Origin of the sequence: Streptomyces sp. HmicA12 (assembly GCF_000373565.1) — a bacterium.
Classification (GTDB): domain Bacteria; phylum Actinomycetota; class Actinomycetes; order Streptomycetales; family Streptomycetaceae; genus Streptomyces.
This window is the reverse complement of sequence record NZ_KB891820.1, coordinates 1-57,002: the sequence shown is the minus strand read 5'-3', so window position 1 is coordinate 57,002 and position 57,002 is coordinate 1. Positions and strand designations below refer to the sequence as shown.

Sequence of the window (57,002 nt, the reverse complement as noted above, 5' to 3'; positions counted from 1 at the left end):
GAAGTACGGAAACTACCTGATAGTAGGGCTTTTTTCGCCAGGTGTTCCGTGCCTACGGTGCGGACATGACCTACGACGTGTCCTTGATGACGCAGGACGGGCTGGCGGCGCTGCGCGTCGACTGCGCCCGGATGGTTCCGCATTGGGTGCTGCCGCGCTCTCCGTGGGAGGTGGAGCGGCCGGTCCGCGTGGTCGGCGCGGCGGGGATCCACGGCGTCGTGGTGCCGGTGTCGTCCGCGCGACTGATCGACTCGATGGCCGGCTCCATGGCCGGTTTCGGAGACTGACGGCGCGCGGAAGGGAACCGCACGCTCCCCTGCCGCGTCCCATCGCTGTCCCGTAAAGGTGTCCCTCATCAAGGGGATGCGGGATACGACGCGAGGAACGCGGCAGGCGAAGGAGCGATGCGGTGAGCACCGAAGAGCAGACGCAGGATCGGCACCGGCGGCGGCGCACGCTGGCTGTCGCCTCGGCCCTGGCGGCTGTCCTCCTCGCCGGTGGCGGCGGCGCGTACCTGGCGACGAGCGCGTCCGGTGGGGACGGCGAGGACCGGGCGAGCGGGCCCGGGAGCGACGGCACTCCCCCGCCGCTCGCCCTGGACGGATACGGCGAGGGCGGCACCCCGGGGAACTCGAACGGGATCGCGCCGGGTGAGCCCGACCCGAACGGCTCGCGGTACGAGGCCACCGGCTCGCTGCCGGACGGGCCGGACGAGGCTCCGGTGTACCGGGCCGAGGGCGAGGTGAGCGCCGCCGACGTGACCGAGCTGGGGAAGGCGCTGGACGTGGGCGGTACGCCGCGGCTCCAGGGTGGGACCTGGCGGTTGGGGCCCGCGCCGGACGGGTCGGGCCCCTCGCTGCAGGTGAACCGGAAGGCGCCGGGCAGCTGGACGTACGCGCGGTACGCTCCCTCGGCGAAGGGCCAGAAGTGCCCGGGCGACACCAAGTGCGCGGACCCGGAGGGCGGCGGGAGCGAGAAGGACGCGGTGAGCGAGGCCGCCGCGAAGAAGGCCGCGGCGCCGCTCCTCAAGGCCCTCGGCCAGGACGACGCGAAGCTCGACGCGAGCCAGCTCATGGGCGCCACAAGGGTGGTGAACGCCGACCCGGAGGTGGGCGGCCTGCCGACGTACGGCTGGTCGACCGGGATCCAGGTCGGCGCGGACGGTCAAGTGGTCGGCGGCAGCGGGCTGTTGAAGGCGCCGGTCAAGGGCGACACGTATCCGACGATCGGCGCGAAGAAGACGCTGGAGCGGATGAACGGCGCCGCGGCGGGCGGGCGCGTCCCGTCGGCCGACGCGTGCGCGAGCCCGGCGCCGCTGGACGGCGACTCCCGGAGCGACTCCCCCGGCGACTCCCCTGCGGGCAAGGGCGCTCCCGGGTGTACTCCGTCGTCGCCGCGGCCGCCCGCGTCGTCGACGGTCGCGGTCACCGAGGCCACGTTCGGGCTCGCCGCGTACTACGTCGGGGGTGAGCAGGCGCTCGTACCGTCGTGGCTGTTCGAGGTGAAGCCGTCGGGGGCCGACGACGTGTTCACCGTGACGCATCCCGCCGTGGCACCCGAGTTCCTTGCCGCGCCCGGGAGTTCGACGGCCTCCGCGGAGCCGCCGGCGCCGAGTCCGCGGCCGAGCACGTCGTCGCCGGGCGACCCGGGGACGGACAGCCGTCGGGTGCCGGTGGAGGGGTACCGCGCCGATTCCTCCGGGAAGACGCTGACCCTGCACTTCACCGGGGGCGTGTGCGCGACGTACGCGGCGTCGGCGGACGAGTCGGGGAAGACGGTGACCGTCCGGGTCACCAGCACCGAGAAGAAGGGGACCGTCTGCATCCAGATGGCGAAGTTCTTCACGCTGCCGGTGACGCTCGACGCTCCGCTGGACGGGCGGAAGGTCGTCGGCGCGGACGGCACCGAGGTTCCGGTCGCGGAGAAGAACGGGCCCGGCGGGGTGGAGCCCGCACCGCGGGACTGAGACTCGCGGGTACGCGGAAGGGCCGGGGCACCCCCGTGGGGGTGCCCCGGCCCTTCCGCTGGGATGCGCTGGGACGACTTAGCTGAACGAGTCGCCGCAGGCGCAGGAGCCCGTCGCGTTCGGGTTGTCGATCGTGAAGCCCTGCTTCTCGATGGTGTCGACGAAGTCGATGGACGCGCCGCCCAGGTACGGGGCGGACATGCGGTCGGTGACGACCTTGACGCCGCCGAAGTCCTTGACGACGTCACCGTCGAGCGAACGCTCGTCGAAGAAGAGCTGGTAGCGCAGGCCGGAGCAGCCACCCGGCTGAACGGCCACACGCAGAGCCAGGTCCTCGCGGCCTTCCTGCTCGAGCAGAGCCTTGACCTTGGCCGCCGCGGCGTCGCTGAGGATGATGCCGTCGCTGACGGTGGTGGTCTCGTCCGATACGGACATCTACATCTCTCCCGGGTTGTACGGAGACTGCTTGCCGACCATTGCAACCGGCCAAGCCCCGGATCCATTCCGGATCGGCGGGGGTTTCGTCCTTCTTCTTTTCATGCTCGCACACCGGGGGCGGGCGGGGCACGGGGCGGTCTGCGCGGATTGCGTCACATCGACGACATCGGCATCGTCAAACTGACGTGAACGACGTATGATAGATAACGTCATTTCGACGAAAAGTCGTTCTGCTCATTGAGAAAGGGTGCGTGACGTGACCACGGCCCAGACCCCCCAGGCCCCTGTCGACCTGGATGTTTCGCCCACGCCGCTGGCGTTGCTCCTGCTCGGCCGCGAGGCCGACCCGAAGAGCGAGCGCGGTGTGGAGTGCCCCGGCGACCTGCCCTCGCCCGCCGACCCTGACCTGGTGGAGCGGGCGCGCGCGGCCAAGGAGAAGCTCGGCGACAAGGTGTTCGTGCTCGGGCACCACTACCAGCGCGACGAGGTCATCCAGTTCGCCGACGTCACCGGCGACTCCTTCAAGCTGGCCCGGGACGCCGCGGCGCGTCCCGACGCCGAGTACATCGTGTTCTGCGGTGTGCACTTCATGGCCGAGTCGGCCGACATCCTCACCGGTGACGACCAGAAGGTCGTGCTGCCCGACCTCGCGGCCGGCTGCTCGATGGCAGACATGGCCACCGCCGAGCAGGTCGCCGAGTGCTGGGACGTGCTGACCGAGGCCGGGATCGCCGAGTCCGTCGTGCCCGTCTCGTACATGAACTCGTCGGCGGACATCAAGGCGTTCACCGGCAAGCACGGCGGCACGATCTGTACGTCGTCCAATGCCGAGCGGGCTCTGAACTGGGCGTTCGAGCAGGGCGACCAGGTGCTCTTCCTGCCGGACCAGCACCTGGGGCGCAACACCGCGGTGCGCGATCTCGGGATGTCGCTGGACGACTGCGTCGTCTACAACCCGCACAAGCCGAACGGCGGGCTGACCGCCGACGAGCTGCGGGCCGCCAAGATGATCCTGTGGCGCGGGCACTGCTCGGTGCACGGGCGGTTCTCGCTGGACTCGGTCAACGACGTGCGCGAGCGCATACCGGGGGTGAACGTCCTCGTGCACCCCGAGTGCAAGCACGAGGTCGTGGCCGCGGCGGACTACGTCGGGTCGACGGAGTACATCATCAAGGCGCTGGAGGCCGCGCCGGCGGGCTCGAAGTGGGCGATCGGGACCGAGCTCAACCTGGTCCAGCGGCTCGCGAACCGTTTCGCGCCCGAGGGCAAGGAGATCGTCTTCCTCGACAAGACGGTCTGCTTCTGCTCGACCATGAACCGCATCGACCTGCCGCATCTGGTCTGGACGCTGGAGTCCCTGGCGGACGGCCGGCTCGTGAACCGCATCGAGGTGGACCGCGAGACGGAGCAGTTCGCGAAGCTGGCGCTGGAGCGGATGCTGGCGCTGCCGTAACCAGTTGCCGCCAGGGGCGCGGGGAACCGCGCGAGAAGCCCCACCGGGGCGAGCGCTCGATGAAGCGCTCGCCCCGCGCCGGGGTGCCGCCTTGCCCACCCTGCCGCCCCAGGCGGCAGATTGCCCAAGGCGGGGGGGGCGGGGTCAGACCCCGGCCGGCTCCGACTCCGGGGCCGGAGACTGCGGCGGCACCGCGGAACCCCGCTTCGCCGCGCGCTTCCGCGCCCGCTTCTCCTTGCGGAGCTCCAGCATCGCGTAGAGCGTCGGCACGAGGAGCAGGGTGAGCAGGGTCGACGTGATGAGACCGCCGATCACGACCACCGCGAGCGGCTGCGCGATGAAGCCGCCCTCGCCGGTGACGCCGAGCGCCATCGGCAGCAGCGCGAAGATCGTCGCCAGGGCCGTCATGAGGATCGGGCGGAGACGGTGTCGGCCACCCTCCACCACGGCCTCGACCACGCCGAGACCCTGACCGCGGTACTGGTTGATCAGGTCGATCAGCACGATCGCGTTGGTGACCACGATGCCGATGAGCATCAGCATGCCGATCATGGCGGGCACGCCCATCGGGGTGCCCGTGGCGATCAGCAGGCCGATCGCGCCCGTCGCCGCGAACGGGATCGAGACCAGCAGGATCAGCGGCTGGGCCAGCGAGCGGAACGTCGCGACCAGCAGCATGAAGACGATCGCGATCGCCGCGAGCATCGCCAGGGCCAGGTTCTTGAACGCGTCGTCCTGGTCGGAGGTGACGCCGCCGATGGTCGCCGTGGCGCCCTTCGGGAGGTCGAGCGCCTTGATCTTCGACTGGAGGTCGGCGCTGACCGCGCCGGTGTTGTCGCCGGTCGGCTTCGCCGTGATCGTCGCCGCGCGGGCGCCGTCGATCCGGGTCATCGAGACCGGTCCGTCGACCAGCTTCACCGTGGCGATGTCGCCGAGGGTCAGGCCGCGCGGGCCCACCGGGAGCTTCTTCAGCTCGTCCATGGTGGTGGCGGGCTTCGCCGACTTGATCACGATGTCGCGCTCGGTGTCGTCGATCGTCGCCTTGCCGCTGGTCGTGCCGCGCACCGCCTGGGTGACGGCGGCGCCGAGCGTCGTGTCGTTGAACCCTGCCGCGGCCGCCTTGGAGTTGGCGCGGACCGAGATGCGCGGGACCGACTGCGACAGGTCGCTGGTGACGTCGGTGACGTCGTCGAGCGAGGCCACCGCGTCGCGCACCTGCTCGGACGCCTTGTCGAGGACGGTGCCGTCGGCGGCCTTCACGACCACGCTCAGGTCCTGGCTGCCGAAGCCGTCACCGGCCGAGATCGTCGTCGTACCGATCCCGTCGAGCCCGCCGAGCTCGCGCTCGATGCGGTTCTGCGTGTCCTCGTACGACGCCTTGTCCTTCAGGGTCACCGAGTACGAGGCCTGGTTGGTGTCGGTGCCGCCGCCGAAGGCCGCCATGAAGCCGGAGGAGCCGATGGTGACCTGGTAGTCCTTGATCTCGTCGATGCCCTGGAGCACCTTCTCGATCTTCTTCGCGGAGTCGTCGGTCGCGGCCAGGCTGGTGCCGGGCTTCAACTCCTGCTTGATGGAGAGGACTTCCTGCTCGCCCTGGTCGAAGAAGTTGGTCTTCAGGAGCGGGGCCATGCCGAACGTGCCGACGAGGACCACGACCGCGATGAGCAGGCTGGTGATGCGGCGGCGCGTCGCGAAGCGCAGCACCGGGACGTACGCCCGCTGCAGCCACGACTTCGCTTCCTTCTCCTCGGCCTTGCGGCGGGCCTCCTCCGGGTCGATGCCCTGGATCGCCCTGGGCGCGCGCAGGAACCAGTAGGAGAGGACCGGCACGACCGTCAGCGAGACCAGCAGGGACGCGAGGAGCGCCGCCGTGACCGTGATGGAGAACGAGCCGAACAGCTCGCCCACCATGCCGCCGACCAGGCCGATCGGGAGGAAGACCGCGACCGTGGTGAGGGTCGAGGACGTCACCGCGCCCGCGACCTCGCGGACCGCCTTGAGGATCGCCTCCTGGCGTTCCTCGCCGTAGCCGAGATGGCGCTTGATGTTCTCCAGGACGACGATCGAGTCGTCGACGACGCGGCCGATCGCGATGGTCAGCGCGCCGAGCGTGAGCATGTTGAGCGAGAGGTCGCCCGTCCACAGGACGATGAGCGCGAGGACCACGGACAGCGGGATGGAGACCGCCGTGACCAGGGTCGAGCGCAGCGACGCCAGGAAGAGCAGGATGACGATGACGGCGAAGAGCAGGCCGAGCGCGCCCTCCGTGGTCAGACCCGAGATGGACTTCGAGACGGCCGGGCCCTGGTCGCTGACGACGGTCAGCTTCGCGCCGGAGCCGAGGTCCTGACGGAGTCCGGGCAGCTTGTCCTTCACCGCGTTCGAGATGGTGACGGCCGAGCCGTCGTGGTCCATGGTGACCGCGACGGCGAGGCTGGGCCGGCCGTCGGTGCGGGTGATGGAGTCGGCCGTCGAGGGCTGCTGCTCGACGGTGGCGATGTCGGCGAGGCGTACGGGCTTCTTGACGCCCTCGCCGGTGACCATCAGGCCCTTGATCTGCTTCAGCGAGGTGAAGCCGCCGCCGACCTGGACGGTGCGGTTCTTGCCGCTCTCGTCGAACGAGCCCGCGGGCAGCGTGGCACCGCCGGCCTGCAGGGACTGGCTCAGCGTCTGGACGCCGACGCCGGCCGCGGCCATCTTCTTCTGGTTCGGTGTGACGTTCACCTGGAGGTCGCGGACGCCGTCGACCGAGACCTGGCCGACGCCGTCGATGTCCTTGAGGGACGGCACGACGGTCTTGTCGAGCTGGTCGGCGAGGGCCTGCTGGTCCTTGTCCGAGGTGACCGCGAGGACGACGGTGGGGATGTCGTCGGTGGAGCCGGCCACGACCTGCGGGTCGACGTCGTCGGGCAGTTGGGCGCGGGCGCGGTTGACGGCCTGCTGGACGTCGGCGACGAGCGGCTGGGTGCCGCCGCTGCCGTAGTCGAACGAGGCCATCACGACGGCGTTGCCCTCGCTCGCCGTCGAGGTGATGCCGGTGATCCCGTCGACCGCGTCGATGGAGTTCTCCAGCGGCTCGACGACCTGCTTCTCCACGACGTCCGGCGACGCGCCCTGGTAGGGGGCGATGACCGAGACCATGGGCAGTTCGATGGTGGGGAGCAGCTGCTGCTTGAGCTGAGGGATCGCGATCGCGCCGAAGACGATCGCGATGATCGACATCAACCCGATCAGGGCGCGCTGGGCGAGGCTGAATCTCGACAGCCAGGACATGGGGCGGGACTCCGTACGACGTGAGGACGTGAGCGGTGGACGGCGGGGCCCGGGTGCGGGCGGACGCGGGTGTCCACGTACACCTTTGACCACACATCAGGGCCGAAGCGTCGCTCCCAGGTCCCGTTCTTGTCCGGTGCCTACTGCACCCGCAGTACGTGACGGGTGCGACTCACTCCACCCGTGGGCGCACCAGGCCCGATTCGTACGCAATCACGACGAGTTGGGCCCTGTCGCGGGCGCCGAGTTTGGCCATGGCGCGGTTGACGTGGGTCTTCACGGTGAGCGGGCTGACCTCGAGGCGTTCGGCGATCTCGTCGTTCGAGTGGCCGCCCGCGACCTGGACCAGGACCTCGCGCTCGCGCCCGGTGAGCGCGGCGAGGCGCTCCGCGTGGGCGCCGGCCGACCGGTCGCCGTCCTCGTAACTCTCGCCCTGCGCGAGGAACTTGGCGATCAGACCCTTCGTCGCCGCGGGCGACAGGAGCGCGTCACCGGCGGCCGCGATGCGGACGGCACCGAGGAGTTCGTCCGGTTCCGCCCCTTTGCCGAGGAAGCCGGAGGCGCCGGCCCGCAGCGACTGCACCACGTACTCGTCGACCTCGAACGTCGTCAGCATCACCACGCGTACGTGGGCGAGTTCGGGGTCCGCGCTGATCTCGCGGGTCGCGGCGAGACCGTCCGTGCCGGGCATGCGGATGTCCATGAGGACGACGTCGGGCCGCTCGCTGCGCGCGAGCCGGACGGCCTCCGCCCCGTCGGACGCCTCGCCCACCACTTCCATGTCGGGTTCGGAGTCGACGAGCACGCGGAAGGCGCTGCGCAGCAGGGCCTGGTCGTCGGCGAGCAGAACCCGAATGGTGCCGATGGTGTCGCCGGTCATGTGGTGGCGTCCCCTGACGTCGTGCGTGAAGCCGCACCTGAGCTCATGGCGGAACCGGTGTCGGTGGGCCGGTCCTTGACCGGAAGGATCGCATGGACGCGGAAACCGCCGCCGTAGCGCGGCCCCGCGGTGAGGGTGCCGCCGAGCGCGGTGACGCGTTCGCGCATGCCGAGCAGGCCGTGGCCGCCGTTCTCGTCGTCCGCGGCGGAGGCGGGGGCGGCGCCCGGTCCGTTGTCGAGGACGCTGACCTCCACGTTGGGCCCGACGCGCACGACACTGACCTCGGCCCTGGCCTCCCGGCCCGCGTGCTTCTGTACGTTCGTCAGCGCTTCCTGCACCACGCGGAACGCGGCGAGGTCGACGGCCGCGGGCAGCTGCGGGGCTTCCTCGGCGCGGGCCACCTCCACGGGCAGGCCCGCGTGCCGGAAGGTGTCGACGAGGTCGTCGAGGCGGCTCAGGCCCGGGGCCGGTTCGGTCGGCGCCTCGGGGTCGCCGGTCTGCCGCAACAGGCCGACGGTGGCGCGGAGTTCGTTGAGCGCGGAGCGGCTGGCCTCGCGGACGTGCGAGAGGGCTTCCTTGGCCTGGTCGGGGCGCTTGTCCATGACGTGCGCGGCGACCCCGGCCTGCACGTTCACGAGCGCGATGTGGTGGGCGACGACGTCGTGCAGATCGCGGGCGATGCGCAGGCGCTCCTCCGCGACGCGGCGCCGGGCCTCCTCCTCGCGGGTGCGCTCGGCGCGTTCGGCCCGCTCCCTTATCGCGTCGACGAAGGCGCGGCGGGAGCGGACGGCGTCACCGGCGGCCGCGGCCATGCCGGTCCACGCGAAGATGCCGAGGTTCTCCTGGGCGTACCAGGGCAGCGGTCCCGCGAGCATCGCGACGGCGGTGAGCACCGCCATCGTGGCCAGGCCCACGCGCCAGGTGGTGGGGCGGTCGGTGCGGGCGGCGACCGTGTAGAGGGCGACGACCGCGGACATCACGACGGGGGCGCGGGGTTCGCCGGTGGCCAGTTCGACGAGGGAGACGGTCGAGGTCGCGGCGAGTACGTACATGGGGGCGACACGCCGGAAGACCAGGGCGGCGGCGCCGAGCACCATCAGGACGAGGCTGAGGGCCCCCGGGGTGCGGGCGCCCCAGGCGTAGGTGCCCTCGGGGCTGTGCGGGTCGACGAAGGAGCCGGCGATCATGCAGATCAGGACGGCGAGGGCGAGGGTGGCGTCGAGGGCCAGGGGGTGCGTCCTGGCCCACCGCACGAGGGGGGTCACCGGTGTCACGGTAGCGGTCCCCTCTCCTGCGGGTCCCGCCGGACCGTCTGCCGGGAGCGCTTGTCGGGCGGGTGGGCGCTGGTCGCGCAGTTCCCCGCGCCCCCGGAGGCATGCGCTGCGCGCAGCCTCCACGGGTGACCGGTCAGCCCGGGATCAGGCCGTCGTCGGAGAGCATCTCGCGGACCTCTTCGAGGGTCGCGTCCGGTGCCGGGAGGATCAGCTCGGACGGCTCGAGGGAGTCGTCCGGGAGCGGCTCGCCCAGGCGGCGCACGGCGTCGAGGAGCGCGCCGAGCGTACGCCGGAAGCCCTCCTCGTCGCCGGTCTCCATCTCCGCGAGGAGCTCGTCGTCCAGCTTGTTGAGTTCGGTGAAGCGGTCGTCGGACAGCTTCACCTGGCCCTCCCCCATGATCCGTACGATCACGTCGGCCTCCTCGGGGCTGCTACTGCTTGTCGAAGCGCGGGGTGTCCTGGGGCTGCTGCGTCTGCTGGGTCTGGCCCGGGCCGCCCTCGAGCGCCTGCTGCGAGGAGGACGGGCCGCCGGCCAGCTCCTGCTTCATGCGCTGCAGCTCCAGCTCTACATCCGTACCACCGGAGAGCCGGTCCAGCTCGCTCTGGATGTCGTCCTTGGCGAGACCGGTCGGGTCGTCGAGGGCGCCCGAGGCGAGCAGTTCGTCGATGGCGCCGGCCCGCGCCTGCAGCTGGGCCGTCTTGTCCTCGGCGCGCTGGATCGCCATGCCGACGTCGCCCATCTCCTCGGAGATGCCGGTGAAGGCCTCGCCGATCCGGGTCTGCGCCTGGGCCGCGGTGTAGGTGGCCTTGATGGTCTCCTTCTTCGTACGGAAGGCGTCGACCTTGGCCTGCAGCCGCTGGGCCGCGAGAGTGAGCTTCTCCTCCTCGCCCTGCAACGTCTGGTGCTGCGTCTCCAGGTCCGTGACCTGCTGCTGGAGCGCGGCGCGCCGCGAGAGCGCCTCGCGGGCCAGGTCCTCGCGGCCGAGCGCGAGCGCCTTGCGGCCCTGGTCCTCCAGCTTGGAGGACTGCGACTGCAGCTGGTTCAGCTGAAGCTCCAGACGCTTGCGGCTGGTCGCGACGTCCGCGACGCCGCGGCGCACCTTCTGCAGCAGCTCCAGCTGCTTCTGGTACGAGTAATCGAGGGTTTCGCGCGGGTCCTCGGCCCGGTCAAGGGCCTTGTTCGCCTTCGCGCGGAAGATCATCCCCATACGCTTCATGACACCGCTCATGGGCTTCGCGCGCCCCCTTCTGACAGATCAAGCCGACGGTCCAGCTCCAGCACTGCGACACAACCCACAGTACGGGTCCTGCATCTATTACCGCACTGTCCAGGTGCGGATGCGCTCATCCCCAAGGACGACTGCGTCCCGTCCCACTCCGGCGTGAGGAGTAGGTGTACCCCCAGTTGTGCCTCTATGGACGCAGGGTGTTGCCGGATCGTTCCCCCCGGGCCTGTGGTCCATGCACGACCACCACGTACCCTTGGCTTTTGTGTTCCGTAGCCGATCGAAGGACGACAAGGCACCGGCCGACAAGGCCCAGGTGACCTCTCTGTCCAAGCAGCCCCGAGACCCGCAGGCGCCCAAGGGCCGCCCCACGCCGAAGCGGAGCGCGGCCCAGACGCAGCGCCGCAGCGTGGCCAACACCAAGATGTCTCCGAAGGAGGCCCGCTCCCGCCAGCGCGACGAGCGCCGCAGCGCCATGGAGAAGCAGCGCGCCGCGCTCGCCAGTGGCGACGAGCGGTACCTGCCGGCCCGCGACAAGGGCCCGGTGCGGCGCTACGCGCGCGACTTCGTCGACTCGCGGTTCTCGATCGCCGAGTACTTCCTGCCGATGGCCGTGATCATCCTCGTCCTGAGCATGGTCCGGGTCGCTCAGCTGCAGAACATCGCGCTGCTGCTCTGGCTGTTCGTGATCGTCGCGATCGTGATCGACTCGGCCGTCACCGGCTTCCGTCTGAAGAAGCGGCTGGCGGAGAAGTTCCCGGACGAGCGCCGCAAGGGCGCCGTCGCCTACGCCCTGATGCGCACGCTCCAGATGAAGCGCCTGCGCCTGCCCAAGCCGCAGGTCAAGCGCGGAGAGCGGCCCTGAGCGCGGAGGCCTTCGCGGGGGACGCGCCGGGCGCCTGGCTCGCGAAGCTGGGCGGTCTGCGCAATGTCGTACGCCAGGAATTGGTGGCCCGGCAGCTCGACGAGCAGATAGCCGGGCGGTTCCCCGTCGGTCAGCGGCTGCGGGTGCTCGACGTGGGGATGGGCCAGGGCACGCAGGCCCTGCGCCTGGCCCGGGCCGGGCACAAGGTGACCGGCGTGGAGCAGGACCCCGAGATGGTCGCCGCGGCGCGCGCCGCGCTGGCCGGGGAGCCGGCCGGGGTGCGCGAGCGGGTCCGGCTCGTCGAGGGCGACGGCATGGAGACGGGCGTGCACTTCCTGCCCGGCAGTTTCGACGTCGTGCTCTGTCACGGCGTGCTGATGTACGTGGAGGATCCGGACGCGCTGCTCGCGGGGCTCGCGCGGATGCTGGCGCCGGGGGGCCTGCTCTCCCTGCTCGTGCGGAACGCGGACGCGCTGGCGATGCGGCCGGGGCTCGCCGGTGACTGGGTCACCGCGCTCGGCGCCTTCGACTCGCTGAAGTACACCAACCGGCTCGGCCTGGACGTACGGGCCGACCGCCTCGACGCGCTGACCGCGACCCTCGCCGGGATCGGGGCGCCGCTGCACGCCTGGTACGGAGTGCGGGTCTTCACCGACCAGGCCGGCGACGCCGCGGCGGTGCCGGAGCGCGGGGAGCTGCAGACGCTGATGGCCGCCGAGGAGCGGGCCGGGCGCACCGAGCCGTACCGGCGGGTGGCCGCGCTGCTGCATCTGTGCGGGGTACGGGGCTGACACCGGGGTGACCCCCGCGCGGGCGGGGGTCCACTGTTCGGCGGCTCCCGGCGGGTCAGAGCAGGGTTATATAACGATGAACGCGACAATCCGGACATGGATGCTTCTTCGCGTACGCGCTCCCGTCCGACCCGGGTCGGACTGCTCTCCGTGACCGCCGCAGTCTGCTCGGTGGCGCTCGTCGGCGGTTGTTCCGACTCGGGCTCGTCGTCCTCCTCGTCCTCCGACTCCACCACGCAGGCCGCCGCCGCGGCCTCCGGGAACGATCTGCAGAACGCGTACCAGGACGTGATCAAGAACGTTCTGCCGTCGGTCGTCCAGATCCAGGCCTCCTCCGACCTCGGCTCCGGTGTCGTCTACGACGACGAGGGGCACATCGTGACGAACGCCCATGTGGTCGGTGACGAGAAGACGTTCAAGGTGACGACGTCGACGAGCGAGACCGAGCTGACCGCGAAGCTCGTGGCCTCGTATCCGGCGCAGGACCTCGCCGTCGTCAAGCTGGACAAGGTCCCGGACGGGCTGAAGCCCGCGAAGTTCGCGGACTCCACGAAGGTGGACGTCGGGCAGATCACCCTGGCGATGGGATCGCCGCTCGGCCTGTCGTCGAGTGTCACGCAGGGCATCGTGTCGGCGACCGGGCGGACCGTGAGCGAGGGCCGCAGCGGGGGCGGCACCGGCGCGACGATCGCCAACATGGTGCAGACGTCCGCGGCGATCAACCCCGGCAACAGCGGGGGCGCCCTGGTCAACCTGGACAGCCAGGTCATCGGCATCCCGACGCTGGCCGCGACCGACCCCGGCCTCGGGGACAGCGCGGCGCCGGGCATCGGGTTCGCGATCCCCGCGTCGACGGTGACGAACATCGCCGACCAGATCGTCAAGGACGGCAAGGTCACCGACTCCGGGCGGGCGGCGCTCGGGATCACCGGACGCGTGGTCGTCGACGGCGATCTCCAGCCGGTCGGGGTCTCGGTGGTGTCCCTGACGGACGGCGGCCCCGCGGAGAAGGCCGGGCTCGAGGTCGGCGACGTGATCACCGATCTGGGGGACGCGGAGGTCACGACGATGACGTCGCTGCAGGAGGCGCTGGCCGCGCAGAAGCCCGGTGACAAGGTCGAGGTGTCCTTCAGGCGCGACGCCGCCGACAAGACGGCCGAGGTGAAGCTCGGGGAGATGTAGAGCGCCCCTACAGATGCGCGGAAAGCCGCGGTCGCGTCTGCTCGGTACCTGAGCAGACGCGACCGCGGCTTTCGTCGTGGCTGGTCGCGCGGTTCCCCGCGCCCCTGTCGGGGCCGAGCTCGCCCCCTGCGCTAAGCGGACGCGTCCTCCGCGTGGAGGCTCATCGGGCCGTAGATCTGCGTCGTGTCCTCGAAGAGGCTGACCTGGTCCGCGCCGCCCTCCGCGAGTTCCTTCCAGTACTCACCGATCCAGGACTCCGCGTCTCCCTGGGTCGGGAACTCCTCGGGCTGCACCGCGGGAGGCACCTCTGTCCCGTCGGACTTCTCGAACCGCCACGTCCATGCCGTCATGTCAGCCTCCCGGATCGGATGTCCCTGGAAGCCTAGCCGGGCGCGCGGCCTCGGAGGCCGCGCGGGAGGATCTTCCTGTGGAACTGACTCTGCTCGGCACCGGTGCCCCCGAAGGACTGCCCCGCCCCGACTGCCCCTGCGCCGCCTGCGCGAGTGCGCTGGGCACGGCGGCCCGCGCCGCGACGGCGCTGCTCATCGACAAGGTGCTGCTGCTCGATCTGACGCCGGGCGCCGCGTTCGCCGCGGCCCGCTCGGGGCACAGCCTCGGCGGCGTGCAGCAGGTGCTGCTCTCGCATCCGCACGACGGGCCCGCGGTGGAGGTCCCGGCGGGCCTGCCGCAGCCGGTGCGGGTGCCGGACGGGCGGGAACTGACGCTGATCAGCGGTCACCGGGTGCGGGCGCTCGCGCTCGACTCGCCGGGGACCGGGTACGAGGTGGCGGGGCCCGACGGTGAGCGGGTGCTGTATCTGCCGCCGGGGGCCGCGCCCGCGGGGCTCGACGAGGTGCGGGCGCCGTACGAACTGGTCCTCGTCGATGTGGTCGGCCGGCCGGACGCGCTGGCGCGGCTGCGGACCGTCGGGGCCGTGGCGCCCACCACGGACGTGCTCGCCGTCCATCTCGACCATGACGTGCACCCGGGTCCCGAGCTCGCGCGGCGGCTCGCGGCGGCCGGGGCCCGTGCGGTGCCGGACGGGACGACCCTGGACGTGGGCGCGTACGAGGACGTGCCCGACGTGCCGCGCAGGACGCTGGTGCTCGGGGGCGCCCGGTCGGGGAAGTCGGTGGAGGCCGAGCGGCGCCTGGAGTCCTTCCCGGACGTGCTGTACGTGGCGACCGGCGGGACGCGGGGCGGGGACAGCGAGTGGGCGCAGCGGGTCTCCGCCCACCGGGAGCGGCGGCCCGGTTCGTGGCGGACCGCCGAGACCTGCGACCTCGTACCGCTGCTCGACGACACGGACGACTCCGCCCCGCTGCTCGTGGACTGTCTGTCGCTGTGGCTGACCTACGCCATGGACGAGGTCGGGGCCTGGGACGACGCCGAGTGGGCGGGCGGCGGCGAGAAGGCGCTGCGCGCGAAGGCGGCCGCGCTCGTCGACGCCGTACGGCGCACCCGGCGCACCGTCGTGGCCGTCTCGAACGAGGTGGGGTCGGGGATCGTGCCCGCCACCGCGTCCGGGCGCCGCTACCGCGACGAACTGGGCCGCCTGAACGCGGCGTTCGCCTCCGAGTGCGAGCACGTGCTGCTCGTCGTCGCCGGGCAGGCGCTGACGCTGCGCGGCTGACCCGGGCGGGCGCTTCGGTCCTCCCTCACGGGGCCGTGTGTGCCCCGTCCGCGCCGTACACGCCCCCGTTGCAGAAAGACGCCCTGTCCGAGAGCAGGAACGCCGTCAGTTCCGCGGCCTCCTCCGGCGCGAGGGACGTGCGGAGCGGGGTGTCGACGGAGCCGGGGGTCACCGCGTTGACGCGGATGCCCTGGGCCGCGTACTCGACGGCCGCCGTCCTCGTGAGACCGATCACCGCGTGCCGCGCGGCGCTGTACGCCGCGCCGAGGAGGTCGCGGCCGTCGGGCGCCGGGGTCAGGTTGACGACGGCGCCGCCTGTGCCCGAGGCGAGGAGCGCCGGGATCTCGTACTTCATGGCGTGGAAGACGCCGTCGAGGTGGACGGACAACACCCGCCGCCAGTCGTCGAGTTCGATGTCCGCGGTGCGGGTGGTGGAGGGGGTGACGGCCGCGGTGTTGACGGCCAGGTGCAGTGCGCCGAAGGCGGCCACGGTCGTGTGCACGGCCGCCTCGACCTGCACCGGGTCGGTGACGTCGACGGTGAGCGCGATGGCGCGGGCACCGTCCGCGGTGAGTTCGGCGGCGGCCTTGGCGGCGGACTCCGTGTCCCGGTCGACGACGGCGACGGCCGCTCCCCCGGCGGCCAGCCGACGGGCGACGGCCAGGCCGAGGCCGGTGGCCGCGCCGGTCACGAGGGCGGTGCGGCCCGCGAACTCCCCTTCCGGGCCAGGGGTGTTCACGAGGGGTCCGGGTTGCGGCGGGCGATGACCCGGTACGCGTTCGAGAAGCCGGTGCGGCTCACGAGCGGGGCGAGGGCCCGGTCGGCGGCGTGCGCGGCGACGGAGGCGGGCACCGACGCGTACATCAGGGCCTGGCGCAGCCTGCGCTGGAGGCCGCTGGGGACCTTGGTGCGCCACGGGTCGTCGGCGTCGGGCAGGTAGTGGCCGAGCAGCAGGGTGCAGGCCGCCGTCAGGTCGAGCGGGACGTGCGGCTCGCGGCGGTCGACGGCGACGACCGTGTAGCCGAGCGCCGCCAGTTCGGTGCGCAGGTTGGCGAGGGGGATGAAGTGCAGGTGCTGCGGCTGGAAGTACGAGACCCACCACTTGCCGAGCAGTTTCGCGTAGCGGCTCTCGGGGTCGGGGAGCTCGATCATCAGGTGGCCGCCGGGGCGCAGTACGCGGCGGGCCGCCTTGAGTTCCTCGCGCGGGTCGAGGGAGTGCTCCAGGTAGTGGAACATGCTCATCGCGTCGTAGCGGCCCGCCAGTTGGGGTGCCAGTTCGGTGAGGAAGCCGCGGTGCGCCTCCTCGACGCGGCCGGCTCTGCGGGCCTCCTCGACGCCGTCGCCGATGTCGAGGCCGTCGAACGCCGTGTACGGCAGGACCTCCTTGGCGACGGCCGGGAAGTGGCCGTGTCCGGTGCCGACGTCGAGCCAGCTCTCCGGCTCCAGGTGCCGGAACATGGCGTGGGCGCAGCCCTGGTGGCGCTTGGTGGAGTTCTGCGCGCCGGAGATCCGCTCGGCCCGGTCGGCGTGGAGGCCGTCGTAGAAGTCGCGGTAGTAGAAGTTCAGGCCCTCGGGGGTGAGGCGGGGGTTCTGGAACGAGTGGCCGCACGAGCGGCACTGGTCGACGGTGAACGTGCCGGGCTTGTGCTGCAGGAGGTCGGTGGTGCGCAGGCGCGTGCGCAGCTTGGTGGAGCCGCACCAGGGGCAGTCGGGGCGGCGCGGCTCGTGGAAGTGCTCGGTGCCCCGGGCGAGTTCGGTGAGGTAGGCGGGGCGGCGCTCGGCCACGGCCTGGGCTGTGGGGGACATGGTCTTTCCTCGGCTCCTGGGGTCGGGCGGGGAGTTCGGCGGGGGCGACGGCCGGGGCCCGGCGGGGGTCGGGCTCTCCGAGCGGGCCGGGACCGATGACGGTGGGGGCGTCACGGTGGGCACGGTCACGGGAGAAGGCTCCTGTCGCGTTCGGTGTTCATCCGCTGCGACACTCGCCGCAGTATGACAATCCGACACATAAGGGAACGTAAGGGATCCCCGAGGGCCTGGCAATGACGTGGTGGAGTCGGTGCATCGCATGGCGTAACCGACGGTCGCCGACCCGCCCCACCCGGGCTGATCGCGGCCGGTACTGTTCCGCGAATGAGCTCGCTGAATCTCGACGACTTCACCGATCTGATCGAGCGCCCCGACGGCGGGACCCGCCGCGACGCCGAAGAGCGCAGGGCGCGCTTCGCCGTGCCGCCCGGTGCGCTCGGCCGCCTCGACGAACTGGGCGAATGGCTCAGCGCCGCCCAGGGCGCGGTGCCCGTACGGCCCGTGTCACAGCCCCGCGTGATCGTCTTCGCGGGTGACCACGGGGTGGCCGGTCTCGGCGTGTCGAAGCGGACCGCGGGCACCGCAGCCGAGCTGGTCCGCGAGGCCGTCGAGGGCGCCTCCGCCGGTGCGGTGCTCGCGCGGCGGCTCGGCGTCGGCGTCCGGATCGTCGATCTGTCCCTGGACTGCGAGCCGGAGGAGCTGCCCGAGTCCGTCGACAGCCGGCGGGTGCGGCGCGGCTCCGGCCGCATCGACACCGAGGACGCGCTCACCCTCGAAGAGGCCGAGGCGGCGTTCCGCGCGGGCATGGCCGTCGCGGACGAGGAGGCCGACTCCGGTACGGACCTGGTGGTGCTCGGCGACCTCAGCGTCGGCGGCACGACGGCGGCGGCCACACTCATCGCCGCGCTCTGCGGCACGGACGCGTCCGTCGTCACCGGGCGCGGCGGCGACCCCATCGACGACCTGACCTGGATGCGCAAGTGCGCGGCCGTGCGCGACGCGCTGCGCCGGGCCCGCCCGGTCCTCGGCGACCAGTTGCAGCTGCTCGCGACGGTGGGCGGCGCCGACCTCGCGGCCGCGACCGGCTTCCTGCTGCAGTGCGCGGTGCGCCGTACGCCGGTGGTGCTCGACGGCGTCGTCTCGGCGGCCTGCGCGCTCGTCGGCCAGCGGGTCGCGTTCCGGGCGCCCGACTGGTGGCTGGCCGCGCACACCAGCGGCGAGCCCGCGCAGGCGAAGGCGCTGGACCGGATGGCGATGGAGCCGCTGCTCGACCAGGACGTGAAGGTGGGCGGCGCGACGGGCGCGCTGCTGGCCCTGCCCCTGGTGCAGGCCGCGGCAGCGCTCGCCGCCGAACTCCCGGAGACCGAGCCCAGCTAGCGGCGCGGGTTGGTGTCGATGTGCGGCTCCGCCGCGTGAGCGCGAGCAACACACAAAAGCCGCAGTCGCGTCTGCTCATCAACTGAAGCAGACGCGACTGCGGCTTTTGTGTGGCTGAGCGCGCCGTTCCCCGCGCCCCCGAGGGGGCTGGACAAAACCACCCATAAGCTCCAGCCATGGGAGCCGTACGGACAAGCACACCGACCTCACGCCGCGCCGCCGGATTCAGCGTCTGGTACCTCCGGGTCGTCACCTTCATCAATCTGCTGAGCGCCGTCTGGGTCTCGCTGGGGCAGGACCTGCGCCGCCACAACGAGGAGGACTTCTTCACCCCGTACCTCCTCGCGGCGGGGTTCTCCTCGGCGGTCGTCGCCTGGTTCCTGGCGATCACCATGCGCCGCCGCAAGCGCGCGGCGTGGATCCTCAACCTCGTCCTGAGCGGCCTGTTCTTCCTGCTGTTCGCCTTCCTGATGGCCTTCCCGGAGATCCGCAGGTACGCGCAGAACTGGATCTCGCTGGCCCTGACGGCGGCGTTCGTCGTCGCGCTGCTGCTCGGCCGCCGCGAGTTCTACGCGAAGGGCGACCGCTCCAACCCGAAGCTGGCGGCGGCCGTCGCGGTCGGCGGCCTGCTGCTGACGTCACTCGTCGCGACGTTCCTGGTCACGGTCACCAACCACGCCCACGACCCGCACCGCTCCACGTTCCTGGAGCGCTGGCGCTACGGCACCCTGCGCCTGATCTCGGTCGCCACGAACGACTCCCACTTCCCCGGCATCACCACGCCGAACTGGGTCAACGTCGTCATCAACATCCTCTCCACGGCCCTGCTCATCGCCGTCGTCTACGTGGCGTTCCGCTCCCGCCGCGCCGTCGACCCGCTCACCCCCGACGACGAGGCGAAGCTGCGCGCCCTGCTCGACAAGGAGGGCGAGCGGGACTCGCTGGGCTACTTCGCGCTGCGCCGCGAGAAGAGCGTCGTGTGGTCGCCGACCGGCAAGGCCGCGATCACGTACCGCGTGGTCGGCGGGGTCTCGCTCGCCTCCGGTGACCCGATCGGCGACCCCGAGGCCTGGCCCGGCGCGATCGAGCCCTGGCTCGCCGAGGCGCGGGTGCACGGCTGGCTGCCCGCGGTGATGGGGGCGAGCGAGGAGGCGGGCACGATCTACGCCCGGCACGGCCTCGACGCCCTCGAACTCGGCGACGAGGCCATCGTGGAGACCGCCGACTTCACCCTCGAAGGACGGGCCATGCGCACCGTCCGCCAGGCCTACAACCGCGTCAGGCGCGCGGGCTACACGGTCCGTGTCCGCCGCCACGAGGACATCCCGGCCGACGAGATGACGTACCTGCTCAAGCGCGCCGACGACTGGCGCGACGGCGCCACCGAGCGCGGCTTCTCGATGGCGCTCGGGCGGCTCGGCGACGCGGGCGACGGACAGTGCATGATGCTCGAATGCAGGGACGCAGGCGGCGGGGAAGGTGCGGGCGAGTTGAAGGCGGTGCTCTCCTTCGTGCCCTGGGGCCCGCACGGCCTCTCGCTCGACCTGATGCGCCGTGACCGCGACTCCGAGAACGGCCTGATGGAGTTCATGGTGATCGAACTCCTGCACCGCGCCCCCGAGATCGGGATCACTCAGGTCTCGCTGAACTTCGCCATGTTCCGCTCCGTCTTCGAACGCGGCGCGCGACTCGGCGCGGGCCCGGTGCTGCGCCTGTGGCGCGCGCTGCTCAGCTTCTTCTCGCGGTGGTGGCAGATCGAATCGCTGTACCGGGCCAACGCCAAGTACCGGCCCATCTGGGAACCCCGCTTCCTGCTCTTCGAGAAGAGCGCCGATCTGCCGCGCATCGGCCTCGCCTCGGCACGCGCCGAGGGCTTCCTCGAAGTCCCGGGGCTGTCGAAGCGACTGCGCTGATGCGGGTGCGGGACGCGGCACGCAAGGAGTGGGGCCCGCTCCACGACGTCGTACGGGACGGACTCGTCACCCGGCGGTGGCGGGCGGTCCCCATGACGCTCGCCGCGGTGTGCCTGACGGCTGCGCTCCAGTACGCGCAGAACCAGCCCTGGGGCTACGGCTTCGTGCAGGATGTCGGCGCGGTCCGGGCGGCGGACCCGCTGTGGCTCGCCCTGCTGCGCACGCCCCTCTCGCCGTTCGTCCCCGCCCTCGACCTCCCCGTCTGGGGCGCGCTCGCCCAGATCCTCCTCGTCTTCGGCGTCGCGGAACTCGCCCTGGGCCGTCGGCGCACGCTGTGCGTCGCGTACGTCGCCACGCTCGCCGGCACGTTGTACGCGCGTGTCGCCATCGCCGCCGGATGGCTGCCCGGGTCCGACGCCCAGGTCGTCGACACCGGCCCGTCGGCGGCGGTCGTCGGTCTCGCGGTGTTCGTGTGCTGGCGCTACCGGGCCTGGTTCACGGGCGCTCTCGTGGTGCTCGTGATGGTCGTCGAGGTCGTGGTGAAGCCGAACCTCGCGGGCAAGGAGCACCTGGCGGCGATCGGCGCGGTGCTCATGGTGTGCGCCGGGGTGTCTGCGGCTCGCGGAATCCGCCGACCAGATCCTGGAAGCGCCGGCTGACCTTCAGCCAGCGCCGGTCGTGCCGGTGGGCGCGCAGCAGGGCGCGGGCGCGGGCCCGGTGGCGGTGCCGGTACCAGCGGCGGGCCCAGACGGAGCCGGGCCGGGCCAGCCGGACCGCGCCGAACCAGGCGACGAACGGCACCAGGACGCCGACGATCGCCGTGCGCGGCTTGCCCTTCAGCAGCGTGATCACGACGAAGACGAAGTTGAGCGTGAGCGTGGTGATCAGCGCGCCGCGGTCGTGCTGCTCGTCCTGTGTCATGTCGTTGACGCCGAGCGGGGAGAAGCCGCTGACCACGAGCCCGCCGAGGGCCGCGGCGAGCACGACGACCTCGACACTGCGCCGGCCCTCGTCGGTCCAGTAGACGTCGTCGAGGTGCAGCACGAGCGCGAACTCGTCGAGCACGAGCCCGGCCCCGACGCCGAAGAGCACGGCGCACACGCACGCGGTCACGCCGTGCCGCCCGCTGCCCACGGCGCCGAAACCGCCGACGACCATGAGCACGATGCCGGGCACCACGTGGTGGATGTGCAGCCCGCCCGTCGAGACGTTCCGGAACGGGCCGCGGCCCGCGCGGATCAGCCGGGTCACCGTCCGCGTGACCAGGAACGTCGCGATGAACGACAGCAGCGCGAGCAGCAGCGGCAGCTTGCCGGGCTCCGTGATGTTCCGGTACCACCAGTCGCCCATGCCTCCATCGTGCGGGCCCGGGGCGGGCGCCGCCTGCCGGGAGGTCCGCCCCGGGTAACCTCCCCCGGTGTCCGCAACGAACTCCCGCGCCTCCCTCGCCGACGGCATACGTTTCGCCTTCGGCACCCTCACCGTGCTGCCCGTCCGCGTACCCCGCTGGGACCGCGAAGCCGCCCGCGCCGGCATGCTCTGCGCCCCGCTCGCGGGCCTGGTCGTGGGGGTCTGCGCGGCGGCGCTCGGCGGGGCGCTGTCCTTCCTCGGCGCGGGCGCGTTCCTCTGCGCGGTGGCCTCGGTCGCGGTGCCCGCCGCCCTGACCCGGGGGCTGCACCTGGACGGGCTCGCGGACGTCGCGGACGGACTCGGCAGCGGGAAGCCCGCACAGGACGCGCTGCGGATCATGAAGCAGTCCGACATCGGTCCTTTCGGGGTCGTCACCCTGGTCCTTTCGCTGCTCGCGCAGGTCGCGGTCCTTGCCCAGCTGTACGGGGAGTCGTGGGTGCGGGGCGCCGTCGCGACGGTGCTGTGCGCGGTGACGGCCCGTCTGGCGCTGACGTTCGCCTCCCGCGTGGGGGTGCCGGCGGCGCGGCCCGAGGGGCTGGGGGCGGCGGTGGCCGAGACGGTGCCGCGGGCGGCCTCGCTGATCCTCGGGGCGGTGGTCGTCGCGGCGGCCGCGGGGCTCTCCTTGCAGGGCGCGCCGGCGGTCGTACTCGGGTGTGGGGCGGGCGAGTTGATGCTGCGGCGGTGCGTGGCGCGGTTCGGCGGGGTGACGGGGGACGTGTTCGGGGCGGTCGCGGAGGTGGCCGGAACGGCGGCTTTGATCGTGCTCGCCATGGGGTGAGCAGAATCAGGCCCCTGCGGCGATCGTCCTCGCGCCCCTTACGGGGTGATCTGACCTCGGCGACGCGTTTCGGCCAGGCGGGCGTAGGCTCAGCCGAGGGCCATACACCCCACGGGCCCGGCAACGACGCCAGCCCCACCGATGAAAGAGGGACCTCACCACCGTGACTGCTCTGACTCTCAGCACCGCCGCGGCCACCGGCCTGCGCGCCGACGCGATCGTCGTCGGTATCGCTAAGGGCGCCAACGGACCGGTCGTCGCGCCCGGCGCCGAGGCCGTGGACAAGGCGTTCGACGGCAAGCTCGCCGCCGTTCTGGAGACCCTCGGCGCCAGTGGCGGCGAGGGCGAGGTGACCAAGCTCCCCGCGCCCTCCGGGTTCAAGGCGCCGGTCGTGCTGGCGGTCGGTCTCGGCGGCGAGCCCGAGAAGGACGAGATCTTCGAGGGCGAGGCCCTGCGCCGCGCCGCCGGTGTCGCCGCCCGCGCCCTGGCCGGCTCGAAGAAGGCCGCGTTCGCGCTGCCGATCGAGGCCGCCGAGGACGCCGGTGCGATCGCGGAGGGCGCGCTGCTCGGCGCGTACTCCTTCGACGCGTACAAGGAGTCCGCGCAGGACCCGAAGACCAACGCCAAGGCGCCGCTCGCCGAGATCGCCATCCTGGGCGGCAAGCCGCGCGACAAGGCGTTCAAGGCCGAGATCGAGCGCGCCCTCGCGCTGGCCGAGGAGCTCAACCGCGCCCGCGACCTGATCAACACCCCGCCGAACGACCTGAACCCGGAGGCCTTCGCCGCCGTCGCCACGGCCGCGGCCAAGGAGCACGGCCTCAAGGTCCAGGTCCTCGACGTGAAGGCGCTGGAGAAGGGCGGCTACGGCGGCATCCTCGGCGTCGGCGCCGGTTCCGCCGCGGGCCCCCGGCTGGTGAAGATCGCCTACTCGGCCGGGCGCGGCAAGAAGCACCTCGCCTTCGTCGGCAAGGGCATCACGTACGACTCGGGCGGCATCTCGCTGAAGCCGGCCGGTCACAACGAGACGATGAAGTGCGACATGGCCGGCGCCGCCGCCGTGTTCGCCGCCGTCGTCACCGCGGCCCGCCTCAAGCTCGACGTGAACGTCACCGGCTGGCTGGCGCTCGCCGAGAACATGCCGTCCGGCTCCGCCACCCGTCCGGGCGACGTGCTGCGCATGTACTCGGGCAAGACCGTCGAGGTCCTCAACACGGACGCCGAGGGCCGCCTGGTGCTGGCCGACGCGATCGCCAAGGCCTCCGAGGAGACCCCGGACGCGATCGTCGACGTGGCGACGCTGACCGGCGCGATGGTGCTGGCGCTCGGCAACCGTACGTTCGGCGTCATGTCGAACGACGACGCGTTCCGCACGTCGATCACCGAGTTCGCCGAGGAGGTCGGCGAGCCGTCCTGGCCGATGCCGCTCCCGTCGCACCTGCGCAAGGGCATGGACTCCGCGACCGCCGACATCGCCAACATGGGCGAGCGGATGGGCGGCGGCCTGGTCGCCGGTCTGTTCCTGCAGGAGTTCGTCGGCGAGGGCATCACCTGGGCCCACCTCGACATCGCGGGCCCGGCCTTCAACGAGGGCGGCCCGTTCGGTTACACGCCGAAGGGCGGCACGGGTTCCGCGGTCCGCACGCTGGTCAAGCTCGCGGAGCGCACGGCCGCGGGCGACCTCGGCTGACGACGTCACCGCTGATGACAGCCCCGGGACGGTGTCCCGGGGCTGTTCGCTTTCGACGAAATCCGCAGGTATCCGCGGCTTGTCACTCTCGTTTCCGGTGTAACCGCCGTCTCACCGCCAGGCCCGACGTCCCGCATGCCTTCGACAAGTGCGAGGATGGGGGGCGGCAGGACAGGGCCCCACCCGAGGGCCGAAGAACGAGCGGCCGATACACCAGCCGCCGCCCGGTCGCTGGAGACCGGCGTACGGCGCACATGCATGGAGGACGTGACGTGGCGAACGACGCCAGCACCGTTTTCGACCTAGTGATCCTCGGCGGTGGCAGTGGCGGTTATGCCGCGGCCCTGCGTGCCTCGCAGCTGGGACTCGACGTCGCCCTGATCGAGAAGGGCAAGGTCGGCGGCACCTGCCTGCACAACGGCTGCATCCCGACGAAGGCCCTGCTGCACGCGGGCGAGATCGCCGACCAGGCCCGCGAGAGCGAGCAGTTCGGTGTCAAGGCGACCTTCGAGGGCATCGACATCGAGGCCGTCCACAAGTACAAGGACGACGTGATCTCGGGTCTGTACAAGGGCCTGCAGGGGCTGATCGCCTCGCGCAAGGTGACGTACATCGAGGGTGAGGGCAAGCTCTCCTCCCCGACCTCCGTCGACGTGAACGGCCAGCGCGTCCAGGGCCGCCACGTCCTCCTCGCGACCGGCTCCGTGCCGAAGTCGCTGCCGGGCCTGGAGATCGACGGCAACCGCATCATCTCCTCGGACCACGCGCTGAAGCTGGACCGCGTCCCGCAGTCCGCGATCGTGCTCGGCGGCGGCGTCATCGGCGTCGAGTTCGCCTCGGCGTGGAAGTCCTTCGGCACCGACATCACCATCGTCGAGGGCCTCAAGCACCTCGTCCCGGTCGAGGACGAGAACAGCTCCAAGCTTCTTGAGCGCGCGTTCCGCAAGCGCGGCATCAAGTTCAACCTCGGCACGTTCTTCGAGAAGGCCGAGTACACGCAGGACGGCGTCCGCGTGACCCTCGCCGACGGCAAGACCTTCGACGCCGAGGTCCTCCTCGTCGCGATCGGCCGCGGCCCGGTCTCCCAGGGCCTCGGCTACGAGGAGCAGGGCGTCGCGATGGACCGCGGCTACGTCCTGGTCGACGAGTACATGCAGACCAACGTGCCCACGATCTCGGCCGTCGGTGACCTCGTCCCGACCCTCCAGCTCGCGCACGTCGGCTTCGCAGAGGGCATCCTGGTGGCGGAGCGACTGGCCGGTCTCAAGACCGTGCCGATCGACTACGACGGCGTGCCGAAGGTGACGTACTGCCACCCCGAGGTCGCCTCCGTGGGCATCACCGAGGCCAAGGCCAAGGAGATCTACGGTGCGGACAAGGTCGTCGCCCTGAAGTACAACCTTGCGGGCAACGGCAAGTCCAAGATCCTCAAGACCGCGGGCGAGATCAAGCTCGTCCAGGTCAAGGACGGTGCCGTGGTCGGCGTCCACATGGTCGGTGACCGTATGGGCGAGCAGGTCGGCGAAGCCCAGCTGATCTACAACTGGGAAGCGCTGCCCGCCGAGGTCGCCCAGCTCATCCACGCCCACCCGACGCAGAACGAGGCCATGGGCGAGGCCCACTTGGCCCTCGCGGGCAAGCCGCTGCACTCGCACGACTGACCCGTTCGGCGTTCACGCCGCCCTGTCGCACTGGGCGCGACGACCGACCACCAGACTTCCGCACTGCGTTGCCGCGCACTGCACATCGTTAAGGAGCAACAGAAACCATGGCGGTTTCCGTATCCCTTCCGGCGCTCGGTGAGAGCGTCACCGAGGGCACTGTCACCCGCTGGCTGAAGGCCGAGGGCGAGCGCGTCGAGGTCGACGAGCCGCTGCTCGAGGTCTCCACCGACAAGGTCGACACCGAGATCCCCTCGCCGGCCGCCGGCGTCCTGGCCTCCATCAAGGTCGCCGAGGACGAGACGGTCGAGGTCGGCGCCGAGCTGGCCGTCATCGACGACGGCTCGGGCGCCCCGGCCGCTCAGGAGGCCCCGCAGGAGCAGGCCGCCCCCGCCGCCGAGGCCCCGGCCCCGGCCCAGGAGCAGCCCGCCCCCGCGCAGGAGGCCCCCGCGGCCCCCGCCGCCGGCGGTTCCGCCGAGGGCACCGACGTGACGCTGCCCGCCCTGGGCGAGTCCGTCACCGAGGGCACCGTGACCCGCTGGCTGAAGGAGGTCGGCGAGGAGGTCGCGGAGGACGAGCCCCTGCTCGAGGTCTCCACCGACAAGGTCGACACCGAGATCCCCTCCCCCGTCGCCGGCGTTCTCCTGGAGATCGTCGTCGCCGAGGACGAGACCGCTGAGGTCGGCGCCAAGCTCGCCGTCATCGGCGCTCCCGGTGCCGCTCCGGCCGCCGCCGCGCCCGCCGCCCCGGCTGCCCCCGCCGCCGCTCCGGCTCCGGCTCCGGCCGCCCCCGCCGCTCCGGCTCCGGCTCCCGCGGCTCCGGCCGCCCCGGCCGCCGCAGCTCCGGCTCCGGCTCAGCCGGCCGCCCCGGCCCCGGCTCCCGCGCCGGCTCAGCCCGCCGCTCCGGCCGCGCCCGCCCCGGCCGCCACCCCGGCGGACGACGGCGCCTACGTGACCCCGCTGGTGCGCAAGCTCGCGTCCGAGCAGGGCGTGGACCTGTCCACCGTCAAGGGCTCCGGCGTCGGTGGCCGCATCCGCAAGCAGGACGTCATCGCCGCCGCCGAGGCCGCCAAGGCCCAGGCTCCGGCCGCTGCCGCCCCGGCCGCCGCCGCGTCGAAGGCTCCGTCCCTGGAGGCTTCGCCGCTGCGTGGCCAGACGGTCAAGCTGCCGCGCATCCGCAAGGCCATCGCGGACAACATGCACAAGGCGCTGCAGGAGCAGGCGCAGCTGTCCTCGGTCATCGAGGTCGACATCACCAAGCTGATGAAGCTGCGCAACAAGGCCAAGGACGGCTTCGCCGCCCGCGAGGGCGTCAAGCTCTCCCCGATGCCGTTCTTCGTCAAGGCCGCCGTCCAGGCACTGAAGGCCCACCCGGTCATCAACGCCCGCCTGAACTACGACGAGGGCACCATCACCTACTTCGACTCCGAGAACGTCGGCATCGCCGTCGACTCGGAGAAGGGCCTGATGACCCCGGTCATCAAGGGCGCCGGTGACCTCAACATCGCGGGCATCGCCAAGAAGACCGCGGAGCTGGCCAACAAGGTCCGCACCAACAAGATCGCCCCGGACGACCTGTCGGGCGCCACCTTCACGATCTCCAACACGGGCTCGCGCGGTGCGCTCTTCGACACCGTCATCGTCCCGCCGAACCAGGTCGCCATCCTGGGCATCGGCGCCACCGTCAAGCGCCCGGTCGTCGTCTCCGACCCCGAGCTCGGCGACACGATCGCGGTGCGCGACATGACGTACGTGACGCTCTCCTACGACCACCGTCTGGTGGACGGCGCCGACGCCGCCCGCTACCTGACCACGGTCAAGCAGATCCTCGAGGCCGGCGAGTTCACCGCCGAGCTGGGTCTGTAACAGCTTCACCGGCTCACGCCCGCCGAAGCCCCCGTCCGGAGTTCTCCTCCGGGCGGGGGCTTCGTCGTACCGCGACTCTCAACGCCCTGTGCGACCGGCCGAGTTGACGGTCCGTCCGATAAGGATGTGACGCCGCATCAGAGTGGCCGCGCCCTTCTCCGGGCACGTCTCTGTAACCGGCATCACCTGTGGCAAGAGCGACGGTGCCCCTTCTGTCCAGGGGCTCGGCCGTATTGTCTAAGGGTCCCCGCCGACCCACCGGGTCCGCACAGCCAAGGAGCCCACATGACCGCGCCCGTCATCCACTCGCTGCGCGAGCAGATCCGCGAGCACATCGTGGAGGGGATCGTCAGCGGCCGCTGGAAGCCGGGCGAGCGGATCGTCGAGCGCCGCATCGCCACCGAGCTGGAGGTGTCGCAGACACCCGTGCGCGAGGCGCTGCGGGAGCTGGAGTCGCTGCGGCTCATCGAGTCGGCGCCGAACAAGGGCGTGCGCGTACGGAACCTGTCGGCGGCGGATCTGGAGGAGAGCTACCCGGTCCGCGCGGGCCTGGAGGCCATCGCGGCGGAGCTGGCCGCCGAGCGGCTCGCCGAGGACTGCTCGGCCCTCGATCCGCATGTCGCCGCGCTGTACGTCGCCGACCAGGAGGCCGACGGGACCGCGCAGGTGCGGCACACCGTGGGCTTCCACCGGGAGATGGTGCGGGCCGCGGGCAACTCCGTGCTGCTGCACACCTGGGAGGGGCTCGGCATCGAGGTCTTCACGGCGCTGTCGATCCGGTGGCTGGGGACGGTTCAGCAGTCGTACGCGGAGGAGCACGCGGATCTCGTCGCCGCGTTCCAGCGCCGCGATCCGGACATTGCGGCGCTGGTCAAGGCGCATGTTCTGGGGTGCGCCCCGCGGGCGTGAGCTGCGTCTCGCCCGCCCCATGACTGTGTGTTGCGGACCGCGGACCGTGGGTGCTTCTCGCGCAGTTCTGCGCGCCCCTGACGGGGCACGGAGTGCCCCTGAGCCAGGCACGCTGTGCCTACTTTCTTGATCTGAAGAGGTTTTGCCCTTCAACCCTTTGATCGATCATCGATCAGGGAGTTACAGTCACCGACGGGTCCCCACCGGGACCTCGCCCTGTCCTGCCAAAGACAAAGGGCACCCCCAACCCCACCCCCTTCGACTCAGGAAGGCGTGCGGCGACTATGACCGACCCCATGCGCATCCAGCCGAGCGAGCTCGACCAGCTCCCGGACCGCGACCCCGAGGAGACCGCCGAATGGCAGGCCTCCCTGGACGCCGTTACCCAGGCGGCCGGGCCGCACCGTGCCGCGCAGCTGATGCGGCGCACGCTGGAGCGCGGCGAGGCCGGCGGCCTGCCGCTGCCCAAGCTCCTGTCGACCGAGTACATCAACTCGATCCCCACCTCCGCCGAGCCGGACTTCCCCGGTGACGAGGAGATGGAAGCCAAGATCACCGCGTACAACCGCTGGAACGCGGCCGCGATGGTGACCCGTGGCTCGAAGCACGGCGTCGGCGGCCACATCGCCACCTTCGCCTCGGCGGCCTGGCTGTACGAGACCGGCTTCAACCACTTCTTCCGCGGGAAGGAGGGCGACGGCTCCGGCGACCAGCTGTACATCCAGGGCCACGCCTCCCCCGGCATCTACGCCCGCGCCTTCCTCGACGGCCGCCTCTCCGAGGCGCAGCTGGACAACTTCCGCCGCGAGGCGGGGGGCAACGGTCTGCCGTCGTACCCGCACCCGCGCCGCCTTCCGTGGCTGTGGGAGTTCCCGACCGTGTCCATGGGCCTCGGCCCGCTGTCCGCGATCTACCAGGCGCGGTTCAACCGCTACCTGACCGCGCGGAACATCAAGGACACCTCGAACTCCCACGTCTGGGCCTTCCTCGGCGACGGCGAGATGGACGAGCCCGAGTCGACCTCGGCGCTCACGCTCGCGGCCCGCGAGGGTCTCGACAACCTGACCTTCGTCATCAACTGCAACCTGCAGCGCCTGGACGGTCCGGTCCGCCCGAACTTCCGCGTCGTGCAGGAGCTGGAGGCGCAGTTCCGCGGCTCCGGCTGGAACGTCATCAAGTCGATGTGGGGCAACGCGTGGGACGAGCTGTTCCAGCTCGACACCACCGGCGCGCTCCTGGAGCGGCTCCGTGAGGTCCCGGACGCCCAGTTCCAGACGTACCAGACGCGCGACGTCGCCTACATCCGCGAGAACTTCTTCGGTGTGAACCCGGCGCTGATCGAGCTCGCCAAGGTCCTGTCCGACGACAAGATCTCCGAGTGCTTCCACGTCTCTCGCGGCGGTCACGAGCCCCGCAAGGTGTACGCGGCGTACAAGGCGGCCGTCGAGCACAAGGGCGCCCCGACGGTCATCCTCACGCAGACCGTCAAGGGCTTCACGCTCGGCAAGGGCTTCGAGTCCAAGAACGCCAACCACCAGATGAAGAAGCTGACGATCGACGAGTTCAAGGGCATGCGTGACCTCCTTGACCTGCCGATCCCGGACAGCCGCTTCGAGGACGGTGTCGTTCCGTACGCGCGTCCCGCCGAGGGCTCCCCCGAGCTGCGCTACCTCGCCGAGCGTCGCGCCGCCCTGGGCGGTCCGGCCCCGGCCCGCCGTACGCAGCCGCTCGCGCCGCTGCCCGCGCCCGCCGACAAGGCGTTCGCCTCGTTCGACAAGGGTTCCGGCTCCCAGTCGGTCGCGTCGACCATGGCGCTCGTACGGCTCCTGAAGGACCTCGTACGGGACAAGACGTCCGGCAAGCGCTGGGTGCCGATCATCCCCGACGAGGCGCGCACCTTCGGCATGGAGTCGCTGTTCCCGTCGCTCGGCCTGTACTCGCCCAAGGGGCAGACGTACGACCCGGTCGACCGTGACCAGCTCATGTACTACAAGGAGTCCCAGTCCGGCCAGATCCTCAACGAGGGGATCAACGAGGCGGGCTCGCTCGCCGACTTCATCGCCGCCGCCACGTCGTACTCGACGCACGGCGAGCAGATGATCCCGCTGTACATCTTCTACTCGATGTTCGGCTGGCAGCGCACCGGCGACCAGTTCTGGCAGCTCGCCGACCAGATGGGCCGCGGCTTCGTCGTCGGCGCCACCGCCGGTCGTACGACGCTGACGGGTGAGGGCCTGCAGCACGCGGACGGCCACTCGCCGATGATCGCGGCGACCAACCCGGCGGCCCTGAGTTACGACCCGGCCTTCGCCTACGAGATCGCCACGATCATGAAGGAAGGCCTGCGCCGCATGTACGGCGAGGCCAAGCCGGGCGAGGACCAGGACGTCTTCTACTACCTGACGGTCTACAACGAGCCGATGCCGCAGCCGGCGAAGCCGTCGGTCGCCGGTCTGGACGAGGCCATCATCAAGGGCCTGTACCGCTTCAACACGGCGGAGACCGCGGGTGTGGACGTGGCGGCCGCGAACGCGCCGCGCATCAACCTCATCGGTTCCGGTACGGCCATCCACTGGACCCTCAAGGCGCAGCGGCTGCTCGCCGAGGAGTGGGGCGTCGCCGCCGACGTCTGGTCGGCGACCTCGTGGACCGAGCTGCGCCGTGACGCCCTGGAGGCCGACGAGGCGCTGCTGAAGGGCGAGGAGCGGATCCCGTTCGTCCGTCAGGCGCTCTCCGGTGCGCAGGGCCCGGTGCTGGCCGTGTCCGACTACATGCGCCAGGTCCCGGACCAGATCGCGCAGTGGGTCGAGCAGGACTACACCTCGCTCGGTGCGGACGGCTTCGGCCTCTCCGACACCCGTGAGGACGCCCGCCGTCACTTCGGCGTCGACGCGGAGTCGATCGTCGTCGCGGCCCTCGCCCAGCTCGCCCGGCGCGGCGAGGTCAAGGCGACGGCCGTGAAGGAGGCGCGCGAGCGCTACGGCCTGTAAGGCTCTCGTACGTGGCTGACGACGCCCCCCGCCGGTGACGGCGGGGGGCGTTGTCGTACCCGGGCGGCATGATGGCGGCATGCGCGCTGCCCGCCTGATCAAGATGGTGTTGTTGCTCCAGTCCCGGCCGTCCATGACCGCGGCCGAGCTGGCGCGTGAGCTGGAGGTCTCCGAGCGGACGGTCACCCGGGACGCGCAGGCGCTGAGCGAGGCGGGCGTCCCGGTGTACGCGGACCGGGGCCGGGCCGGCGGCTACCGGCTGATCGGCGGCTACCGCACCCGGCTGACCGGTCTGGCGCGCGGCGAGGCGGAGGCGCTGTTCCTGTCCGGGGTGCCGGGCGCGCTGCGCGAGATGGGCCTGGACGACGCGGCGTCGGCGGCCCGGCTGAAGGTGTCGGCCGCGCTGCTGCCGTCCCTGCGGGACGCGTCGCGGACGGCGGCGCAGCGGTTCCACCTGGACGCGCCGGGCTGGTTCCAGGAGCCGCGGACCCCCGAGCTGCTGCCCGCGCTCGCCGAGGCGGTGTGGGACGACCGGGTGGTGCGGGTCGCCTACCGGCGGGGCTCGGGTGACGCTGCCGACCGGGACGCCGTCGTGGAGCGGGAGCTGGAGCCGTACGGGCTCGTGCTCAAGGCGGGCGTCTGGTACCTGGCCGCGCGGGTCCGCGAGCGGGGTTTCCGGGTGTACCGGATCGACCGGTTCACGTCGGTGGAGGACCCGGCCGACGGTGAACAGTTCGACCGGGACGAGGAGTTCGACCTGCCCGGCTTCTGGGAGGAGCGGGCGGCGGAGTTCGCGCGGGCGATCCTGCGGGCCGAGGTCGTCGTACGACTGACGCCGGACGGCGTACGGCAGCTGCCGTACGCCACGGACCGCGCGTCCGCGCGGGAGGCCCTGGAGCCGGCGCCGGATCCGGACGCGGACGGGCGGGTGACCGTGACGCTGCCGGTCGAGTCGGAGGACGTCGCGTACACGCAGCTCATGTCGCTCGGCCCGGAGGCGGAGGTGGTGGCTCCGGACGCGTTGCGGGAGCGGTTCGCGCGGGCGGCGCGGCGGTTGAGCGGGTGGTACGGGTGACGGAACTCCCGAGGAGCGCCGGACGCGGACCCGTGCGTCGGTCGGGTGCCCTGGGCATGTGCGCGCGTAACGAAGTGGCCCACCTCGTACGCTCGGCGTGCGCCCCCAGGGTCCAGGGCCGATGCTTGTCCCGTGATGGACGAGACCGAGTTCTGGGAGATCGTGGACAGCACCCGCGAGGCCGCCGAGGGCGACCCCGAGGACCATGCCGAGCTGCTCGTCGACAGACTGCTGCAGTCCGATCCCGACTCCGTGCTCGACTTCGCCCGCCATTTCGAGTCCCGCTACAACCGGGCGTACCGGTGGGATCTGTGGGGCGCGGCGTGGGTGCTGCTCGGCGGGGCCGGTGACGACGCTTTCGACTACTTCCGGTGCTGGCTGATCGGGCAGGGCCGTGAGGTGTTCGAGGGGGCGCTGCACGATCCGGACTCCCTGGCGGAGTCGCTCCGCGAGTTCGACGAAGAGGTCGACGGGGACGGTGAGGAGCTCGGGTACGCGGCGGACGAGGCGTACGAGGAGCTGACCGGGACCGTGGCCCCGGACCTGGGCATTCCCCCGGCCCCGCCGGAACCGGAGGGCACCCCGATCGACTTCGAGGACGCGGAGGTTCTGGCCCGGGCCTATCCGCGGCTGACGGAACGGTTCGGATAGTCCTACGGCTGAGGGCCGGTGGGGGCTGGTCGCGCAGTTCCCCGCGCCCCTGCCTGAAGGCATGCGCTACGCGCAGCCTTCCCCTGAAGCGAGCGGAGCTCGCTGTCAGAGGCGCGGGGAACTGCGCGACCAGCCACGACGAGAGCCGCAGCCGCCCACACACCGAATCAAGCAGCCCGGATGGCGTCCTCCAGCCCGGGGAACGCGAAATCGAACCCGGACTCCAGCAGCCGGGTCGGGACCGCCCTGGTCGAGCCCAGAACGTCCCCCGCCATTTCACCGAGGACCACGCGGAGCACCGGCGCCGGAGCCGGAAAGAGCGCCGGCCGGTGCAGAACGCGCCCCATCGCGGCCGTCACCTCCCGGTTCGTCGCCGGATGCGGAGCCGTCAGATTCACCGGCCCCGACACGGACTCCTCGTCCAGGAGATGCCGCAGCGCCGCGACATGGTCGTGCAGCGCGATGTACGACCAGTACTGCCGCCCGTCGCCGAGACGCCCCCCGAGCCCCGCCTTGAACAGCGGGAAGAGCTTGCCCCAGGCCCCGCCGTGGCGGGAGACGACCAGACCGGTGCGGGCCAGGACGGTGCGGATGCCGGCCTGGTGGGCCGCGGCGGTGGCCGCCTCCCACTCCACGCACACCGAGGGCAGGAACCCGTCGCCCACCGCCGCGCTCTCGTCGACGGCCCGCTCTCCCGTGTCGCCGTAGTAGCCGACGGCGCTGCCGTTGAGGAAGACCCGGGGCGGCTCGGGCAGCGCGGCGGCCGCCTCGGCGAGGACCGTCGTGCCGAGGACGCGGCTGTCGCGGATCTCCTGCTTGTACGCCGCCGTCCAGCGGTGGTCGCCGACCCCGGCCCCGGCGAGGTTGACGATCGCCTCGCAGCCGGTGAGCCGGGACGCGTCGACGTGGCCCCCCTTCGGATCCCAGCGGACCTCGTCCGCCGTCCGGGGCTCGCGCCGCACCAGGCGCAGCACGTCATGTCCTTCTCCGGTCAGGGAACGGACGAGAGCCGAGCCGATGAGTCCTGAGGCTCCCGCCACCGCGATACGTGTCATGGCTCCATCCTGCCGGTCGTACAGTGGCCCGCATGTCACAGCCACCGCCCCGAATACGGTTCGGCGTACCGGAGGACGACAGCCGGCTCAGTCTTCTCGACCGCGAGACGTGGTCGTATCTGCACGCGGTCAAGCCACCGGCCGGGCCGCCGTACCCGCCGTTCTTCACCGAGCGGTTCGGTCCGCGCGACCACATCGTCGCCGAGTTCGACGGCCGTGTCGTGGGCTATGTCCGGCTCGGGTACCCCACCCCGCTCGCGGCGAACGCGCACGTCCGGCAGATCCAGGGCCTCGCCGTCGCCGACGCGGCGCGCGGGCGGGGCGTGGGCCGCACCCTGGTGCGGGCAGCGATCGGCCAGGCGCGGCGGCAGGGCGCGCGGCGGATCACGCTGCGGGTGCTCGGCCACAACACCCCGGCGCGCAAGCTGTACGAGGCCGAGGGCTTCGTCGTGGAGGGCGTGCTGCCCGGGGAGTTCCTGCTGGACGGGGAGTACGTGGACGACGTGCTCATGGGACAGGCGCTGTAGGCCGTGGGCCGGCTGTGGGGCGTTATGGGGGTGCCGGGTGTGCCCCGCGAAGCGTGAGGTGTGAACGTAGAGCACATGAGACACCTGGGACTCCCGCGCCGCCCGGGACAGCGCCGCGCCACAGCCACCGCCTCCGTCCTGCTGCTGCCGCTCGCGCTGACCGCGTTGACCGCCTGTTCGGACGCCGACGACACGGCCACCCCGCCGGTGGCCTCGCCCGCGGCGACGGCGAGCGGCGCGCGCTGCGCGACGCGTCCGCTCGTGCCGTCCGCCGACCCGTCCTCGGCCGCGCAGCCCGTGGCCACCGGCGCGTACACGCTGGACAGCGGCTCGGTGTCGGCGCCGCGCAAGAAGGCGTTCACGGCGACGACGGCCGACGAGTCGGCGGCGCTCGTGTCCGGCTCGGGGCGGCTGTCGACATACGACTCGAAGGTGACCAAGAGCGGCGGCACCTCGTCCCTCACCGCCTCCGCCGAACACGGTCTGAACGCGGCGCTGCTGGCCCGTGACGGCGGTCGGCTGAACCTGTCCGGCGGCAAGTTCGGCACCACCGGCAAGGGCGCCACGGGCGTCGCCGCGACGGGGGCGGACGCGCGGGCCACGCTGAGCGCGAGCGGCATCACCACGCAGGGCGCGTCCGCGCACGGCCTCATGGCGTCGTACGGCGGCGCGCTCGATCTGACGTACGTGCAGGTCATCACCGCGGGCGCGCAGTCCGCCCCGATCGCGGCCGGGCCCGGCGGGGCGAAGGTGACGGTGTCCGGCGGCACGATGACCTCGGCCGGCTGCGGTTCGCCGGGCGTGCAGACCGCCGGCGACGTCACGCTCTCCAACACGCTGTTCGACCTGGCGAACTCGGAGGCGTTCACGGTGGAGGCCGGCGGCTCGCTCTCCCTGAAGGACGTACGGGCGTCCGCGGCGGCCGGGGGCGTGATGCTGCGCGGCGCGGGCAGGACGTCGTACGCGATGAGCGGCGGGGCGCTGCAGGCGACGGACGGGGACCTCTTCAGCGTCGAACAGGCCACGGCGGACGTGGAGTTGAAGGGCGGCGCCGAGGTGAAGACCAAGTCCGGGGTGCTGCTGCGCGTCAAGGAGCAGGGTGCCGCGTCCTTCGCGGCGGACGGCGAGAGGCTGAAGGGCGACGTGGTCGTCGCGAAGGGGTCCACGGCCGCCCTGGACCTCGCCGGCTCGACCGTGTTCGACGGCCGGGTCAAGGGGGCGTCGCTGACGCTGGCGGGCAGCGCACGGTGGTCGGTGGCCGGGGATTCGTCGCTGAAGGGGCTGTCGTTCGACAAGGGGTCGGACGTGGCGAAGGAGGTGGCCCGGGTGATCCGGGGCAACGGGCACGCGGTGACGTACGACGCGACGTCCAGCCCGGAGCTCGGCGGCAGGTCCTTCCCGCTGGAGGGCGGCGGCACACTGAAGCCGGCGTAACGCTTCTTCGCCGAGGGGGCGGGGAACAGCGCGAGAAGCCCCACGCACCCGCACCCGGCAACGCACCCCTAGCCCCGAACGGCGCGCCCCCGCGCATCCATCGGCTGCCCCATCCGCTTCACCGCCCGGAGCCCCGTCAGCCGCCGGACCACCCGCACTCCGGGAAACCGCTCCGCTGCCCAGCCAGGTCGCCTCGGTGATCGCGGCGTCGCCGCACTCCCGGGTCGCCGTCGGGTACGGGGCGCTGTGCGTGGCGCACGACGGCGAGGCGGCGTTCGGGATCACCGTGACGCTCGTCGGGCTCGGGGTGGGCCTGCTGTCGGGCGGACTCCCCTCGCTGGTCGCGGAGCGCGCCCCGGCCGGGCAGAGCGGCATCGCGGCGGGGGTCTCCAACACCGTACGCACGCCGGCGGGCGGGGTCGCGGGCGGCCTGTTCGCCGTGGTGCTCGGCAGCGTCCTGCTGGCGGACGCGCCGCTGCCGTCGGTGGAGGCGTACCGGATCGTGTGGCTGACCTGCGCGCTGTCCGGTCTGGTCGCGGCGGGACTCGTCCTGTTCGCGCGGCGCCGCACCACCGGCTGAGCCAGCACACTCTGTTCAACGCAACTGCCGCTCCTGGAAAGGGACTTCACCATGCCCACCGAGCCGACACCGCTGCACTTCCGCGAGCGCGCCGAGGCCCTCGCCCCCGAACTGACCGCTCTGCGGCACGCGTTGCACCGCGAGCCGGAGATCGGGCTCGCGCTGCCGCTGACCCAGGCGAAGGTGCTCGACGCCCTGAAGGGGCTGCCGCTGGAGATCACCACCGGCAAGGCGCTCGGCTCGGTGGTGGCGGTGCTGCGCGGCGGGCGGCCCGGGCCCGCGGTGCTGCTGCGCGGCGACATGGACGCGCTGCCGCTGCAGGAACTCGCGGACGTGCCGTACCGGTCGACGGTCGACGGCGTGATGCACGCGTGCGGGCACGACCAGCACGTGGCGATGCTGGTCGGCGCGGCCCGGCTGCTGGGCGAACGGCAGGCGGAGCTGGCGGGCACGGTGGTGTTCATGTTCCAGCCGGGCGAGGAGAGCCACGACGGCGCCAGCTACATGATCGAGGAGGGGCTGCTCGACGCGGCCGGGCAGCCGCTGGTCGGCGCGTACTCGGTGCACGTGTCGTCGAACGGCCCGCGGTGCGGCACGTTCAGCGCCCGCGTCGGCACCCAGACCGCGGGCAACGCCGAGCTGAAGGTCGTCGTGCGCGGCAAGGGCGGCCACGGCTCGACCCCGCACACGGCCGCCGACCCGGTGCCGGTGGCGGCGGAGATGGTGCTCGCGCTGCAGAACCTGGTGACGCGCGCGGCGTCCGTGTTCGACCCGGTGGTGCTCACGGTCGGCCTGTTCCGGGCGGGCACGAAGCTCAACATCATCCCGGGCACGGCCGAGTTCGAGGCGACGGTGCGCTCCACGTCCCCGGAGGCGATGGCCGACTTCCTGCCGCGCGCGGTGCGCCTGGTCGAGGGGATCGCGGACGGCTGGGGCATGACGGCGGACGTCGACACGCGCGAGGGGTACCCGGCGATGATCGCCGCGGAGGAGGCCGTCGAGCTGGGCCACGAGGTCGTGGGCGAGTTGTACGGCGAGGACGGCTGGCGCTACGACGAGCACCCGATCATGGCGTCCGAGGACTTCTCCCGGATCACCGCGGTCGCCCCCGGCGTCCAGCTCGGCCTCTCGGCGCGCCCTGCCGCCTTCGACGGGGCGGACGAGGCGACGGCCCCCTTCAACCACTCCGCGTACGCGGTCTTCGACGACGCGGCGCTGCCGCGGGGCGCGGCCGTGCTCGCCGGGATGGCGGCGCGACGGCTCTCGGCCGGTCAGGAACGGCCTTGCAGCCGGGCCGCGCGCTCGCGGATGGCGGGGAGCTCGGCCATCAGGGCCAGGCCCGGGCAGAACGTCTCGTAGCCGTCCCGGTGCCCGGAGACCGCCAGGAAGTCGGCCCCGGTGCCCGCGTCGAAGCGGCTCTGGCTGTTGCTGGAGACCAGCCGCACCGTGGAGCGCGGGTCGACGCCGGACAGGCCCAGCTTCCAGGCGGCGACGGCGGCGATCGCGTCGGTCATCGCGCGCGGCACCGGGGTGCCCTCGGTGAACGTGCCGATGGCGGCGATCCCGGCCGTGTCCCGGTTGAAGCCCTGGGTGTGGGCGCCGACGACGGCCCGGTCCACGCCGCCCGCCCGGCCCTCGTAGACGGTGCCGCAGCGGTCGACGAGGAAGTTGTAGCCGATGTCGTCCCACTCCTTGCCGCCGGCCTGGCCCGCGTACAGGTAGCGGATGATGCGCGGGGTGTCGGCGCAGTCGTAGCCGTTCGGCGAGTCGGTGTGGTGGACGAAGACCGCCCGGACGCGGTCCGCGTACCGGATCGGGTCGCGGTGGTACGTGTCCGCGCCCGCGAGCCACTCCGTACGGGGCACGATCCGCGGCGGGACGGCGTGCGCCTTCACGGAGAGCGCGCGGCCCTGCACCGGCAGGGCGGCGGCCGGCAGCACCGGGCCCGCCGCGGCCCGCAGCGGCGCGGGCCCGGTCCGGTCGGCCCCGACCGCGCACAGCACGAGCAGCCCTAGGGCCAGGGCCCCGGGCACACAGCACAACACCGCTCGAAGGACACGCACGCCTCCCACTCTCACGCCGTGTCGCCTGTGCGGTCGGACACATGTCTGCCAGTTGGCGGAACCACCGGCGGGTCCGTGGTCGTTTGTTACCGATATGGACCTGCACATACTCGACGTGCTGCTGATCGTGGCGGCGGTCGTCTACGCGGCCTCCGGTTACCGCCGCGGCCTGCTCTCGGGCTGCGTGTCGCTGGCCGGATTCGTGGGCGGCGCCGTCGTCGGCGTGTGGCTGCTGCCGTTCCTGATGGAGACGGTCACGGCCGGCACGTCGACGGCCACGGTCGTCGCCGTGCTCACGGTGCTGCTGCCCGCGATCCTCGGGCACGCCCTCGCCGGGCGGCTCGCGCTGCGGGTGCGCGGCGGCATGGACCGGGCGCCGGGCGCGCTGCGCGTGGCGGACGGGATCGGCGGGGCGGCGGCCAGCACGGTCGCCGTCCTGGTGGTGGCGTGGGTGGCGGGCAGCGTCCTCGCGGCGTCGTCGTCGGCGACCCTGAACCAGGCGATCCGCTCCTCGACGGTGCTCGGCGCCGTGCAGAACACGATGCCGTCGACGACCCCCGCGTGGTTCTCGAAGGCGACCGGGGCGCTCACCTCGGCCGGGTTCCCGCAGGTCTTCGACCCGTTCGCGAGCGAGCCGTCGGCCGAGGTGGCGAAGCCCTCCGGGGACAACGTGACGGCGAGGGCGACCCGCGCCGCGACGGCGAGCACCGTCAAGGTGGAGGGCGCGTCGGGCACCCAGGGCCGCGAGGGCAGCGGTTTCGTCTACGCCTCCGAGCACGTCATGACCAACGCCCACGTGGTCGCGGGCATCGACGACCCGACGGTCCGGGTGGGCGGCGTCGGCCGTGCCTACGCGGCGCGGGTCGTGCTCTTCGACCCGGACAAGGACGTGGCGGTGCTCTACGTGCCGGACCTCCGGGCGCCCACCCTGTCCTTCGACGACGACGCCGCGCGGGGCGACGCCGCGGTGGTCGCCGGGTATCCGCAGGACGGCGGACTCGACCTCCAGGCGGCGACGGTCGCCGACACGATCGACGCGAACGGGCAGGACATCTACGGGGCCGGGAGCGTCTCGCGGCAGATCTACTCGATCCGCTCGACGGTGCTGCCCGGCAACTCGGGCGGGCCGCTGCTCACCACCTCCGGCGAGGTGTACGGGGTCGTGTTCGCGCGGTCCACGACGGATGCGGGGACCGGGTACGTGCTGACCGCCGACGAGGTCTCCGGGGACGCGGCGCGGGCCGCGTCCTCGACCTCGCCGGTCGACACGGGGGCGTTGGTGTCGTCGTAGGGCGCGCTTCGTCGCCGTAGCTCCGACGGCGCACGAGCGGGTGCGGGCCCGGTGGCCAAGACGAAAGCCGCGGCCGGCCGCGCACGACGGCACGGCAGACGCGGCGCCGCCGCCCCGGCTCAGTAGTGCGTCCCCCCGTCGATCCGCACCTCCGTACCGGTGATGAACCGGCCGTCGTCGGACGCCAGCATCGCGACCACCCCGGCCACCGCCTCCGGCCCGGCGAAACCGTCTCCCAGCGCGGGCGCCAGCTTGGTGAACAGGCTCCAGTCGGTGTCCGCGGGGAGCCCCGGACCCTGGCTCTGCCCGCTCTTCCCGGAGCCGTCCGTCATGCCGGAGGAGATCGAGCCGGGCTGCACGGCGGTGAACCGGATGCCCTGCTTGCCGTACTCGGCGGCGAGCGCGTGCGTCATGGACTGGACGCCGCCCTTGCTGGCCGCGTAGGCCGCCATGTACGGGTGGGCGAACATCGCGGACGTCGAGCTGAAGTTCACGACGGCCGGGGAGTTCCCGTCGAGCAGCGCCGGTATCGCCTCGCGGATCATCAGGAAGGTGCCGGTCAGGTTGACCGCGAGCACCGTGGTGAAGTCGGCGAGCGACGTCTCGTGGGTGTGCGAGGAGCGCAGGATGCCGGCCGCGTTCACGAGGACGTCCAGGCCGCCGAGGGCCGCGAGCGCGGCGGCGACGCCCGCGCGCACGGACGCCTCGTCGGCGATGTTCACGACGACCGTGGTGAGGCGCGCGGCGTCGGCGCCCGCCTTGGTGACGGTGTCGGCGAGGCCGGCCTCGCTGACGTCGGCGGCGACGACCGTGCCGCCCTCCGACAGGACGCGCAGCACGGTGGCCTGGCCGATGCCCGATCCGCCGCCGGTGATCAGCGCGCGGCGGCCTTCGTAGCGGTTCATATGGGTCTCCCTGGGTTCTTTCCGCGTGCGGCGTCCGGTTCCGCGCCGCGCACGGCGCTCACCGTACGCCTAGGTGGCACGTTTTGCCACAACGGCGTTTCGTGCCGCTTTGGCCCTCTCCGGTTACGCTTCCTCAGGTGACCCGACCCGTGAACCAGCCCCTTTCGCTGACCGAGCGCCGCAAGGCCGCGACCCTGCTCGACATCGCGCACGCCGCGGCCGAACTCTTCACCGAACGGGGCCCCGACGGGACGACCGCGGAGGAGATCGCGGGTCGGGCCGGGGTCGCGCTGCGCACCTTCTACCGGTACTTCCGCAACAAGCAGGACGCGGTGGCGCCGCTGCTCTCCTCCGGCGGGGCCCACTGGCGCGAACTGCTCGCCGCGACGGCCCCCGGGACACCGCTGCCCGAGGCCCTGGAGACCGCCGCGGTGGCCTCGCTGTCGCAGCCCGGCGAGGCCGCGGCGGAGGCGCTGAACTGGACCCGGGGGCTGCTGCGGGCGGCACAGGACGATCCGGCCCTGCGGGCCGTCTGGTACCGGGTGAACCAGGAGTCCGAGGAGCAGTTGCTGCCGCTGATGACCCGGCTCGTCGGGCCGGACGTGGACGAGCTGGAGGCCCGGCTCATCGCCGCCGCCGCGACCGACGCGATCCGCGTCTCCCTGGAGGTCTGGGCGGCCTCGGATGCGGACGTCTCCGGCCCCGGCTCTCCGGCGGACCTGGTGGTCCGCGCACTGAGGGGCGCGGGCAACCGCGCGCTCGGCCACCGGACGGCCGCGGACGCGAGCGCCGAGTGACCGCGCACACGCGTCCGCGGGCCCGCCGGGGCCGGCCCGGCGACTCCCCCACCCCCTGACGGGGCGCACCCGGCGGACCGGCCGTGCGCCCGTGCCGCCCCGATGCGCGGACCCTCTTCACCACAACCCCACCTACCCTCGACCCGAACTCAGGTATTCCGGGGCCGAGTCGGGGGCATACGCCTCCAGCCGACAGCCGCGCAACCTCGGGGAGGCGCACGTGCTTGAGCCCGTACACGCAGAACCAGGGACCGTCGTCATCGTGGGGGCCGGGGTCGCCGGACTCGCCGCGGCCCAGCACCTGACCAGGGCGGGTGTGAGGACCTTGGTCCTGGAGGCCGCGTCGGGCGTGGGCGGCCGCATGTCCACGGAGAAGGTCGACGGGTTCCGGGTCGACCGGATCGGGCCGCTGCTCTCGACCTCGTACCCGGAACTGCGCCGCACGCCCGGTCTGGACGGTCTCGCCCTGCGCCCCTTCTCCCCCGGCGTCCTCGTGCACAGCGAGGGCCGCCGCCACCGCGCCGGGGAACCGGTCGGCCCCCGGCGCGCGAGGGGCGCACTGAGTGCGGCGCGCGCTCTTGCGAGCGCCCCTCGTCCGGCACGGGGTGTCAGGCCCCCACTGGGCGGCCCGCTCGACCACGCGCGGCTCGGCGCGGCCCTGGCCCGGATCGCCGCGACACCGCCCGCCCGACTGCTCGCCCGGCCCGAACTCCCCATCTCCCGGGCCCTGTCGGAGCGCGGGCTGCCGTCGAGGACCCTGCACGGCTTCATCCGCCCGCTGCTCTCGGCGCTCCTCTGCGACCCGGACCTGACGACGTCCAGCCGGTGTGCCGAGCTCGCCCTGCACGCGTACGCGAAGGGCCGCCTCGCCGTTCCCGAGGGCGGCGCGGACGCCCTGCCCGAGCTGCTCGCGAGCGGCCTCCCGCCCGGCACCGTGCACACCGGCGTCCGGGTCACCGCCGTCGCGGCGAACCATGTCACCACCGCCGAGCACGGTGAACTCCCGTGCAGCGGCGTCGTGTTGGCGACCGACGCACTCGCCGCCGCCGCACTCCTGCCCGGCCTGCGCGTGCCCGGCTTCCACCCCGTCACCGTGGTGCACCACGCGGCGCCCGAACCACCGCTCGCCGAGGCCGCGTTGCTCCTCGACGCCGACCGGCTCGGGCCCGTCGCGCACACCTCCGTGATCAGCCAGGTGGACCCGAGCCGCGCCCCGGCGGGTCGCGCCCTCATCTCCTCGACCGTGCTCGGACCGCCGCCCGGCGATCGCGAGCTGCGCGCCCAACTCGCCGCGCTCTACGGCACGTCGACGTGCCGCTGGGAGACCCTGGCGGTCCACCACGACGCCCACGCCGTGCCCGCGATGCCGGCCCCGCACGACCCGCGCCGCCCGGTGCGACTCCTCGACGGCCTGTACGTGTGCGGCGACCACCGGGACACGAGCACCGTGCAGGGCGCGCTCCACTCGGGGCGGCGGGCGGCGCGCGCGGTCCTGACGGATCTGGGCGTGCCCGCGGCCGCCTCCCCGGCATCCGGCGAGGAGGAGACCCCGGTGCACGAAGCGGCCTGAGCGCCCGCGCCGGAACCCCCGTCACCGGCGCCGCTCGCCCCTAGAACCGCGCCCGTCTCCGTGGCACTTTCCGGAGGCGGGCGCCCCCAACCCCGACGGGTCACCCCAGCGCGGCGACCTTGTCCCGGTACCCCCGCACGGGCCCCGCGTCGCGGTACGGCTCCAGCCGGCGCTCGAACTCCCGGACGTACTCGTGCGCCCGCACGGATCGCATGTCGGCCGCCGCGGCCGCCGCCTCCGCCCCGAGCAGGCACGCCGCGTCCAGCTCCCCGAGCCCGAGCCGCGCCGAGGCGAGCACCACCCGGCAGAACAGCCGGCTGCGCGCGAACCCGGGCGAGCGCAGCTGCAGCGACCGCTCCGCGTGCTGGGCCGCGGCCCGGTACTGCTGCAGATCGCGGTAGCAGTGCGCGAACTCGTCCGCCAGCTGCGCCTCGTCGAAGAACCGTGCCCAGTGCGGCACTTCGTCCCCGGCCCGCACCGCGTCGAGCGCCCGCTCGGCCCGCACCAAGGACGAGGTGCAGGCCCGCACCTCCCCGAGCAGCCCGTGCCCGCGCGCCTCCACGGCGTGCAGCAGCGCCTGGACGGCCGGCGGCGGCGAGGAGCCCACGCCCTGCTGGGCGACGCGCGCCAGCTGCACCGCCTCGCGCCCGTGCCCGAGGTACACGGCCTGCCGGCTCATGGTGACCAGGACGTACGACCCGTACATCCGGTCCCCCGCGGCCTGCGCGAGCCGCAGCGCCTGGACGAAGTAGCGCTGGGCGAGACCGTGCGCCGCGATGTCGTACGAGGTCCAGCCCGCGAGCCGGGTGAGATCGGCGACGGCGTCGAAGAGGCGCCGCCCGGTCTGCTCCCCGTAGGAGCCGCGGAGCATCGGCTCGGCCTCGTGCTCCAGGTAGCGGACCAGGGCCTGGCGCGCGTGCCCGCCGCCGTAGGCGTGGTCGAGCGCGCGGAACAGCTCGCCGACCGAGCGCAGCGCCGCGATGTCGCCGCCGGTCACCTTCTGGCCGGGCCCGCGCTCGGTCTGGGTGCGCTGCCGGGGCACGGCGGGCCGCCCCTGCACGGGCACCCGGAGCGGGGCGTCCCCTCTGGCCACCCGGTCGTCGGCGCGGCCGATCAGCCAGTCGCGGCTGGGCACGACGAGCCCCGCGGGGGTGAACGCGATCTTGCGGAGCTCGGCGTGACTGCCGGAGTCCTTGCGCCACAGGCCGCTGACGATGTCGACGGCCTCCTCGGGCGAGCCCGCGAACTCCAGGCCCGCGTACACGGGCGCGCAGGCGTCGAGCCCGAGGTCCTGCGCGGAGAGCCGCCGCCCGAGGCGGCGGGTGAACACCTCGGCGATGAGGGCGGGTGTCGTCCCTCTCGGCTGCTGCCCGCGCAGCCATCTGGTCACCGATGTCTTGTCGTAGCGCAGGTCGAGACCGTGTTCCAGGCCTAGCTGGTCCACGCGGCGCGCGAGCCCCGCATTGGAGAAACCCGCCTCCGCGATGAGCGCGGCGAGCTGGCGGTTCGGGGTGCGCTGCGGAGGTCGTTCCGTCATCAGCTGTGCGGTCTCCTGCCTTCCGGGCCGGGGTGCAGCCCTCATGGAACGGCGCGACTGTAACGGCGATATTCGGCCGCGAAGGGGGCTTTGCCCGCCCTTCATCCGATCGTGTGACGAACCGCGAGGAAGGTGGACAGAGGCGGGTGGAGGCAGGGGACGGCCGGAGCGACCGGGACTCGGGAGCCGACAGGAGCCGCACAGACGTACGATGCGTGTGCGCTACACCGGAAGGTTCAAGGTTCCCCGTGCCTCATATCGACATCGACTACTCCGACGACCTCGTCGGCACGGACAGTGGTCTCGACGTGTCCGCCCTCGTGGCGGAGCTCCACCCGCTGGTCGTCGACCGCGTGCGGTCGGTGGGGGTCGGGAAGACCTTCGCGCGGCCCTCGGCGTCGTACGTGGACGGAGCGGCGGCCCCCTTCGTGCACGTGTCGGTCGGCCTGCTCCCCGGCCGCCCGCAGGCGATGAAGAACGCACTCTCCGAGGACGTACTGGCGCTGCTCGACAAGCATCTGTCCGGGGCTCCCGGCGTGACGTACTCGGTCGAGGTGCGGGATCTGGACGCCTCGTACCGCCTCTTCCCGACGCATTGACGCGCCGTACCCTTGCTCTGGGCGCGACATGTGCACGGTGAAGGTTTTTCGAGGAGGCACTGACCGTGAGTGAGTTCCGGTTCGTCCGCATGGGGTTCGGTGCGGAGATGGTCGAGTACCAGGAGGCCTGGGACGAGCAGCGCCGCGTACACGCAGCCCGTTTCGCCGACGAGATCCCCGACACCTGTCTGCTCCTGGAGCACCCGCCGGTCTACACGGCCGGCCGCCGCACCGCTCCCGAGGAGCGCCCGCTGGACGGCACCCCGGTCATCGACGTGGACCGCGGCGGCAAGATCACCTGGCACGGCCCGGGTCAGCTGGTCGGCTACCCGATCCAGAAGCTGCCCCGCCCCGTGGACGTGGTCGCACACCTGCGCCGCCTGGAAGACGCGATGATCGCGGTCTGCGCCGAGTTCGGCATCGAGGCCGCGCGCGTCGAGGGCCGGGCCGGTGTGTGGGTCCTCGGCGACCCCATCGAGCAGCGCACGAGTCTGGGCGGGCTCTCCCTCGACTTCAACCCGCGCCTCAGCAGCGAGGACGAGGAGTTCGACCACCGTCTGGTCGGCCCCGAGTACGCGCCGTCCAACGCGGGCCAGCGTCACGAGGACCGCAAGATCTGCGCCATGGGCATCCGCGTCGCCAAGGGCGTCACGATGCACGGCTTCGCGCTGAACGTGAACCCGGACACCTCGAACTTCGACAAGATCATCCCGTGCGGCATCCGCGACGCCGGTGTGACCTCCCTCTCGTACGAGCTCGGCCGCGAGGTCACCATGGAGGAGGTGCTCCCGGTCGCGGAGAAGCACCTGCAGGACGTCCTGGGCGGCGCGGACCTCAAGCCGCGCGTCGTCGAGACGGCCTCGGCCTGATCCCTCCGCGGGGAATGCACCCTCATGGCCAACGGTTGGCCATCCGTGAGGGCCATGAACATCACGGGCGTACCCTGATGTACGCCGAGGAATCAAAGCTTTAGGGAGCCGGTCGTGTCCGCAGTCGCACCCGACGGACGCAAGATGCTGCGCCTGGAGGTCCGTAACGCTCAGACCCCCATCGAGCGCAAGCCCGAGTGGATCAAGACCCGGGCGAAAATGGGCCCCGAATACACGAAGATGCAGAACCTCGTGAAGTCCGAGGGCCTGCACACGGTCTGCCAGGAGGCGGGCTGTCCCAACATCTACGAGTGCTGGGAGGACCGCGAGGCGACCTTCCTCATCGGCGGTGACCAGTGCACCCGGCGCTGTGACTTCTGCCAGATCGACACCGGCAAGCCCGAGGCCCTCGACCGCGACGAGCCGCGCCGCGTCGGCGAGTCCGTCGTCACGATGGACCTGAACTACGCCACGATCACCGGCGTCGCCCGCGACGACCTGGAGGACGGCGGCGCCTGGCTGTACGCGGAGACGGTCCGCCAGATCCACGCGCAGACCGCCGAGCGCGCCGAGGGCCGCACCAAGGTCGAGCTCCTCGCCCCCGACTTCAACGCCGAGCCGGAGCAGCTCGCCGAGGTCTTCTCCTCGCGTCCCGAGGTCTTCGCGCACAACGTCGAGACGGTGCCGCGGATCTTCAAGCGCATCCGCCCGGGCTTCCGCTACGAGCGCTCGCTGAAGGTCATCACCGAGGCCCGCGAGTACGGCCTGGTGACCAAGTCGAACCTGATCCTCGGCATGGGCGAGACCCGTGAAGAGGTCTCCGAGGCGCTGCGCCAGCTGCACGACGCCGGCTGCGAGCTGATCACCATCACGCAGTACCTGCGGCCGTCGGTGCGGCACCACCCCGTGGAGCGCTGGGTCAAGCCGAACGAGTTCGTGGAGCTGAAGGACGAGGCCGAGCAGATCGGTTTCTCCGGCGTCATGTCGGGCCCGCTGGTCCGCTCCTCGTACCGCGCCGGGCGGCTGTACCAGATGGCGATCGAGAAGCGCGGCGCGTACGTCGCCTCTCAGGCGGTCTGACCGTCCGGTGAGCCCGCGGGCGACACGCCCGTGTGAATTCACGCACAAGAAACTACCGAACGGTAGTGGCTGGTAAGACGCGGTCCTGACCGTCCTCGCAGATGAGGGCGAACGTCAGGGCCGCGTCAGCGTTTCGTGCCCGACCATCAAGGCTTCATTGGCGTTTGACCGCCCGGTCACGCCCTGGTAACACCAATCAGTGACCCTGAAATCACAGCTCGTGCACCCTTCACCAAAGCCGTGATCCGCCTCTGAGGGGGGACCTCAACGATGCAGGCCGCGCCCGTACGCGCTACCGCCATCCCGACGTTCACCGACGCACTGCGTGCCGTCGAGTCGCTGCTCATGAGCGGCGGTCAGCGCCACGCCCGCCGCAACGCCTGGACCTCCGTGCTGGAGGACCGTCGCCGTGCCAAGGACCGGGTGGAGGCCCAGCGCGTCATCGAGGCCGTCTCCGCCCGGGGCTGACGCCTCGTTGAACCTCCCGGACCGTACTGCTGTTCATGCGGCCTCCCCGGCCACGTAGACTTCAAGCATGGCGAGGAAGGAACCAGCAGCGGACGCTGCGAACACGGGGCGACTCAAGCAGATCGCTCTGACCTACAAGATGACCAGCAAGGCCGACCCGAAGATCGGTCTTGTGCTCGCGGCTGTGGGAATCGTCACCTTCGGTGTCTTCCTCGCCATCGGCTTCTTGATCGGTCACCCCATCTATCTCGGAATTCTCGGCTTCCTGCTCGCCTTCCTCGCGATGGCGATCGTCTTCGGACGCCGTGCTGAGCGAGCGGCCTTCGGGCAGATGGAAGGCCAGCCCGGAGCGGCGGCCGCGGTGCTCGACAACATCGGCCGTGGCTGGACGACGACTCCGGCGGTCGCGATGAACCGGAGCCAGGACGTCGTGCACCGCGCGGTCGGCAAGGCCGGCATCGTGCTCGTCGCCGAGGGCAACCCGAACCGGGTGAAGTCGCTGCTCGCGGCCGAGAAGAAGAAGATGGCCCGCATCGTGGCCGACGTCCCCGTGCACGACATCCTGGTCGGCAACGGCGAGGGCCAGGTCCCGCTCAAGAAGCTCCGCACGACGATGCTGAAGCTCAACCGGGTACTGACCGGCCCCCAGGTGACCGCGACCAACGACCGGCTGCGGGCCATGGGTGACCTGATGTCGAACATGCCGCTTCCGAAGGGTCCGATGCCGAAGGGCATGCGGATGCCGAAGGGTGGCGGCAAGATGCGGTGACGCTGCCGCTGTTCCTACGTGAATGGGGCGGGCCGGAACCTTCGGGTTCCGGCCCGCCCCATTTCGGGTTCTCGTCTGCGGGGTTCGGTGGTGTGCCGTCTGGCGGCGGGTGGGGGCTGGTCGCGCAGTTCCCCGCGCCCCTGAGGCATGCGCTGCGCGCAGCCTTCCCCTGGGCGAGCGAAGCTCGCTTCCAGGGGCGGGGGGAACTGCGCGACCAGCCCCACCGGACCCGCACCCGGCCACGTCTCAGCTACGGACCTCTACGGACCGGGCCAGACGGTCGTGCAGGCCGCGGCCGTCCCGGTCCCAGATCAGCGCGGGGATGGCGACACACAGCAGCAGCGTGCGGACGACGACCCGGCCCACGCCGATCCGCCCGCCCGCCTCCGAAACGACCCGCAGGCCGAAAAGGCGCTTGCCCGGGGTGCAGCCGATGGTGCCGACGGTGAGCACGCCGAGCACGAAGAAGATGAGCAGCGCCCAGTTGCCCGTCGCCTGGTTGTAGCCGTGCGTGACCAGGCCGTATGCGATCAGCATGCACAGCGCCCAGTCGACGACGAGGGCTCCGATGCGCCGACCGGGGCGGGCGATGGAGCCCGGACCGGATTCCGGAAGTCCGAGCTGTTCACCGCGGTAACCGAGGTCCGCACCCGCGTTCTCCAAGGCCTCGCGCGGTCCCGACAGCCACGAACCCATTGCTTCCCTGTTGTCCACGCATCCAAGGTACTGCGCCGCACTCCGTACGCCGCTCCGGCCCCCGCTCCGGTTAACTTGTGCGAAACAAATGGGTCATGCTTGAGAAATCACGTCTGCCTATGGTCGGGTCCCAGCGTGTGCCACCGCACTGGCCGCACTGTCGAGCTGTACCGAGCTGCAACCCCGCCCCTCCCCGGGTGGGAGTAGGAGGAGTTGGATGTTCCAGAACGCCGATGACGCCAAGAAGTTCATCGCGGACGAGGACGTCAAGTTCGTCGACGTCCGGTTCTGCGACCTGCCGGGTGTGATGCAGCACTTCACGGTGCCGGCTGCGGCGTTCGACCCGGCCGAGGAGCTCGCCTTCGACGGTTCCTCGATCCGTGGCTTCCAGGCCATCCACGAGTCCGACATGGCGCTCCGCGCCGACCTGTCCACCGCGCGCGTCGACCCCTTCCGCCGCGACAAGACGGTCAACATCAACTTCTTCATCCACGACCCGATCACGGGCGAGCAGTACTCCCGTGACCCGCGCAACGTGGCGAAGAAGGCCGAGGCCTACCTCGCGTCGACCGGCATCGCCGACACCGCGTACTTCGGCCCCGAGGCCGAGTTCTACGTGTTCGACTCGGTCCGCTTCGAGACCTCCGCCAACCGCTCGCTGTACGAGATCGACTCCGAGGCGGGCGCCTGGAACACCGGCGCCGTCGAGAACAACCGCGGCTACAAGGTCCGCTACAAGGGCGGTTACTTCCCGGCCCCGCCGGTCGACCACTTCGCCGACCTGCGCGCGGAGATCTCCCTGGAGCTGGACAAGAACGGCCTGCAGGTCGAGCGCCAGCACCACGAGGTCGGCACGGCCGGCCAGGCGGAGATCAACTACAAGTTCAACACGCTGCTCGCCGCGGCCGACGACTTGATGCTCTTCAAGTACATCGTGAAGAACGTCGCGTGGCGCAACAACAAGACCGCGACCTTCATGCCGAAGCCGATCTTCGGTGACAACGGCTCGGGCATGCACGTCCACCAGTCCCTGTGGGCCGGCGGCGACCCGCTGTTCTACGACGAGCAGGGCTACGCGGGCCTCTCGGACATGGCGCGCTACTACATCGGCGGCATCCTGAAGCACGCCCCGTCCCTCCTCGCCTTCACGAACCCGACGGTGAACTCGTACCACCGCCTGGTCCCGGGCTTCGAGGCCCCGGTCAACATGGTCTACTCGCAGCGCAACCGCTCCGCGGCCATGCGCATCCCGATCACGGGCTCGAACCCGAAGGCCAAGCGCGTCGAGTTCCGTGCGCCGGACCCGTCCTCGAACCCGTACCTCGCCTTCTCGGCGCTGCTCATGGCCGGCCTCGACGGCGTCAAGAACAAGATCGAGCCGGCCGAGCCGATCGACAAGGACCTCTACGAGCTGGCTCCCGAGGAGCACGCGAACGTCCAGCAGGTCCCGACCTCGCTCCCCGCGGTCCTCGACGCCCTCGAGGCGGACAACGAGTACCTGCAGGCCGGCGGCGTCTTCACGTCCGACCTGATCGAGACGTGGATCGACTACAAGCGCACGAACGAGATCGCCCCGATCCAGCTGCGGCCGCACCCGCACGAGTTCGAGCTGTACTTCGACATTTAGGATCGCCGCAGGTCAGAGCGAGTTTTCGTTCTCCTGGGCCGTCTGTGGGCCGTGGGCCGTGTTCTTCCGTTTGGAAGAACACGGCCCACGGCCTTTTGGGTGGGCGCCGCCTCAGCCGCCTGTTTGTCCGTGCGTGTGGTCGGTGTTCTGAACCCTGGCGGACTCCTATGCCGGTTCGGGCTGCATACGAACAGTCGCCTCGATCTTGGCCTTGTCCCGGCGGCGCCGACCGCGGCGCTCGGTCCGAGGTCCGCTCCGGCGGGCTGGTGCGGGGTCTCAGGGGGTGAGGCCCGCGTCGCGGGCCAGAAGCGCGGCCTGGACACGGTTGGTGACGTCCAGGGTGGTCAGGATGCGACTGACGTGGGACTTCACGGTGCTCTCCTGCATGCGGAGGGTTCTCGCGATGTCGGCGTTGGTGTCTCCTTGGGCGAGCAGGGTCAGGACGTCCCTCTCGCGTGGGGTGAGGGCGTCGATGCGGGCCTGGGCCTGGGTGGCCTGGGGGCGACCCGTGTGGTGGTAGCGGTCGATGAGGCGGCGAGCGGCTGTGGGGTGGAGCATGGCGGAGCCTGCGGCCACGAGGTGGACGGCGCGCAGGATTTCGGCCGGGTCGGTGTCCTTGAGGAGGAAGCCGTCGGCGCCGGCGGCCAGCGCGTCGTAGACGTACTCGTCGAGGTCGAAGGTGGTCAGGGTGATGACCTTCGGGGGATGGGGCAGGGCGCGTAGGTGCTTGGTGGCGGCGATGCCGTCCATGCGGGGCATGCGGATGTCGACCAGGGCTACGTCGATGCGGTGGGCGGTTGCCTGCTCGATGGCGTGGAGTCCGTCGGTGGCCTGGGCGACGACGTGGATGGTGTCGTCGCTGTCGAGGAGGTCGGTCAGTCCGAGGCGGACGAGGGCATCGTCGTCGACGACCATGGCGCGGATCACGAATCGGGGCCGTTCTGTTCGGTGACGGGGTGGGGGATGCGGGCGGCCAGGCGCCAGGTGCCGGCGCCGCCGGGCCCGGCGTTCAGGTGTCCGCCGAGTGCTTCGACGCGCTCGCGCAGGCCGATCAGGCCGAAGCCGGAAGGTACCGGCCTGCCGTCGGCCAGGGCGGTACCGGGCGGGTTGGTGACCTCGACCAGGGTGGCGGGCGGCGCGTAGGAGATGCGGACGCCGACCGGTGCGTCGGGGGCGTGCTTGCGGGCGTTGGTCAGGGCTTCCTGGATCAGCCGGTAGACGGCCAGCCGGTGCGCAGCGGGTGCCTGTGCGGGGCTGCCCTCCACGGTCACGCTGATGGCCTGTCCGGCCGACCGCGCCTGCTCGATCATTTCTTCGACGTCGCGCAGGACCGGTGCGGGCGGGTCCGCGGCGGACAGGGTTTCCGTGGTGCGCAGTGCGCCGAGCACGTCGCGCAGGTCGGTCAGGGCGTCGGTCGAGGCGGTACGCAGCAGGCTGAGGCGTTCGATGACGGGATCGGGCAGCGTGTCCTTCTTGGTGGCCAGGATGCCGGTGTGCAGGGCGATCAGGCTGAGCCGGTGGGCGAGCACATCGTGCATCTCCGCCGCGATCGCGGAACGTTCCGCCATCCGCGCGGCCTGCTCACGCAGTTCCCGCTCGGTTCGCAGATGCTCCACCTGGGCATTCAGTGCCTGGACCAGGCGGCGCCGGTTGCCCATCCACAGCCCGCCGATCACGGCCAGTATCAGGAAGAGCATCGAGCCGTACTGCTGCGGGATCCACAAGGACGCAGCCGGGCCAAGGACGGCGTTGCCGGCGAGCGCCACGGCTGAGCAGACGACAGCCGCCCGGATGCGCCGCCGGTCGGCAAGGTCGAACAGGGCGATCAGGAACAACGGCAGTACAGGCGGCCCCCACACGCCAGTGGCCACCGTGGTCAGAGCCGGAGCGGGCCACCACAACCGATGGCCCCACAGCAGAGCCAGCCCGCACGCCAGCACCACCGCGCTACGGGCGGTGACGTACCGGCCGCCACTGGTCAATGCCCCGCTCTGCACAGCAGCCAGGGTCAGCAGCACCACCAGTACGGAGCGCCCGTACGCGGCCCATCTGCGGCTTCGTTCCCGTTCCACCTGTGCAGCGTAGGCAGACGGCCGCCGGTTCCACCGCCGACGTTCTGCCATGACACCCCCCTACTTTCGTAGGGGAAGGCGGTCGCACAAGGGACGATCCGCAGGGGTGAGAGCGTCCTTAGCGTCGAAGACATGGACGACTGGACCACCTCACACGACCGTGTCCTCGCGCAGCGCAACGCCGAGGGCTGGATGTTCCTCATCGAAGCGGCCCGCGACCTGCGCACCACCGGAGCCATCGCTCCCAGCAGCAGAACGCTCGCCCGCCTGCTCACCGACCCGGTGCAGGAGCACGGAGCACGGCCCCTGAATGTTCTGGAGGCGGGTGCGGGCACCGGATCGGTCACCCGCACCTTGATCCCCCGCCTCTCCCCGAGCAGCCGGCTGGACATCGTCGAGGCCAACGCGCGCTTCGCCTCCCAACTGCGCCGCCTTGTCCGCACCCATCCGCGGCTGGCCGGTGAGAGCCAACGGGTCCGCGTCCACCACGCGCTGGTCGAACAGCTCGACACCGGCCGCCCCTACGACGTGATCATCTCCGGCCTGCCGTTCACCAACTTCACCCCCGCCCAGGTCGAGACAATCATGAACCGGTACATGGAACTGCTCCACCCCGGCGGAACCCTCGCCTACTTCGCCTACCGCGGCACCCGCTACGCCCGCGCCCTGACCTCCTCCCGTGCGGAGGCCCGCCGCCACCGAGCCGTCGAAGAAGTCCTCGCCGGCTACCAGCGCCGCTACGCCACCGGCCGCTGGACCGTGTGGACCAACCTCCCCCCGGCCGACGTCTGGCAGCTGCGCCGCCCCAACGACGCGTCCGCCCCGGCAGCGCCGTACATCCTGACCGGGGCAGCCCGATGAACACGCTGACCGGACTGATCGCCCAGCTGCCCGCTGCGGGCGCCTACGCGATCCTGGCCGCCGCCGTGCTCACCGAGTCCGTTCTGCTGATCGGCGCGTTCGTCCCGACCCTCACCCTGCTGCTGGCCTCCGGCGCCTTGGCCCGCGCCGGCGACCTGAACCTCGCGCTGGTGATCGTCACCGCATCGAGTGCCGTCGTGGCGGGTGACGTGCTCGGCCACCGTACGGGGCGCCTGTTGGGCGGCCGCCTGCGCACCGGGCGCTTCGGGCGGCGCGTCCCCACCGCCGCCTGGCGGCGGGCTGACACCCTCATGGCCCGGCGCGGCGGACAGGCCGTCTTCCTTTCCCGGTTCGTCCCCGTCGTACGCACCCTGACCCCGCACCTGGCGGGGGCGACTCGCCTGCCCCACCGGCGCATCGCCCCCTACAGCCTGCTCGCCGCACCTTTGTGGGCCGGCGCTGAGGCCACAGCCGGATACGCCGCAGCCCCTTCCTTCCAGCACGTCATCACCTACGGCGGCCCGGCCCTCGCCGCCGCCGTAGCGGTGATCGCGGCCGTCGCTCTGGCCGCGCACAAGATCCGACGCCCCGTCTGTCGTCAAACGATCGTTTGACGACAGGCAGGCGGCGCGTCCGATGAACCCGTGCAATCCGGGGGTTCGCGGCGGCTCGAATCCCATCAGACTCGATGGTGATCGCTGACAGGGTTTGACGACGGAGACGGGTCTCGACCGACCACCAGTCGACCGCCCGGCCGGACCTCGTCCTTTACGAGGCCGGGCACGAGGCCGGGATCGAGGACTCGGTTGCCTTCGCGGAGGGCCCGGGCACCTCCAGCCGCCTTCACCCGCTCCAGCGGCCGAAGTTCCGCGAGCCGCTCACCTACGCGCGGCCGGGCGACACCGTGCACATCTCCGAGATGTTCCGCCTCGTCCGGGGCACCGGCCACATCCTCAACGTGCTCGACGTCCTCCATCGCGACCAGGTGGCGCCGCGCATCCACGACGGCGCGTTCTCCGCGATGGACCTCACCGCCCGCCACCCGCGCACCGGCGAGCTGCCGTCCACCATGAAGTTCATGGTGCGAACCCTCGCCGCCGGCGAACTCCAGCGCGAGCTGACCTACGACGGACTGCGCGCCTCCGAGGCCAAGGGCGACAAGGGCGGGCGCCGCCCCGGAGCTGCCGGCCACCCTCGACATGCCGGGGCAAGGTCGTCGACTTCCTCCGCTCGGCCGACCTGGAGCCCGCCCAGCGCGTCGCGCTCGACCAGGGGGTGACCGTGCGGCGCGGCCAGGGTTGCACCCTGCGCTTCAGCGCCGCGGATCAGTTTCAGTGCGGGGTTCAAGGACGGTGAGCGCTGTCCGACGGTGCCGTCCATCGTTGGGGGTGGGGCAGACATGCGAGGCCGGCGCTGGGAAGCGATGAAGCGGCGGCCGCCACCGCTGCGTCGGCGAGGGTGGCGGCCGCCGGTGCGAGGAATCGCGCTCTCCCTGGGGCGCGCTTCCTCGCCGGGATGGTCCTCAGGTCACCCGGGGCGTGCGGGAGTTCGCCCCACTCGGGCGGGCCTGAGGACGGGGGCTGGGGTCAGCGGATCGGTGGTGGCCTTCGTGGCCTGGCCGGCACGAGGGTCCGGGGCGTTCACCGGTTCGGGTCGGACATGCGGCGGCCGGTTGTCTCGTGGATCGGTCGGGTGGCGCTTCGGGTCCCGCCGGAGCCCGCGCGGACGGCACGGCGGGGTCGGTCTGCCCGTAGGTACCGTGGTGGTCTCCTCAGGCTGTCAGGTGCGGTGGAAGGCTTTCGAGCAGGCAGAAGTCGGTTCCGGTGCCGGTGAGGCGCAGGATTCTGGCGATCTGGTGGGTGTCGGGCAGGACGCGCAGGGTGCCGCCGCGCTCCAGAACGCGGTCCCGGGTCCGCAGGAGCAGTCGCAGCCCGCGTACGTCCACGAAGGTCACCTTGCGCAGGTCCATGACGATCGACGGCCGGTCGAGGAGGGTCAGCAGGTCCATCTGCGGTGTCAGCCGGGTGTGCGCCACGAGGTCCAGTTCCCCGTGGAGTTCGACGACGGACACGTCGTTCACCGCACGTACCCGCATGCCGAAGAGCTCCGGCTGAGAACCTGTGGCGCCCCGGCCCTCCGCTGCGGCGCGGCTGCCGTCGCCGAACGCGAGGGGCCGCCGGCGTGGGCCCCCGTGCCGGTGGCCTCCGTGTGCCGCGTTCACCGCGCCCCCCGGGCCGTGAGCTGCCCGGGCCGACGCGTATCCGTCCCGCAGCGACCGGGAGTCGGAGGGGGTGCGGGAAGGACCGGAGTGATGGACCAGGACAAGGCTCCTCCTCGGGCGGGCGGTGGGCGCGCAGCCGCGGCCCCGTCCCTCAAGCCCCGACATGGGCAGGAACCCTGTCAGTGAATCCTTTCCCCGCGACCGGCCGGTATGGGGCAGACCTGCAAATCCAGCGGGGTGTCTGCCCGCCCTCCATCCGGGGGGGGGTGCCCCCAACATGCCGCCGTGGAAGCCCAGTTCGCGCCGGTCGGCCCGTGAGAACGGCCTCGGTGCGGGCCCTGCGGAGTAGAGTCGAACCACGAGACCTTTGACGTGTCCGGCGGTTGCCCTGGCTTGGGAAAGCCTCCGTCGCAACCGGCCATCTCCGAGATCTGCTGCCCGCCAGCCAGGAGACCGGACATGGCACCCGACAGCACACCCCTCACCACACCCCTCACCGTCGTCCTCGCCACCGACAGCTTCCTGATCGGGGACGGCCTCGCCGCGCTGCTCGCCGACACCCCCGACATCAAGATCGTGGGCCGGGTCCGCCACCCCGACGACCTGGTGGCCGTGGTCGAGGGCCATGAACCGGACGCGGTCATCATCAGTCTGCGCACACCCGTCGTCACCACCATGGCCACCCTCGAAGCGGCCCGCCGCCTGCGCACCGACCATCCGGGGGTCGGCATCGTCGTCATCTCCGACCGCGGCAACGGCTTCGCCCTGGAACTCCTGCGCGGCGGCGCCTCACGGATCGCCTACCTCCTGGACGACCGGATCCCGGGCATCGACACCGTGCTCGGCGCGCTGCGGGACATCCGTGCCGGCCAGACCGT

At 71.8% G+C, this 57,002-nt stretch carries 51 protein-coding genes and 2 pseudogenes; 35 read left to right on the top strand and 18 right to left on the bottom strand.

Annotated features, from left to right (window positions below; translation table 11 throughout):
- Positions 1-65: 65 nt before the first annotated feature.
- Together B072_RS0126520 and B072_RS0126515 are read left to right on the top strand one after the other, a co-directional pair.
- Complete coding sequence (locus B072_RS0126520) at positions 66-287, top strand: hypothetical protein (RefSeq protein ID WP_026246328.1); 222 nt, start codon at positions 66-68, stop codon at positions 285-287.
- A gap of 122 nt (positions 288-409) precedes the next feature.
- Positions 410-1,966, top strand: a complete 1,557-nt coding sequence (locus B072_RS0126515; protein ID WP_018532977.1) for a hypothetical protein — start codon at positions 410-412, stop codon at positions 1,964-1,966.
- 78 nt (positions 1,967-2,044) lie between these two features.
- Here the strand turns inward: B072_RS0126515 and B072_RS0126510 are convergent, their stop codons facing one another.
- Positions 2,045-2,401: an iron-sulfur cluster assembly accessory protein gene (locus B072_RS0126510; RefSeq protein WP_018532976.1), complete on the bottom strand. Its 357-nt coding sequence runs from the start codon at positions 2,399-2,401 to the stop codon at positions 2,045-2,047.
- A 259-nt stretch (positions 2,402-2,660) separates the two neighbouring features.
- On the opposite strand from B072_RS0126510, the gene nadA reads away from it, so the two are divergent.
- Entirely contained in the window at positions 2,661-3,857 is a 1,197-nt protein-coding gene (gene nadA, locus B072_RS0126505; protein WP_078506614.1) for a quinolinate synthase NadA, read from the top strand.
- 144 nt (positions 3,858-4,001) lie between these two features.
- On the opposite strand, the gene B072_RS0126500 is transcribed toward nadA, so the two are convergent.
- The 5 genes from B072_RS0126500 to B072_RS0126480 form a co-directional block, all read right to left on the bottom strand.
- Positions 4,002-7,130 carry an efflux RND transporter permease subunit gene (locus B072_RS0126500; RefSeq protein ID WP_018532974.1) on the bottom strand — a complete coding sequence of 1,043 codons (3,129 nt, stop codon included), beginning with the start codon at positions 7,128-7,130 and terminating at the stop codon, positions 4,002-4,004.
- 172 nt (positions 7,131-7,302) lie between these two features.
- Positions 7,303-8,010 carry a response regulator gene (locus tag B072_RS0126495; protein ID WP_018532973.1) on the bottom strand — a complete coding sequence of 236 codons (708 nt, stop codon included), beginning with the start codon at positions 8,008-8,010 and terminating at the stop codon, positions 7,303-7,305.
- Positions 8,007-9,275 (bottom strand): sensor histidine kinase, encoded by a 1,269-nt coding sequence (locus B072_RS0126490; protein WP_018532972.1) that lies wholly within the window; start codon positions 9,273-9,275, stop codon positions 8,007-8,009. Before B072_RS0126490 ends, B072_RS0126495 begins: the two co-directional genes overlap by 4 nt.
- Before the next feature lie 142 nt (positions 9,276-9,417).
- Complete coding sequence (gene pspAA, locus B072_RS0126485) at positions 9,418-9,696, bottom strand: PspA-associated protein PspAA (RefSeq protein ID WP_018532971.1); 279 nt, start codon at positions 9,694-9,696, stop codon at positions 9,418-9,420.
- 19 nt (positions 9,697-9,715) lie between these two features.
- The gene (locus B072_RS0126480; protein ID WP_043244781.1) at positions 9,716-10,513 is read right to left on the bottom strand and encodes a PspA/IM30 family protein; all 798 of its coding nucleotides are present in this window, start codon (positions 10,511-10,513) and stop codon (positions 9,716-9,718) included.
- Positions 10,514-10,745: 232 nt separating this feature from the next.
- On the opposite strand from B072_RS0126480, the gene B072_RS0126475 reads away from it, so the two are divergent.
- From B072_RS0126475 to B072_RS0126465, 3 genes are all read left to right on the top strand, one after another.
- Positions 10,746-11,375: a DUF3043 domain-containing protein gene (locus tag B072_RS0126475; RefSeq protein WP_078506590.1), complete on the top strand. Its 630-nt coding sequence runs from the start codon at positions 10,746-10,748 to the stop codon at positions 11,373-11,375.
- An 83-nt stretch (positions 11,376-11,458) separates the two neighbouring features.
- Positions 11,459-12,166, top strand: coding sequence for a methyltransferase domain-containing protein (locus B072_RS0126470; RefSeq protein ID WP_018532968.1), 708 nt, complete (start codon positions 11,459-11,461; stop codon positions 12,164-12,166).
- A gap of 96 nt (positions 12,167-12,262) precedes the next feature.
- On the top strand, positions 12,263-13,348 hold the full coding sequence (locus tag B072_RS0126465) for a S1C family serine protease (RefSeq protein WP_026246326.1): 1,086 nt from the start codon (positions 12,263-12,265) through the stop codon (positions 13,346-13,348).
- Between the two features lie 131 nt (positions 13,349-13,479).
- Here the strand turns inward: B072_RS0126465 and B072_RS0126460 are convergent, their stop codons facing one another.
- Entirely contained in the window at positions 13,480-13,698 is a 219-nt protein-coding gene (locus B072_RS0126460) for a hypothetical protein (RefSeq protein ID WP_018532966.1), read from the bottom strand.
- 77 nt (positions 13,699-13,775) lie between these two features.
- On the opposite strand from B072_RS0126460, the gene B072_RS0126455 reads away from it, so the two are divergent.
- Positions 13,776-14,981: a bifunctional adenosylcobinamide kinase/adenosylcobinamide-phosphate guanylyltransferase gene (locus B072_RS0126455; protein ID WP_018532965.1), complete on the top strand. Its 1,206-nt coding sequence runs from the start codon at positions 13,776-13,778 to the stop codon at positions 14,979-14,981.
- 25 nt (positions 14,982-15,006) lie between these two features.
- On the opposite strand, the gene B072_RS0126450 is transcribed toward B072_RS0126455, so the two are convergent.
- A complete protein-coding gene (locus B072_RS0126450; protein WP_018532964.1) occupies positions 15,007-15,720 on the bottom strand; it encodes an SDR family NAD(P)-dependent oxidoreductase in 714 nt (237 codons plus the stop codon).
- Positions 15,717-16,787, bottom strand: coding sequence for a class I SAM-dependent methyltransferase (locus tag B072_RS0126445; RefSeq protein WP_026246325.1), 1,071 nt, complete (start codon positions 16,785-16,787; stop codon positions 15,717-15,719). Before B072_RS0126445 ends, B072_RS0126450 begins: the two co-directional genes overlap by 4 nt.
- Positions 16,788-17,111: 324 nt before the next feature.
- Between B072_RS0126445 and cobT the strand changes: the two genes are divergently transcribed.
- The 3 genes from cobT to B072_RS48360 all read left to right on the top strand — a co-directional run bounded on the left by cobT (position 17,112) and on the right by B072_RS48360 (position 20,736).
- Positions 17,112-18,164 carry a nicotinate-nucleotide--dimethylbenzimidazole phosphoribosyltransferase gene (gene cobT / locus B072_RS0126440; protein ID WP_018532962.1) on the top strand — a complete coding sequence of 351 codons (1,053 nt, stop codon included), beginning with the start codon at positions 17,112-17,114 and terminating at the stop codon, positions 18,162-18,164.
- A gap of 176 nt (positions 18,165-18,340) precedes the next feature.
- Positions 18,341-20,077: a phosphatidylglycerol lysyltransferase domain-containing protein gene (locus B072_RS0126435; RefSeq protein ID WP_018532961.1), complete on the top strand. Its 1,737-nt coding sequence runs from the start codon at positions 18,341-18,343 to the stop codon at positions 20,075-20,077.
- On the top strand, positions 20,077-20,736 hold the full coding sequence (locus B072_RS48360; RefSeq protein WP_018532960.1) for a hypothetical protein: 660 nt from the start codon (positions 20,077-20,079) through the stop codon (positions 20,734-20,736). Before B072_RS0126435 ends, B072_RS48360 begins: the two co-directional genes overlap by 1 nt.
- Here B072_RS48360 and B072_RS44165 read toward each other — a convergent pair.
- Positions 20,669-21,427 (bottom strand): hypothetical protein, encoded by a 759-nt coding sequence (locus tag B072_RS44165; RefSeq protein WP_018532959.1) that lies wholly within the window; start codon positions 21,425-21,427, stop codon positions 20,669-20,671. The genes B072_RS48360 and B072_RS44165 overlap by 68 nt on opposite strands.
- 67 nt (positions 21,428-21,494) lie before the next feature.
- Between B072_RS44165 and B072_RS0126420 the strand changes: the two genes are divergently transcribed.
- The 8 genes from B072_RS0126420 (at position 21,495) to B072_RS0126385 (ending at position 33,103) form a co-directional block, all read left to right on the top strand.
- The gene (locus B072_RS0126420) at positions 21,495-22,265 is read left to right on the top strand and encodes an adenosylcobinamide-GDP ribazoletransferase (RefSeq protein WP_018532958.1); all 771 of its coding nucleotides are present in this window, start codon (positions 21,495-21,497) and stop codon (positions 22,263-22,265) included.
- Between the two features lie 163 nt (positions 22,266-22,428).
- Positions 22,429-23,952, top strand: coding sequence for a leucyl aminopeptidase (locus B072_RS0126415; protein WP_018532957.1), 1,524 nt, complete (start codon positions 22,429-22,431; stop codon positions 23,950-23,952).
- A gap of 272 nt (positions 23,953-24,224) precedes the next feature.
- Entirely contained in the window at positions 24,225-25,613 is a 1,389-nt protein-coding gene (gene lpdA / locus B072_RS0126410; RefSeq protein ID WP_018532956.1) for a dihydrolipoyl dehydrogenase, read from the top strand.
- 107 nt (positions 25,614-25,720) lie between these two features.
- On the top strand, positions 25,721-27,478 hold the full coding sequence (sucB, locus tag B072_RS0126405) for a 2-oxoglutarate dehydrogenase, E2 component, dihydrolipoamide succinyltransferase (RefSeq protein WP_018532955.1): 1,758 nt from the start codon (positions 25,721-25,723) through the stop codon (positions 27,476-27,478).
- A 285-nt stretch (positions 27,479-27,763) separates the two neighbouring features.
- A complete protein-coding gene (locus tag B072_RS0126400; protein ID WP_018532954.1) occupies positions 27,764-28,387 on the top strand; it encodes a GntR family transcriptional regulator in 624 nt (207 codons plus the stop codon).
- 284 nt (positions 28,388-28,671) lie between these two features.
- Positions 28,672-31,377, top strand: a complete 2,706-nt coding sequence (gene aceE, locus B072_RS0126395; RefSeq protein ID WP_018532953.1) for a pyruvate dehydrogenase (acetyl-transferring), homodimeric type — start codon at positions 28,672-28,674, stop codon at positions 31,375-31,377.
- A 79-nt stretch (positions 31,378-31,456) separates the two neighbouring features.
- The gene (locus B072_RS0126390; protein WP_018532952.1) at positions 31,457-32,452 is read left to right on the top strand and encodes a helix-turn-helix transcriptional regulator; all 996 of its coding nucleotides are present in this window, start codon (positions 31,457-31,459) and stop codon (positions 32,450-32,452) included.
- Between the two features lie 135 nt (positions 32,453-32,587).
- A complete protein-coding gene (locus tag B072_RS0126385; protein WP_018532951.1) occupies positions 32,588-33,103 on the top strand; it encodes a DUF4240 domain-containing protein in 516 nt (171 codons plus the stop codon).
- 167 nt (positions 33,104-33,270) lie between these two features.
- Here B072_RS0126385 and B072_RS0126380 read toward each other — a convergent pair whose 3' ends face one another.
- A complete protein-coding gene (locus B072_RS0126380; protein WP_043244778.1) occupies positions 33,271-34,158 on the bottom strand; it encodes a TIGR01777 family oxidoreductase in 888 nt (295 codons plus the stop codon).
- Between the two features lie 32 nt (positions 34,159-34,190).
- Here B072_RS0126380 and B072_RS0126375 point away from each other — a divergent pair, with 32 nt between their 5' ends.
- The 4 genes from B072_RS0126375 to B072_RS0126360 all read left to right on the top strand — a co-directional run bounded on the left by B072_RS0126375 (position 34,191) and on the right by B072_RS0126360 (position 38,058).
- A complete protein-coding gene (locus tag B072_RS0126375; protein ID WP_026246323.1) occupies positions 34,191-34,685 on the top strand; it encodes a GNAT family N-acetyltransferase in 495 nt (164 codons plus the stop codon).
- A 75-nt stretch (positions 34,686-34,760) separates the two neighbouring features.
- On the top strand, positions 34,761-36,119 hold the full coding sequence (locus B072_RS0126370; RefSeq protein ID WP_018532948.1) for a hypothetical protein: 1,359 nt from the start codon (positions 34,761-34,763) through the stop codon (positions 36,117-36,119).
- Between the two features lie 196 nt (positions 36,120-36,315).
- On the top strand, positions 36,316-36,699 hold the full coding sequence (locus B072_RS0126365) for a hypothetical protein (protein ID WP_018532947.1): 384 nt from the start codon (positions 36,316-36,318) through the stop codon (positions 36,697-36,699).
- 51 nt (positions 36,700-36,750) lie between these two features.
- Positions 36,751-38,058 carry a M20 metallopeptidase family protein gene (locus B072_RS0126360; RefSeq protein ID WP_018532946.1) on the top strand — a complete coding sequence of 436 codons (1,308 nt, stop codon included), beginning with the start codon at positions 36,751-36,753 and terminating at the stop codon, positions 38,056-38,058.
- Here B072_RS0126360 and B072_RS0126355 read toward each other — a convergent pair.
- Positions 37,971-38,762: a peptidoglycan recognition protein gene (locus B072_RS0126355; RefSeq protein WP_043244776.1), complete on the bottom strand. Its 792-nt coding sequence runs from the start codon at positions 38,760-38,762 to the stop codon at positions 37,971-37,973. The two genes, B072_RS0126360 and B072_RS0126355, sit on opposite strands and share 88 nt — an antisense overlap.
- 100 nt (positions 38,763-38,862) lie before the next feature.
- Between B072_RS0126355 and B072_RS0126350 the strand changes: the two genes are divergently transcribed.
- Positions 38,863-40,053, top strand: a complete 1,191-nt coding sequence (locus B072_RS0126350) for a MarP family serine protease (protein WP_026246321.1) — start codon at positions 38,863-38,865, stop codon at positions 40,051-40,053.
- A 119-nt stretch (positions 40,054-40,172) separates the two neighbouring features.
- On the opposite strand, the gene B072_RS0126345 is transcribed toward B072_RS0126350, so the two are convergent.
- Positions 40,173-40,958, bottom strand: a complete 786-nt coding sequence (locus tag B072_RS0126345) for an SDR family NAD(P)-dependent oxidoreductase (RefSeq protein WP_018532943.1) — start codon at positions 40,956-40,958, stop codon at positions 40,173-40,175.
- A gap of 137 nt (positions 40,959-41,095) precedes the next feature.
- Between B072_RS0126345 and B072_RS0126340 the strand changes: the two genes are divergently transcribed.
- Together B072_RS0126340 and B072_RS0126335 are read left to right on the top strand one after the other, a co-directional pair.
- Complete coding sequence (locus tag B072_RS0126340) at positions 41,096-41,755, top strand: TetR family transcriptional regulator (RefSeq protein WP_106432947.1); 660 nt, start codon at positions 41,096-41,098, stop codon at positions 41,753-41,755.
- A 220-nt stretch (positions 41,756-41,975) separates the two neighbouring features.
- Entirely contained in the window at positions 41,976-43,325 is a 1,350-nt protein-coding gene (locus B072_RS0126335) for an NAD(P)/FAD-dependent oxidoreductase (protein ID WP_026246320.1), read from the top strand.
- Positions 43,326-43,425: 100 nt separating this feature from the next.
- On the opposite strand, the gene B072_RS0126330 is transcribed toward B072_RS0126335, so the two are convergent.
- Complete coding sequence (locus B072_RS0126330) at positions 43,426-44,862, bottom strand: hypothetical protein (protein WP_018532940.1); 1,437 nt, start codon at positions 44,860-44,862, stop codon at positions 43,426-43,428.
- Between the two features lie 248 nt (positions 44,863-45,110).
- Between B072_RS0126330 and B072_RS0126325 the strand changes: the two genes are divergently transcribed.
- The 5 genes from B072_RS0126325 (at position 45,111) to B072_RS0126305 (ending at position 48,647) form a co-directional block, all read left to right on the top strand.
- Complete coding sequence (locus tag B072_RS0126325) at positions 45,111-45,461, top strand: 5-carboxymethyl-2-hydroxymuconate Delta-isomerase (protein ID WP_018532939.1); 351 nt, start codon at positions 45,111-45,113, stop codon at positions 45,459-45,461.
- A gap of 65 nt (positions 45,462-45,526) precedes the next feature.
- Positions 45,527-46,330: a lipoyl(octanoyl) transferase LipB gene (gene lipB, locus B072_RS0126320; RefSeq protein WP_018532938.1), complete on the top strand. Its 804-nt coding sequence runs from the start codon at positions 45,527-45,529 to the stop codon at positions 46,328-46,330.
- 114 nt (positions 46,331-46,444) lie between these two features.
- Positions 46,445-47,410, top strand: coding sequence for a lipoyl synthase (gene lipA, locus B072_RS0126315; RefSeq protein WP_018532937.1), 966 nt, complete (start codon positions 46,445-46,447; stop codon positions 47,408-47,410).
- A 270-nt stretch (positions 47,411-47,680) separates the two neighbouring features.
- Positions 47,681-47,878 carry a hypothetical protein gene (locus B072_RS0126310; RefSeq protein WP_018532936.1) on the top strand — a complete coding sequence of 66 codons (198 nt, stop codon included), beginning with the start codon at positions 47,681-47,683 and terminating at the stop codon, positions 47,876-47,878.
- A gap of 67 nt (positions 47,879-47,945) precedes the next feature.
- Entirely contained in the window at positions 47,946-48,647 is a 702-nt protein-coding gene (locus B072_RS0126305; protein WP_018532935.1) for a DUF4191 domain-containing protein, read from the top strand.
- A gap of 246 nt (positions 48,648-48,893) precedes the next feature.
- On the opposite strand, the gene B072_RS0126300 is transcribed toward B072_RS0126305, so the two are convergent.
- Positions 48,894-49,361, bottom strand: coding sequence for an RDD family protein (locus B072_RS0126300; RefSeq protein WP_026246319.1), 468 nt, complete (start codon positions 49,359-49,361; stop codon positions 48,894-48,896).
- 199 nt (positions 49,362-49,560) lie between these two features.
- Between B072_RS0126300 and glnA the strand changes: the two genes are divergently transcribed.
- Positions 49,561-50,970: a type I glutamate--ammonia ligase gene (gene glnA / locus B072_RS0126295; RefSeq protein ID WP_018532933.1), complete on the top strand. Its 1,410-nt coding sequence runs from the start codon at positions 49,561-49,563 to the stop codon at positions 50,968-50,970.
- 276 nt (positions 50,971-51,246) lie between these two features.
- Here the strand turns inward: glnA and B072_RS0126290 are convergent, their stop codons facing one another.
- Both B072_RS0126290 and B072_RS0126285 read right to left on the bottom strand, forming a co-directional pair.
- Positions 51,247-51,897: a response regulator gene (locus tag B072_RS0126290; RefSeq protein ID WP_026246318.1), complete on the bottom strand. Its 651-nt coding sequence runs from the start codon at positions 51,895-51,897 to the stop codon at positions 51,247-51,249.
- Positions 51,894-52,991 (bottom strand): sensor histidine kinase, encoded by a 1,098-nt coding sequence (locus B072_RS0126285; RefSeq protein WP_026246317.1) that lies wholly within the window; start codon positions 52,989-52,991, stop codon positions 51,894-51,896. Before B072_RS0126285 ends, B072_RS0126290 begins: the two co-directional genes overlap by 4 nt.
- Before the next feature lie 183 nt (positions 52,992-53,174).
- Between B072_RS0126285 and B072_RS0126280 the strand changes: the two genes are divergently transcribed.
- From B072_RS0126280 to B072_RS46825, 3 genes and pseudogenes are all read left to right on the top strand, one after another.
- Positions 53,175-53,903 carry a class I SAM-dependent methyltransferase gene (locus tag B072_RS0126280; protein ID WP_018532930.1) on the top strand — a complete coding sequence of 243 codons (729 nt, stop codon included), beginning with the start codon at positions 53,175-53,177 and terminating at the stop codon, positions 53,901-53,903.
- Positions 53,900-54,517, top strand: coding sequence for a DedA family protein (locus B072_RS0126275; protein ID WP_018532929.1), 618 nt, complete (start codon positions 53,900-53,902; stop codon positions 54,515-54,517). The genes B072_RS0126280 and B072_RS0126275 overlap by 4 nt, the downstream gene beginning before the upstream one ends.
- A gap of 167 nt (positions 54,518-54,684) precedes the next feature.
- Positions 54,685-55,182: pseudogene (locus B072_RS46825) on the top strand (recombinase family protein); the annotation flags it as partial.
- A 492-nt stretch (positions 55,183-55,674) separates the two neighbouring features.
- Here the strand turns inward: B072_RS46825 and B072_RS48355 are convergent.
- Entirely contained in the window at positions 55,675-55,998 is a 324-nt protein-coding gene (locus tag B072_RS48355) for an STAS domain-containing protein (protein WP_018532927.1), read from the bottom strand.
- 585 nt (positions 55,999-56,583) lie between these two features.
- Between B072_RS48355 and B072_RS48350 the strand changes: the two are divergent.
- Positions 56,584-57,002, top strand: a pseudogene (locus B072_RS48350) (response regulator); the annotation flags it as partial.

What these genes read in the sequence shown, in the direction of transcription:
- B072_RS0126520 (WP_026246328.1), top strand. Translation starts at nt 66, where the DNA reads ATGACCTACGACGTGTCCTTGATGACGCAGGACGGGCTGGCGGCGCTG.
- B072_RS0126510 (WP_018532976.1), bottom strand. Translation starts at nt 2,401, where the DNA reads ATGTCCGTATCGGACGAGACCACCACCGTCAGCGACGGCATCATCCTC.
- B072_RS0126500 (WP_018532974.1), bottom strand. Translation starts at nt 7,130, where the DNA reads ATGTCCTGGCTGTCGAGATTCAGCCTCGCCCAGCGCGCCCTGATCGGG.
- B072_RS0126495 (WP_018532973.1), bottom strand. Translation starts at nt 8,010, where the DNA reads ATGACCGGCGACACCATCGGCACCATTCGGGTTCTGCTCGCCGACGAC.
- B072_RS0126480 (WP_043244781.1), bottom strand. Translation starts at nt 10,513, where the DNA reads ATGAGCGGTGTCATGAAGCGTATGGGGATGATCTTCCGCGCGAAGGCG.
- B072_RS0126475 (WP_078506590.1), top strand. Translation starts at nt 10,746, where the DNA reads ATGCACGACCACCACGTACCCTTGGCTTTTGTGTTCCGTAGCCGATCG.
- B072_RS0126465 (WP_026246326.1), top strand. Translation starts at nt 12,263, where the DNA reads ATGGATGCTTCTTCGCGTACGCGCTCCCGTCCGACCCGGGTCGGACTG.
- B072_RS0126460 (WP_018532966.1), bottom strand. Translation starts at nt 13,698, where the DNA reads ATGACGGCATGGACGTGGCGGTTCGAGAAGTCCGACGGGACAGAGGTG.
- B072_RS0126445 (WP_026246325.1), bottom strand. Translation starts at nt 16,787, where the DNA reads ATGTCCCCCACAGCCCAGGCCGTGGCCGAGCGCCGCCCCGCCTACCTC.
- cobT (WP_018532962.1), top strand. Translation starts at nt 17,112, where the DNA reads ATGAGCTCGCTGAATCTCGACGACTTCACCGATCTGATCGAGCGCCCC.
- B072_RS0126435 (WP_018532961.1), top strand. Translation starts at nt 18,341, where the DNA reads ATGGGAGCCGTACGGACAAGCACACCGACCTCACGCCGCGCCGCCGGA.
- B072_RS48360 (WP_018532960.1), top strand. Translation starts at nt 20,077, where the DNA reads ATGCGGGTGCGGGACGCGGCACGCAAGGAGTGGGGCCCGCTCCACGAC.
- B072_RS44165 (WP_018532959.1), bottom strand. Translation starts at nt 21,427, where the DNA reads ATGGGCGACTGGTGGTACCGGAACATCACGGAGCCCGGCAAGCTGCCG.
- sucB (WP_018532955.1), top strand. Translation starts at nt 25,721, where the DNA reads ATGGCGGTTTCCGTATCCCTTCCGGCGCTCGGTGAGAGCGTCACCGAG.
- B072_RS0126400 (WP_018532954.1), top strand. Translation starts at nt 27,764, where the DNA reads ATGACCGCGCCCGTCATCCACTCGCTGCGCGAGCAGATCCGCGAGCAC.
- aceE (WP_018532953.1), top strand. Translation starts at nt 28,672, where the DNA reads ATGACCGACCCCATGCGCATCCAGCCGAGCGAGCTCGACCAGCTCCCG.
- B072_RS0126390 (WP_018532952.1), top strand. Translation starts at nt 31,457, where the DNA reads ATGCGCGCTGCCCGCCTGATCAAGATGGTGTTGTTGCTCCAGTCCCGG.
- B072_RS0126385 (WP_018532951.1), top strand. Translation starts at nt 32,588, where the DNA reads ATGGACGAGACCGAGTTCTGGGAGATCGTGGACAGCACCCGCGAGGCC.
- B072_RS0126380 (WP_043244778.1), bottom strand. Translation starts at nt 34,158, where the DNA reads ATGACACGTATCGCGGTGGCGGGAGCCTCAGGACTCATCGGCTCGGCT.
- B072_RS0126375 (WP_026246323.1), top strand. Translation starts at nt 34,191, where the DNA reads ATGTCACAGCCACCGCCCCGAATACGGTTCGGCGTACCGGAGGACGAC.
- B072_RS0126370 (WP_018532948.1), top strand. Translation starts at nt 34,761, where the DNA reads ATGAGACACCTGGGACTCCCGCGCCGCCCGGGACAGCGCCGCGCCACA.
- B072_RS0126360 (WP_018532946.1), top strand. Translation starts at nt 36,751, where the DNA reads ATGCCCACCGAGCCGACACCGCTGCACTTCCGCGAGCGCGCCGAGGCC.
- B072_RS0126345 (WP_018532943.1), bottom strand. Translation starts at nt 40,958, where the DNA reads ATGAACCGCTACGAAGGCCGCCGCGCGCTGATCACCGGCGGCGGATCG.
- B072_RS0126330 (WP_018532940.1), bottom strand. Translation starts at nt 44,862, where the DNA reads ATGACGGAACGACCTCCGCAGCGCACCCCGAACCGCCAGCTCGCCGCG.
- B072_RS0126310 (WP_018532936.1), top strand. Translation starts at nt 47,681, where the DNA reads ATGCAGGCCGCGCCCGTACGCGCTACCGCCATCCCGACGTTCACCGAC.
- B072_RS0126305 (WP_018532935.1), top strand. Translation starts at nt 47,946, where the DNA reads ATGGCGAGGAAGGAACCAGCAGCGGACGCTGCGAACACGGGGCGACTC.
- glnA (WP_018532933.1), top strand. Translation starts at nt 49,561, where the DNA reads ATGTTCCAGAACGCCGATGACGCCAAGAAGTTCATCGCGGACGAGGAC.
- B072_RS0126280 (WP_018532930.1), top strand. Translation starts at nt 53,175, where the DNA reads ATGGACGACTGGACCACCTCACACGACCGTGTCCTCGCGCAGCGCAAC.
- B072_RS0126275 (WP_018532929.1), top strand. Translation starts at nt 53,900, where the DNA reads ATGAACACGCTGACCGGACTGATCGCCCAGCTGCCCGCTGCGGGCGCC.
- B072_RS48355 (WP_018532927.1), bottom strand. Translation starts at nt 55,998, where the DNA reads ATGCGGGTACGTGCGGTGAACGACGTGTCCGTCGTCGAACTCCACGGG.